Annotated in this window: 33 protein-coding genes, 1 tRNA gene, 1 other RNA gene and 2 pseudogenes (1 of these 37 only partly in view); 7 read left to right on the top strand and 30 right to left on the bottom strand. The window is 44.5% G+C overall.

All coding sequences use genetic code 11. The features are described from left to right. Positions 1 to 188: 188 nt before the first annotated feature. The 6 genes and pseudogenes from ffs to M1G14_RS00415 form a co-directional block, all read right to left on the bottom strand. An RNA gene (gene ffs, locus M1G14_RS00440) (signal recognition particle sRNA small type) lies at positions 189 to 283 on the bottom strand. Positions 284 to 322: 39 nt separating this feature from the next. Next, the gene (gene tadA, locus M1G14_RS00435) at positions 323 to 832 is read right to left on the bottom strand and encodes a tRNA adenosine(34) deaminase TadA (protein WP_003016809.1); all 510 of its coding nucleotides are present in this window, start codon (positions 830 to 832) and stop codon (positions 323 to 325) included. Between the two features lie 302 nt (positions 833 to 1,134). Then, positions 1,135 to 2,714, bottom strand: a pseudogene (locus M1G14_RS00430) (ATP-binding cassette domain-containing protein). A 145-nt stretch (positions 2,715 to 2,859) separates the two neighbouring features. Next, entirely contained in the window at positions 2,860 to 3,138 is a 279-nt protein-coding gene (locus M1G14_RS00425; protein ID WP_003009004.1) for a hypothetical protein, read from the bottom strand. A gap of 118 nt (positions 3,139 to 3,256) precedes the next feature. Beyond that, complete coding sequence (locus M1G14_RS00420) at positions 3,257 to 3,901, bottom strand: HAD family hydrolase (protein ID WP_003002091.1); 645 nt, start codon at positions 3,899 to 3,901, stop codon at positions 3,257 to 3,259. Positions 3,902 to 4,114: 213 nt separating this feature from the next. Continuing rightward, positions 4,115 to 5,407 (bottom strand): adenylosuccinate synthase, encoded by a 1,293-nt coding sequence (locus tag M1G14_RS00415; protein ID WP_003014816.1) that lies wholly within the window; start codon positions 5,405 to 5,407, stop codon positions 4,115 to 4,117. 319 nt (positions 5,408 to 5,726) lie between these two features. On the opposite strand from M1G14_RS00415, the gene hslO reads away from it, so the two are divergent. Beyond that, positions 5,727 to 6,599 carry an Hsp33 family molecular chaperone HslO gene (hslO, locus tag M1G14_RS00410; protein WP_247926108.1) on the top strand — a complete coding sequence of 291 codons (873 nt, stop codon included), beginning with the start codon at positions 5,727 to 5,729 and terminating at the stop codon, positions 6,597 to 6,599. Continuing rightward, the gene (dusB, locus tag M1G14_RS00405) at positions 6,586 to 7,563 is read left to right on the top strand and encodes a tRNA dihydrouridine synthase DusB (RefSeq protein ID WP_070675800.1); all 978 of its coding nucleotides are present in this window, start codon (positions 6,586 to 6,588) and stop codon (positions 7,561 to 7,563) included. Before hslO ends, dusB begins: the two co-directional genes overlap by 14 nt. A 192-nt stretch (positions 7,564 to 7,755) precedes the next feature. On the opposite strand, the gene M1G14_RS00400 is transcribed toward dusB, so the two are convergent. From M1G14_RS00400 to M1G14_RS00320, 15 genes are all read right to left on the bottom strand, one after another. After that, positions 7,756 to 8,442: a YoaK family protein gene (locus M1G14_RS00400; protein WP_247926107.1), complete on the bottom strand. Its 687-nt coding sequence runs from the start codon at positions 8,440 to 8,442 to the stop codon at positions 7,756 to 7,758. Between the two features lie 245 nt (positions 8,443 to 8,687). Next, the gene (locus tag M1G14_RS00395; RefSeq protein WP_045759986.1) at positions 8,688 to 9,023 is read right to left on the bottom strand and encodes a hypothetical protein; all 336 of its coding nucleotides are present in this window, start codon (positions 9,021 to 9,023) and stop codon (positions 8,688 to 8,690) included. Between the two features lie 10 nt (positions 9,024 to 9,033). Beyond that, positions 9,034 to 9,576 (bottom strand): DUF6773 family protein, encoded by a 543-nt coding sequence (locus tag M1G14_RS00390; RefSeq protein WP_049482766.1) that lies wholly within the window; start codon positions 9,574 to 9,576, stop codon positions 9,034 to 9,036. Between the two features lie 15 nt (positions 9,577 to 9,591). Beyond that, positions 9,592 to 9,786, bottom strand: a complete 195-nt coding sequence (locus M1G14_RS00385) for a helix-turn-helix transcriptional regulator (RefSeq protein ID WP_049482768.1) — start codon at positions 9,784 to 9,786, stop codon at positions 9,592 to 9,594. 169 nt (positions 9,787 to 9,955) lie between these two features. Further along, on the bottom strand, positions 9,956 to 10,732 hold the full coding sequence (locus M1G14_RS00380; RefSeq protein ID WP_049482770.1) for an NUDIX domain-containing protein: 777 nt from the start codon (positions 10,730 to 10,732) through the stop codon (positions 9,956 to 9,958). Continuing rightward, positions 10,733 to 11,515: a nicotinamide riboside transporter PnuC gene (pnuC, locus tag M1G14_RS00375; RefSeq protein ID WP_049474199.1), complete on the bottom strand. Its 783-nt coding sequence runs from the start codon at positions 11,513 to 11,515 to the stop codon at positions 10,733 to 10,735. 10 nt (positions 11,516 to 11,525) lie between these two features. Next, a complete protein-coding gene (locus M1G14_RS00370) occupies positions 11,526 to 12,587 on the bottom strand; it encodes an AAA family ATPase (protein WP_003009019.1) in 1,062 nt (353 codons plus the stop codon). A gap of 164 nt (positions 12,588 to 12,751) precedes the next feature. Continuing rightward, a complete protein-coding gene (locus M1G14_RS00365; protein ID WP_070846145.1) occupies positions 12,752 to 13,477 on the bottom strand; it encodes a hypothetical protein in 726 nt (241 codons plus the stop codon). A 440-nt stretch (positions 13,478 to 13,917) separates the two neighbouring features. Beyond that, entirely contained in the window at positions 13,918 to 14,325 is a 408-nt protein-coding gene (locus tag M1G14_RS00360; RefSeq protein ID WP_049483392.1) for a DUF4430 domain-containing protein, read from the bottom strand. Further along, positions 14,303 to 14,791 carry a hypothetical protein gene (locus M1G14_RS00355; protein ID WP_049483393.1) on the bottom strand — a complete coding sequence of 163 codons (489 nt, stop codon included), beginning with the start codon at positions 14,789 to 14,791 and terminating at the stop codon, positions 14,303 to 14,305. The genes M1G14_RS00360 and M1G14_RS00355 overlap by 23 nt, the downstream gene beginning before the upstream one ends. A gap of 9 nt (positions 14,792 to 14,800) precedes the next feature. Beyond that, the gene (locus M1G14_RS00350) at positions 14,801 to 17,230 is read right to left on the bottom strand and encodes an ATP-dependent Clp protease ATP-binding subunit (protein WP_024055407.1); all 2,430 of its coding nucleotides are present in this window, start codon (positions 17,228 to 17,230) and stop codon (positions 14,801 to 14,803) included. Next, a complete protein-coding gene (locus M1G14_RS00345) occupies positions 17,231 to 17,695 on the bottom strand; it encodes a CtsR family transcriptional regulator (protein ID WP_003009029.1) in 465 nt (154 codons plus the stop codon). Between the two features lie 217 nt (positions 17,696 to 17,912). After that, positions 17,913 to 21,623, bottom strand: a complete 3,711-nt coding sequence (locus tag M1G14_RS00335) for an alpha-L-fucosidase (RefSeq protein WP_345773021.1) — start codon at positions 21,621 to 21,623, stop codon at positions 17,913 to 17,915. 104 nt (positions 21,624 to 21,727) lie between these two features. After that, positions 21,728 to 28,606, bottom strand: a complete 6,879-nt coding sequence (locus M1G14_RS00325) for an Ig-like domain-containing protein (RefSeq protein ID WP_247926106.1) — start codon at positions 28,604 to 28,606, stop codon at positions 21,728 to 21,730. Between the two features lie 215 nt (positions 28,607 to 28,821). Next, positions 28,822 to 29,343 (bottom strand): Dps family protein, encoded by a 522-nt coding sequence (locus tag M1G14_RS00320; protein ID WP_003001978.1) that lies wholly within the window; start codon positions 29,341 to 29,343, stop codon positions 28,822 to 28,824. Positions 29,344 to 29,498: 155 nt separating this feature from the next. Between M1G14_RS00320 and M1G14_RS00315 the strand changes: the two genes are divergently transcribed. Next, positions 29,499 to 29,969: a COG2426 family protein gene (locus M1G14_RS00315; protein WP_003002130.1), complete on the top strand. Its 471-nt coding sequence runs from the start codon at positions 29,499 to 29,501 to the stop codon at positions 29,967 to 29,969. Positions 29,970 to 30,314: 345 nt separating this feature from the next. On the opposite strand, the gene tsf is transcribed toward M1G14_RS00315, so the two are convergent. Further along, positions 30,315 to 31,355 (bottom strand): translation elongation factor Ts, encoded by a 1,041-nt coding sequence (gene tsf, locus M1G14_RS00310; RefSeq protein ID WP_049482932.1) that lies wholly within the window; start codon positions 31,353 to 31,355, stop codon positions 30,315 to 30,317. 82 nt (positions 31,356 to 31,437) lie between these two features. Beyond that, entirely contained in the window at positions 31,438 to 32,220 is a 783-nt protein-coding gene (rpsB, locus tag M1G14_RS00305; RefSeq protein WP_003016971.1) for a 30S ribosomal protein S2, read from the bottom strand. A 253-nt stretch (positions 32,221 to 32,473) separates the two neighbouring features. On the opposite strand from rpsB, the gene M1G14_RS00300 reads away from it, so the two are divergent. Further along, positions 32,474 to 32,544, top strand: a tRNA-Cys gene (locus M1G14_RS00300). Between the two features lie 143 nt (positions 32,545 to 32,687). Beyond that, complete coding sequence (locus M1G14_RS00295; protein WP_247926105.1) at positions 32,688 to 33,446, top strand: hypothetical protein; 759 nt, start codon at positions 32,688 to 32,690, stop codon at positions 33,444 to 33,446. Between the two features lie 50 nt (positions 33,447 to 33,496). On the opposite strand, the gene nusG is transcribed toward M1G14_RS00295, so the two are convergent. From nusG to rpmG, 3 genes are all read right to left on the bottom strand, one after another. Beyond that, positions 33,497 to 34,033: a transcription termination/antitermination protein NusG gene (gene nusG / locus M1G14_RS00290; protein WP_195189301.1), complete on the bottom strand. Its 537-nt coding sequence runs from the start codon at positions 34,031 to 34,033 to the stop codon at positions 33,497 to 33,499. 186 nt (positions 34,034 to 34,219) lie between these two features. Further along, positions 34,220 to 34,396: a preprotein translocase subunit SecE gene (gene secE, locus M1G14_RS00285; RefSeq protein WP_003002261.1), complete on the bottom strand. Its 177-nt coding sequence runs from the start codon at positions 34,394 to 34,396 to the stop codon at positions 34,220 to 34,222. A 9-nt stretch (positions 34,397 to 34,405) separates the two neighbouring features. Continuing rightward, positions 34,406 to 34,558: a 50S ribosomal protein L33 gene (gene rpmG, locus M1G14_RS00280; protein ID WP_003009043.1), complete on the bottom strand. Its 153-nt coding sequence runs from the start codon at positions 34,556 to 34,558 to the stop codon at positions 34,406 to 34,408. A gap of 144 nt (positions 34,559 to 34,702) precedes the next feature. Here rpmG and ypfJ point away from each other — a divergent pair, with 144 nt between their 5' ends. Then, positions 34,703 to 35,617, top strand: coding sequence for a KPN_02809 family neutral zinc metallopeptidase (gene ypfJ, locus M1G14_RS00275; RefSeq protein WP_247926104.1), 915 nt, complete (start codon positions 34,703 to 34,705; stop codon positions 35,615 to 35,617). 189 nt (positions 35,618 to 35,806) lie between these two features. On the opposite strand, the gene pbp2a is transcribed toward ypfJ, so the two are convergent. After that, positions 35,807 to 38,041: a penicillin-binding protein PBP2A gene (gene pbp2a, locus M1G14_RS00270; RefSeq protein ID WP_049523341.1), complete on the bottom strand. Its 2,235-nt coding sequence runs from the start codon at positions 38,039 to 38,041 to the stop codon at positions 35,807 to 35,809. Between the two features lie 103 nt (positions 38,042 to 38,144). On the opposite strand from pbp2a, the gene M1G14_RS00265 reads away from it, so the two are divergent. Next, the gene (locus M1G14_RS00265; protein WP_247926103.1) at positions 38,145 to 39,008 is read left to right on the top strand and encodes an RluA family pseudouridine synthase; all 864 of its coding nucleotides are present in this window, start codon (positions 38,145 to 38,147) and stop codon (positions 39,006 to 39,008) included. A gap of 334 nt (positions 39,009 to 39,342) precedes the next feature. Here M1G14_RS00265 and M1G14_RS00260 read toward each other — a convergent pair whose 3' ends face one another. From M1G14_RS00260 to M1G14_RS00250, 3 genes and pseudogenes are all read right to left on the bottom strand, one after another. Next, positions 39,343 to 42,105: a GBS Bsp-like repeat-containing protein gene (locus tag M1G14_RS00260; RefSeq protein ID WP_247926102.1), complete on the bottom strand. Its 2,763-nt coding sequence runs from the start codon at positions 42,103 to 42,105 to the stop codon at positions 39,343 to 39,345. A gap of 145 nt (positions 42,106 to 42,250) precedes the next feature. After that, a complete protein-coding gene (locus M1G14_RS00255) occupies positions 42,251 to 43,303 on the bottom strand; it encodes a glycosyltransferase (protein ID WP_049474185.1) in 1,053 nt (350 codons plus the stop codon). A gap of 10 nt (positions 43,304 to 43,313) precedes the next feature. Further along, positions 43,314 to 43,325: pseudogene (locus M1G14_RS00250) on the bottom strand (stealth family protein) (it continues 981 nt past the right edge of the window).

The raw sequence follows: 43,325 nt of genomic DNA, 5'->3' as shown, positions 1-43,325 counted from the left end.
GTTGCGCCTTATAGGCTAATTTCATGTTACGCTATAGCCCTCACGTCGCTTCGCTCCTCAGGATCAATATCTCTAAGCTCGGTTGCGCCTTATAGGCTAATTTCATGTTACGCTATAGCCCTCACGTCGCTTCGCTCCTCAGGATCAATATCTCTAAGTTCGGTTGCGCCTTACAGGCTTACCTCACTAAGAGCTATAGAAAAAGAGCACACAGTTCACTTCGCTTAGGGCTGCTGGATTCCTCCCCTGACCCGCTTCACGCAGAACTGTTGCTCCGATAGGTATTATATCATAATTTGTTCGATTTGCAAAGGTCCGGTTTTTATTCTTGTGTTTCGGCCTTGGCTGCGAGCTTGGCTTGTTTTTTTCGTTCCCGACCTTGGCGGAAGAAGGTCTGCATGATGGCTGCACATTCTGCTTCCAAGATTCCTGTTTCTACTTCGACTCGGTGATTGAGGCGTTCATCTGCCAAAATGTCGTAGAGACTACCTGCTCCACCGAACTTCTGATTGGTCGCCCCGTAAATCACCTGGGGAATCCGAGCTAGACCAATGGCACCACTACACATGACACAGGGCTCAATCGTGACAAAAAGCGTCGTATCCAGCAGGCGCCAGCTATTTTCACGCTGATTGGCCTCCTCGATCGCCATGATTTCCGCATGCATGACCGCCCGCTGCAGCTCCTCACGCGCATTATGTCCACGCCCGATAATCTGACCATCCTTGACCAAGACACAGCCAATCGGTATTTCATCATTGGCGAGGGCAATCTCCGCCTCCTTCAGGGCTTCCCTCATAAACATCGCTTTTTCCTCTATCGTGTAGTCCATCTCTTCCTTCTTCCTTTTAGTTTCTTTGTTCATTATACCATAGGCAGCTTACGACTCACAAAAAAAGCCGCCGATTGGGCGACTCTTATGGGAGATTATTATGAAAAAGTTTAGGAGGTTTAAACAAAGTTAGGAGGTCTTTGTTTATGCTTCTAGTATAGCTGGCCTATCTTAAATAAAGCTTAAGTTCTCTGAGTATTGATGATTTTGGAAATATCACCACTTAGAATCTCAAAAATATCTGACAAATTGCTGGCTTACTACTATCCGCTTTGTCGCAGAACCAACTATTGTGGCATCGCTCATCCTTTACGTAACTCAAGGATTTGGTCATAGCGCTCTTCTTCATCAATATGATGGGCTATTTCTAGTACCGTGATCGGCAAAGAAAAGATTAGGTCTCTAACCAGACGACTATTTTTTTCGTCCAAAGCTGATGTCACTTCGTCCGCTAATAAAATATCCTTCTCGCGTAAGAGAAAACGAGCCAACTCTAATCTGACACGCTGACCTCCTGAAATGTTTTCACCATTATTATGAATTTCTACATTCAAAATATCCTGAAATTCATCTATTAAGCCAACTCGGTCCAATACCTCCAATAATTCATGGTCCTCTGAAAAGGCTGACCAAAAGTTAGATTATAGCGGATAGTATCGTTAAACAGGAAGGGATGCTGGCTAATTAAACCGATATTCCCTTGGAAATGACTCGTTATTTGATTTCCATCATACTGAACGAAAATGTCACCCTCATCACATACTTCTTCTCCTAAAATCAAGCGAAAAAGAGTCGTCTTTCCAGACCCGCTCGGTCCTTTGATTAAGACCTTCTGACCTACTGAAATCGTCGCCGTCAAATCAGAAAAAAGCTGACGTTCAGCAAAACTTTTTGAAATATGATTTAAGCGCAACGATTCGAGATTTTCAACAAATTGATCCTTTGTCTCTTCGAAATCAGGTTCTTCCTCGATAATCTTAAACAGGCGGTTCGCAGTCGGCAAGGCACCTTGGAGATTGGCTGCACTGTACATCAGAGTTTGGATCGGTTCTACCAGCATCCCCGCAGCAACATACATAGAGATGAGGCTTGTAATAGAAATAGAATTTCCCTGTAAACTCAAATAAAAGCCTAAAGCAAGAGGAACAACCTGACTAAAAAAGACCATAAATCCATTAAAGAAAAAAATAATATTATGTGTGAAACAAAATCTTTGGATGGCTTTTTGATATTCTCCGTTTAAATCATTCACGCGCTCTTCATTCAGCCTCATGGCCTGATTAATCCGTAAGGTTTGGCTGCCTTGCATACTATCCGAGACAAGCCCATGTAATTTCGTTCTAAGCTTGGACCAGCTGTCTCCCGAATCTTGTAAACGACGATTCATGATGAACTGAGGAATAGGTCTCATAATCGTAAAAATGACAAAAATAAGTCCTAAGAGAAAATTTTGTGAAACAATATAAATGGCTGTAACAAGGGCGACAAATCCCCAACTCACCATAACATTTATATTTTCCAAATAATTATCGCCCACATATTCCATATCTTGAGTTAGCAGACTAACTTTTTCATCATTGGAAAATTTAGGATTCAATATGACTTTCTTAAATAAAAGGGCACGGACACTTTTGTTGATTTCTCTTCGGAATATATTGTGCGAATAGTTTGAAAACAGCATCAGACTATAAATAACAAGATAGATAGACAAACCAAATAAAACAAAATTGAGAATTTTTCCATAAGAAAGGCCGTCTTGATCTAACTTCAAGGCCTTCGTTAAAATCAGAGGTTGCGCCAACACCAAACCACTATTCACAATACGCCCTAAAAAAATAGGAAAAAGATACTTCTTATCAATGTACTTATAAATATTTCTCATAATTATCATCCATCAAAATAGAGGGCTAGCACAACCCTCTTCTCTAAATTTATTTAAAATCGTGATTATTTACAATCACAATTATAGTTAAATACTCTAGGTTTAGCATTCATTTTGTCATCGAATTTGTTATTCACTTTAACCTTCACCGAAAATTACAATCTCCATGTGTCAAAATTGTTAGTTCCAATAATTCAGCATCTGTATCGCTTATTTTAGATAGATACTTTTCGACCTCATACTCACCCTCACTTAAATATTTATTTTTATCAAGATAAGCATGAAACTCTTTCCTAATCACATCATTGCTGTCGACTACTCTATTCAATTCATTCGTAAGAAAAAATGAATGATTGGTTTTAGTATTAAAATACAACGTACCATCATCAGTACTATATTTTAATATATATCGTGACAAATTCATATTATCACCTCTTAATCTGTGTGACTTAACCTGCAGTAAGTGTACACCGATAGAAATATTAAATCAAGCAATATTCAGCAGATTAGAAAAGTTCCAACTTTTAATATTTTGGAAAAGGTTATCCTATAAAAGCTGCAATTTCGCCAACTTCTTGAGCAATATAGGTGGCGCCGGCTTCTTCCAATTCTTCCCTGCTTCCAAAGCCATAAAGGACACCGATAGAATCAAGCTTTTGCGCTTGAGCGCCAAGCACATCGTGCTCCCTGTCTCCAATCATGATGGTATGCGCCAAATCTGTAATCCCATTTTGCTCCAAGGCATACTGGATAACATCGCTTTTTTTACTACGTTTTCTATCCATGGTCGCACCAGCGACAAAGTCAAAATAATCATACAAACCAAAGTGTTTGAGAATTTGAATGGAAAATTCTTCAGGCTTTGACGTAGCTACAATCAACTGTTTGCCAGCCTGCTTGAGAGAAGCCAGCAAGTCAGGAACGCCTAGATAGACCTCATTTTCATAAAGGCCTTTTTCGGAAAAATACTCATGATAGTAGTCAATGGCCTTTAAACATTCTTCCTTAGAAAATCCATAAAAGCGCTCAAAAGACTCCTGCAAGGGCGGACCAATGAAAACTCTCAATGCTTTCTTGTCTGGCACTTGAATCCCATATTTTCCTAAGGCATAGGCCACCGAGTTGGTAATCCCTAGTTCTGAATTGGTCAAGGTGCCGTCTAGGTCAAATAAAATCGTTTGATACATTTTTTCCTCTTTCTGCTTTCAAAAAGAGGCTGGGACAAAAGTCCTAGCCTCTCAATTGTCTTTGGATTGTCGAGCAAGACGCAGTGGTTGAGTGGCTCTACTACGCTGATTTCATCAGCTTTTACAGCCCTACTCAACTGTGCGGAGGTGGGACGATGAAATCGAATTCTAACGAATGACCGATTTCTGTCCCACTCTCTTATCTTCATTTGCTTATAAACTAGACCACACACTTTCAAGGATATTGGTTTGGTCACGATCTGGTCCGACTGAGAAGGTTGAAATGCGCACACCAACTAATTCACCGACACGGCGGACATAGTTGCGGGCATTTTCTGGAAGCTCATCCAAGTGGCGGACACCTGTGATGTCTTCTGACCAGCCTGGTAATTCTTCATAGATTGGTTTGCAACGTTTGAGTTGCTCCAAGCTTGCTGGGTAGTGGTCGATGCGTTCCCCATCCAAGTCGTAGGCTACACAGATTTTCACTGTATCCAAGCCGGACAGAACGTCGATCGAGTTCAAGCTAAGGTTGGTAATTCCTGACACGCGACGGCTATGGCGCATGACAACTGAGTCAAACCAACCAACACGACGAGGACGACCGGTTGTTGTCCCATACTCATGGCCGACTTCACGGATCCGATCACCCACTTCATCGAAGAGTTCCGTAGGGAATGGGCCATCACCAACACGGCTGGTATAGGCTTTACATACACCGACAACCTTGTCGATCTTGCTTGGGCCGACACCTGATCCGATGGTCACCCCACCTGCGACTGGGTTTGAAGAGGTTACAAATGGATAGGTTCCTTGGTCGATATCCAACATAACCCCTTGGGCTCCTTCAAAGAGCACGCGCTTGCCGTTATCCAAAGCATCGTTCAAGATAACAGAAGTATCGGTTACATATTGCTTGATTTGTTGACCATATTCATAGTATTCTTCGAAGATATCGTCAAATGACAGAGCCTCTGCATCATAGAGTTTGGTAAATTGACGGTTCTTTTCTTCCAAGTTGATACGAAGACGTTCCGCAAAGACGTCGCGGTCCAAAAGGTCCGCGATCCGGATTCCCACACGCGCAGCCTTGTCCATGTAGGCTGGTCCAATCCCTTTGATGGTCGTTCCGATTTTGTTGTCGCCTTTAGACTCTTCTTGGAGACGGTCCAATTCGATATGGTAAGGAAGGATGACATGGGCACGGTCTGAAATGCGCAAACTGTCCGTTGTCACACCTTCTTCATGAAGATAAGCCAACTCTTTGACCAATGATTTAGGGTTGACCACCACGCCGTTTCCGATGACAGAGATCTTTTCAGGGAAGAAGATACCAGAAGGAATCAAGTGCAACTTGAACTTTTTGCCGTCGATTACAATGGTGTGCCCGGCATTGTCCCCACCTTGATAGCGAGCAATGACTTCTGCATTGGCTGATAGGAAGTCTGTAATCTTCCCTTTTCCTTCATCACCCCATTGGGTTCCTACTACAACAACTGATGTCATAATTCTTTTTCATATACCATAGATAGTTGCCTATCTATGCCTTTCTTCAAACTAAGGGCAGGAGTCTCACCTGCAAGTTTGTCTTACACTCTATTATAAGCAATTTTTAATGTTTTTTCAAGATCCACTCGGCTATCGTTTATTTTTCTCCTTTCTTTTTAAACCAACTTCTCTATGAAACTCGTCTTTTACTTGGAAATTGCTTCTTTCTAGAAATAACGTTCGGAATTTTCTTTTCTTCTCGTCCTTCTTCTGAAACGACTGATTTTCGGAATTCTCCTTGTCCCCACTTTGCTTGATTTGTGCTAAAATAGTAGGTATGGACAAAATTATTAAAACTATCTCAGAAAGTGGTGCTTTTCGTGCTTATGTACTAGACAGTACAGAAACTGTACGAACAGCCCAAGAAAAACATCATACACAAGCTAGCTCCACGGTCGCACTTGGCCGTACCCTCATTGCCAGCCAAATCTTGGCGGCAAACGAGAAAGGAGAAACTAAAATTACGGTCAAAGTCCTTGGGACTAGCTCACTCGGAGCTATCATCACCGTGGCAGATACCAAGGGAAATGTGAAAGGCTACGTGCAGAATCCTGGAGTGGATATCAAGAAAACCGCGACCGGTGAAGTTCTGGTCGGACCATTTGTCGGAAACGGAGAATTCTTGGTCATCACAGATTATGGTACGGGAAATCCTTATAACTCCATGACCCCTCTTGTAACCGGTGAAATCGGAGAAGACCTGGCCTTTTATCTGACAGAAAGCCAACAAACACCATCTGCAGTTGGAATCAATGTTCTGTTGGATGACGAAGATAAGGTTAAAGTGGCGGGTGGCTTCTTGCTCCAGGTCTTGCCAAATGCCAAGGAAGAAGAAATCGCGCGCTTTGAAAAACGCATCCAAGAAATGCCTGCCATCTCCACACTTTTGGAATCTGAAGACCATATTGAAGCTCTTCTTGCCGCTATCTATGGGGATGAACCTTTCAAACGCCTCTCTGAAGAAGAACTTCGCTTCCAGTGCGACTGCAGCCGTGAGCGCTTTTTGAACGCTTTAGCAAGTCTGCCAGCTAGTGATCTAGAAGAGATGAAAGATGAAGATCACGGTGCAGAGATTACCTGCCAATTCTGCCAAACACACTACCACTTTGACGAAAATGACTTGGAGGAACTCATTCGTGACAAATCTTAATACGCCATTTATGATCGGGGATGTCGAAATCCCTAACCGTACCGTCCTAGCCCCAATGGCCGGAGTGACCAACTCAGCTTTCCGGACCATTGCCAAAGAACTGGGGGCAGGGCTCGTTGTGATGGAAATGGTCTCTGACAAGGGAATCCAGTACAACAATGAAAAGACGCTTCACATGCTCCATATCGATGAAGGAGAAAACCCTGTATCGATCCAACTCTTTGGAAGTGACGAAGATAGCCTGGCACGCGCAGCTGAATTTATCCAAGAAAATACCAAGACCGATATCGTCGATATCAACATGGGTTGCCCGGTGAATAAAATCGTCAAGAACGAGGCTGGTGCGATGTGGCTCAAGGACCCAGACAAGATCTACTCCATCATCAATAAGGTTCAATCCGTCCTCGATATCCCCCTCACTGTTAAAATGCGGACGGGTTGGTCGGATCCTTCCCTAGCAGTTGAGAACGCCCTCGCTGCCGAAGCTGCGGGTGTCTCTGCCCTTGCCATGCATGGGCGAACTCGGGAGCAAATGTATACGGGGCATGCGGACCTTGAGACCCTTCACAAGGTTGCACAAGTTCTGACCAAGATTCCATTTATTGCTAATGGGGACATCCGGACGGTGCAAGACGCCAAACAACGGATTGAAGAAGTCGGTGCCGACGCGGTCATGATCGGCCGTGCAGCCATGGGCAATCCTTACCTCTTCAACCAAATCAATCACTACTTTGAAACAGGAGAAATCCTGCCTGATTTGACCTTTGAAGACAAGATGAAGATTGCTTATGAGCACTTGAAGCGCTTGATCAATCTCAAGGGTGAGCACATTGCCGTTCGCGAATTCCGTGGTCTCGCCCCTCACTACCTCCGTGGTACCTCAGGTGCAGCCAAACTCCGTGGCGCCATCTCGCAAGCTAGCACCCTAGCAGAGATTGAAGAACTCTTACAATTAAAAGCATAGAAACACAAAAAGCAGAGAGTGGGACAGAAATCGGTAATTCGTTAGAATTCGATTTCGTCGTCCCACCTCCGCACAGTTGAGTAGGGCTGTAAAAGCTGATGAAATCAGCGTAGTAGAGCCCACTCAACCACTGCGTCTTGCTCAACAATCCAAAAATAATTGAGAGGCTAGGACTTTTGTCCCAGCCTCTTTTTATAGATTATCTGTTTGCAGGCCGAGTTGTTTGACTCTGGCGGTGTAGTAAGTCATGATCAAAAAGAGGTTGGCTGTGATCAGCCAGATGGCCCATTGGTGAATGAAATGCATGAGGATGGCTACACTAATCGCTCCTGCAACAAAGCTTCCAACAACGATTCCGTAATTCATAGCCTGACGCCGATACTCGTCCAAATCTCCCTTTCCTCGAGTGATTCGGTACAAGGCCATCAGCATCTTGCGGTAATTACCAGAAGTCATAAAGATCACATAAGGGTGGTTTTCAATCAAGCTTCCTGTAAAGGTCAACATCATCATCCCTGTTCCAAAAGCAATAAAGGGAACTTCTACAGGTGGTATGACAGACACCAAGGGAATCAGGAGCGTCACCACAAACAAAGGAATCAACATCTTGGTCCGCCAAAAGGCTGTCTTGCGATACTCTTTGATATGGAGAGCAACCACAAAGCCGATCGAGAAAAACAAAATAGATGAAAAACGCATGATGGTATTTTCGACACGGGGATCGTGCCAATCAGCGATGAGAAGCAGGAGGTTCCCAGTTTGAGTCGCGACCAAACTCCGGTAGTGCATGTGGCAAAAGACATCGAGGCCTCCTCCGATAAAACCAAGCAGAGCCCCCATCAGTCGTGTATTTTGTGGTAAAATTATTTTTTCTTCCATAGTCTTGTCTCTTTTGATTTCAATTATTTTTTATTATACCACTTTGCACCAGAGCTGAGTATTGAAAATCAATCATAACCACTCATCAAACAAGTGGTTTACGTCAGGACTATGATTCTAGATAATTAGAATTTCCCTATCACTGTATAGTGCTAAGAGAATCATATTAATAACCTTCGTGATTCCTGAAAGAAAGTTCAAAATAATTCAGTTGTCCTGTTTTCTTTTTTCATGGTAGTGACCTCTTAAAAACATTGTTTGCCTTCTTTAAAGAGTTGATAGAGAGTATAGATATAAATGAGACTAAAAATAATACAGATGGTTAGAAATAGGAGATATCTCCAATCCATAGAATTCGTTATCAGTTGTGGGAGAGATACGAGGATAAAGCAGAGAGATGCGTTCAAGAAGCGTATTTTTTTTGATGTGATTTTCTGAAATCTTTGTCCCTTATTCAAGACTGGAAGAACTAAAAGGAAAATGATCAGAAAAGGACGCGTAACTTGGCCATAGACTAGGAAAAAGGTAACAAAGATGCTAACTAAAATATGACTGAAAATTAAAGTTTGTAATGATTTCATAAGCTTCCTCCTAATCGTCGTCCTGATCTTCCTTGGCTTTTCGAATGCGAAGCCAGACGATAATTTGCATCACCAATCCGAAGAAGAAAGCTGCGAAAAGGATTGATATAAAATGACCTAGATTGAAAAGAGAGGTGAAAAAGTTTTTGCTATTATCCGTTAAGACATTGAGAAGTGGTATTCCAAAGAACATCAAAACTCCATAGAGCAGACCAGCTTTAATGCCAGGATAGCGTAGCTGTTTGCTTTCTTTTTGGCTCAACATATCAGGATCGATAGCAGTAATACCTGTTTTTTTAGTTTGAGTGCTAACATAGATAGCACAAACCATAGAAACCAGAAAGATAATGATTGGATAACCAAAAGCGACAACTTGGGGATATTTATAAGCAAGGATAAAGGGAATAAGATTGCCAAATATCATCAGGTAAAAGAGGACCATAAAGACTTTATTTCCAATGCGATCCGCCTCGCGTCGTTTGTGTTCATCAAGTGGTCCAGAAATGCCATATGTGCGTTTAATCAGTTTTTCAGTAAAGGTTTCTTTTTCCATTTTTTTCTCCTTTTGTTAAAAATCATCTTCCCAAAAAAGACTGTTGAGGTCCGTTTGGAGGCTACGAGCGAGATTGAGACAGAGTTCCAGAGTCGGATTGTACTTGTCGTTTTCAATCATATTGATGGTTTGCCTCGAGACACCGATATCCTTAGCAAGTTCGAGTTGAGACATGCCCAATTCCTTGCGGAATTCTTTCACATGGTTCATGTTTCCTCCTATTAAATGAATGTCGTATATATTTGACTATAGTATAGTATTATGAACATAAAATGTCAACTATTTTTGACATATTTTTAAATATTTCTTACTAGAACAAAAAAATCCCTCCAGCTACTAATAGTAACTGGAGAGATTTCCTGAAAGAACCCTGCTCGATTTACTGTTTTAGGCGATAGGTCTTGCGTGGTTTTTTCTTAGGTACTCGCTTGACACCCACTTCTTCCACGAATTCTCCGAATTTTACGAGGAAGTTATTGCTAACGATGGGACGTCCAGGATTGATCAGATTGACCAATTCGGTTGCTTCATAAACGGTGAAAGGCTCCTCTAACAGATAGAGGAAGGTTGGATTCCAATCCAGACGCCCCTGAATCCGCTTGATCGATTCTTGAATAATCTGGTAGTGGTCAAAGGCAAAATCAGAAGCAGCTAAGGGTTCTCCATCAAGCAAACACTGGGATTTTTTGAAATCGACATCGAGAAAAATGACTTCCTTGGCATCGTCACCTGCATGGGCTAAGTCTACTGCTTCTGCTGGCAGATAGACCAGATGAGCGATGGTAATGACCCAGCCTCTGGGGTCCCGCCCAGGGGTGGAAACTGTCATGAGCTGTTCCACCTTATTCACTGGCAGATCGAGCCCGACTTCTTCTTTGACTTCTCGGATACAGGCATGAGTCGCATCTTCATCCTTGTTCACAAAGCCCCCCACCAAGGCGAGGCGGTGTTGATAAGGGTGGGCCTTGCGGCGAATGGCTAAGAGCTTGAGCTGTCCATCAACAAAACAGTAAGCCACCATGTCCGCTGTGACACTTGGAGTTTCATAAGTTGGCAGATCTTGCTCCTTGTACCACTTGAGAAAGTCTGCTTCACTAGCGACCGTCTCAAAATACTCTTTCTCCGTCATTCCTGCTGGAATTGAGAGACTTGCCATCTAAGCCACCTCCTTCTTGAGGGCTTTGGTCCATTGGTACCAGCCCACTAAACTATTGAGCGTGTAAACCCAGTACATCCCTTGAATGTGAAGACTCTGATCCCACCAGAGATAGATACTAAAGACGTTGGTTGCAATCCAGAAGATCCATTGCTCCCGGTATAGGCGGGTCATTAGGAGCTGGCCAACCCCATTGGTCGCATCGGTGATACTATCACGGAAAGGGCGAGCGCTATGGATGCTCTGATACGCAAAACCCATACCGATCCAAATCACAGCACACAAGGCCAAGTAGCGCATCCACTCAATCAAGTTCAATTTCTTGGCTTCAAAGTGAGATTCTTCGACCTTACCTTGATCATTGATCCGATTAGAGAGCCAAACATAAAGGCCGATCGGTTGCATGATGAAGAAATAAAGAGTTGTCAGAACTTCTCCGTAGAAGTTTTTATTGAGGGCTAAAACGAGGTAGATCGCGGAATTCACTGCTCCAAAGAGGTAGTTACTAGCACGCCCTTCGGCAACCAGGATAACACAGACAATGCCCGTCCAAGAGGCAAACAGTCCCAGCCAATCATGCTGACCTGTACGATTGGTCCATTCTAAGAAGAAGGGAACGCTGGAAAGAAGAAGGAGATAGATCCATTGAAAGGCTGTGCGTCCTACAAAAAGGTCCTTCCATAGAAGTTTCATAATATTGACAAAGCCTTGCTTTTTCGCTTCTTGGTGAACATTTTTAAAGTCTTGGCTAAAAGTTGCGAATTTTTCAGATAGATTTTTCATAAGCTGCTCCTTAGTCGGCTTGGTAAATGGCATCGATCACCTTCTTGGCTTCTTCGTAGTTGCCGAGGTAGTCTGATGCGAGGAAAGTGGTCGGAATGTTTCCTAGGTATTGCTGGCGCAATTGGTCTAGGTAATTTGAAAAGCTGGTGCGGATCTCTTCGTCAGCCATGGTCATATCTCGGAAACCATCATTGACATAAGAGCCGATCGGCTGTACAAAGAGGATCAAATCCCATTTTTCTTTGGACAGAATACTGACAAAGAGGTTGTCGAAGGTATCGGTCATGCTGGTATCTTGGCCTTCGACTTCCATATAGTAGTCGTAATAACCCTTGGTCACCAGGGAATTGGTATCTGCGATGACAAGGCCTCGATTGGCACTACTATCGATGAGCTTAGAGGTTTGATCATACTGTCCTAAGAGTAGGTAATAGTAATCTTTTGGCGTGAGTTCATCATCCCGCACATTGTTCTTGATCTGGTATTCACGGGCATACTCAAGACTAACAGGTGCATCGTAAAAGCGAGCCAAGTCCTTTGCAAGGGTCGTTTTCCCGTTGCTGGCGCTCCCCATGATCAAGACTTTTTTCGTGAACTGGCGACGGAAGGGCTGGGCAATGTATTTCCAGTATTTGCTGGGATTTTCCCGGATCATGGTAGCAGAGATCCCGAAGCGACGCTCTTCTAAGTGAACTTCAAACCCTCTAGCTTCCAACTCTTCCTTGTAGGCTTTCTCCCCTACATAAAAGATCAACTCTTCTGTCTCTGTTTGATACTGGATGGTGTTTAGGGCTGTCTGTAACCAAGGCTCCCAGCCCAAGGGATAACGAGGAAGTTCTGTCTCATCTAACTTATAGACTTGGGTCAACTCATCATTTGAGAAGGCTTCGCGGATATAACGGAAGCGTTTTTGTAAGGTCAGTCCCACTTCTTCACCACGGTCCCCTTCATAACCAGATACAATGACACGAACGCGATCACACTGACGCTTGGCCCGCTGGATCAGGTCAATATGCCCTTGATGAAGAGGCGCAAAGGTTCCAAAAACCAGGGCAATTCTTTCTTTTTTCATATAAGCTCCTTTTTATAATTTTTTATAAATAGATTTTCTTTATGTTTTTATTATAAACTATATTTTCTATCTGTCAATAGTTTTTTATAAAAAAATATATTTTTATTCAAATCAACAAAAAAAGATCTGAAAAGAGATGCTTCTCCTTTCAGATCTTTCGAATTTTATTCACGAGTGAGGGAGTGACTGACACCGTCTTTAAGAACCGTCACACTAGACACAGAACCATCTTTTCCAACTACGATATCTAGAGTCGCTGCAGACCCATCGCCTGCTGAGAGATTAGCATGGTAATGACCATCATCCAAGGTATAGTTATAAGCGCTGATCCCATAGGCTACGGGTTGACCCCCAGGAAGTTGGATGGTCACTTGACCACCTTGGCCAATAGTGACTCCAGTGTCGCGTTTGTCAGACCAATTCCCAGCTGCAGCAGAGAAATCTCCTGCTGCTACAGAATAGACTCCCTTGTATTGGGCATTCTCCGTAGCAGAAGCTTGCTTCTTAGCCTGGGCATGGCCGTCTTCTAGACTTGGCAATTTTGCTTTCGCTGGTGTTGCTGGAGTGGCTACTTCTTTTGTTTCTTTTGTTACGGGTGCTGCTGGTGTCGCTTCTTTAGCTGGAGCAGGTGTTTGACTAGCTGCTGCTTGGTTATTTTTGCTACCAACAGTATGACTTTCTTCTGATTTGCTATCAGAGGATGAAGAGGCAATCGGATCTTTACTAGTGATCACTTTTTTCTTAGAAGAAGAGCTGGTTTGTTTAACCAGACTGGTCTTTGAACTGCTTGCTTCTGAAGTTTTTTCTTCTTTATTCCCGCCACAAGCTCCTAGGAAAAAACTAGCTGTAAGAGCTAGCGCTGCTAGGGAAATGATTTTTTTGTTTTTCATAACAGAACCTCTTTTGTAACATTTGTAATATTTTGTAACATTATTGTAACACTGTTATATGAGGCTGTCAATAGTTTCTTAAATATTTTTCTAATTTGAAAGAAGTTTTAAGTAAGTTCCTAAACTTTAGCAAAAAAAGCCGGACAAACTAGCCGACTAGAGCACGTAGACAAACTGTTCTTTTATACAAATATAATACCTCCTATAAAGATAAAATAATTTTATTCGTTAGGGATACTCAATGATCTACTGAAACTTTCCGCTGTGAGAAAAGTGCTAGAAACACTATTGTTTCTAGCACTCGGGAGTTTTGGAACCTTAGGTCCAAAACTAAGTCATGGAACTTCTTAGAAGTTCGCTGACGTCCGTACTCACCTAAGGAAAGTTTCTAAGATAACTTTATCTTTAATCTGAAGCCTGACACACTGTCCAGCTTCTCATTATTTATACACTTCTTGATAGAATTCGATCTTGTCTCCTTTTTTTACGGTGGTTTCAGCAGCACCTTTTGGAGCCATCTCGCCATTGATCTTGTACATCCAGTAAAGACCTTTGGCTTCATCTTGGCTGTGACCGTCAATCGAGGTGATCATGCCATTTTTTTCTTCAATCTTGTAGTTGGCTTTGAGCACTTTCATGAGGTTGCTCTCTTCTGCTACTTTCAAGGTTTTTGATTGCGCTTTTTGACCTTCTGGCGTCACGCTAATTGTAATCGAAATTTCGTTTTTCTTGGCAACTTCTGCGCTAGAAGCTGTTGGTTGATTGTTTGTGCTATGAGACGGAGCGCAACTCGCTAAAAGAAGAGCTGCAAGTAAGGTCATCAAGCTAGAAATGGTTTTTTTCAACATAAAATCTCCTAAAGATTTGATAGATAATGGGATAGAAAATGATCGTCGACAGAGCATGGGCAAGGTTAAAACTAAAACCATTGACCAAAGCATAGGTCCACCAAGGAATATGGTACATCAAGGCATAAACACTATCGATCAAGACCCCATAAGCAAAGGACAGTAGGCCCACAAAAAGGATCTGAAGGACAATGGGCAACCACTTGTAACTGATGCGCCAAATGAGCATCAAACAGCCAAAGGCGACAATCTGAAAGAACACAATCAGGCTCATCCCCAGGAAAAAGGCGGAGACAAACATGGTGATCATCATCACAAGAAAAGCAAAGCTATACCCTTCAAATATCACCAAGAGAAAAAAGATAGCAGAAATAGGTTGGACATTTGGGAAAGGGGCAAAAGCCTGACGTAGAGCGACACAAAGGGCCGCCAAAAGCGAAATACGGGTTAATCGCTGAAGCGTCATGACATCCTCCTAGACAATCTCGAACTTGATCGTTCCGGCTGTCGTTCCAACCTTGATGGTTTGCCCTTCTTGGGCTTGGCCTTTCAGCAATAGCTCTGCTAGTTGATCTTCCACTTCGGTCTGCAAGACACGACGCAGTGGGCGAGCTCCCATTTCTGGATCGTAGCCTTTGGTTGCTAGCAACTTGAGCGCTGAAGGCTGGAATTTGAGGGTCATGCCTTGTTCGGCCAAGGTCGCGATGAGCGGTTTGACCATGACTTTCACCACCTGCTGCATGTCCTCGCTGGATAGGCTATGGAAGACTACCTTTTCATCAATCCGGTTGATAAACTCTGGACGATAGGTCTTCTTCAACTCTTCAAACATGCGTTTTTCCATATTGGCTTGGTCAAAGCGGATATCTTTGGCCCCAAAGCCAACTGTCTTATCATCCCGAAGGGCTGTAGCTCCCAGGTTTGAGGTCATGATGATAATGGTATTGGAGAAGTCAATCTTCCGGCCTTTGCTATCGGTTAAGACTCCGTCATCCAAGACTTGCAAAAGGACATTGAAAATATCTGGGTGGGCTTTTTCCACCTCATCAAATAAGAGAACAGAATATGGTTTGTTGCGGACTTTCTCGGTCAACTCGCCTCCTTCTTCGTAGCCCACATAGCCTGGAGGAGCTCCGTTGAGGCGGCTAGCTGCGAATTTTTCCATGTATTCACTCATATCAAAACGGATGAGGGCCGATTCATCATCAAACAGAACTTCCGCCAAAGCTTTGGCTAGCTCTGTTTTTCCGACACCGGTAGGTCCTAGGAACATGAAAGAACCGATCGGACGCTTGTTGCTACGGATCCCCGATTGATTGCGTCGAATAGCCCGACTGATACTCGAAACGGCTTGGTCTTGACCAATCACGCGCTTGTGCAATTCTGCTTCTAAGTTTAGGTACTTCTTGGCATCGGTTTGGGTCAGTTTTTGAGTTGGAATACCAGATAATTGGCTCAAGGTCACCAAGACATCTTGGTCAGTGACTTCTTTTTTGTAGACAATGGGAGCGGCCTCTACTTCTAAGAGCTGGGCTGCTTTCTTCCACTTGCCGTCCATCAAGGCCCGGTCTAAGGCGGTCAACTCTTCTTTTACGTGACCGTTGGAATCGCGGTTTTGTACAGTAGCTGCCGCTTCATCCAAGAGATCAATAGCTGAATCTGGCAATTGACGGCTGGTCAAATAGCGGTGGGCATATTTGACAGCTGTTTCGATCGCTTCATCGGTAATGGTCACATGATGGTGGTCCTGATAGGTCTCTTTCAAGCCTTGGAGAATTTGGATGCTATCTGCAACACTTGGCTCTTCAATGGTGACTTTCGCAAAACGTCGAGAGAGGGCTGCGTCTTTTTCGATATGCTTTTGGTACTCATCTTGAGTCGTTGCCCCAACTGTACGCAAGGTTCCCCGTGCCAGGGCTGGTTTTAGAATATTGGCTGCGTCTAAGGTCGAATCAATACCGGATCCTGACCCCATAATAGTATGCAGTTCATCGATAAAGAGAATCACGTGACCGTCTTCTTCGATGTCCTGGATGATATTGTTCATCCGCTCTTCGAAGTCCCCACGGAAGCGCGTCCCTGCAACGACATTCATGAGATCCAATTCTAAGACACGCATTTGCGCGATTTCAGCTGGAACATTGCCACTAGCGACCCGCTGGGCCAGACCTAATGCAAGAGCGGTTTTTCCGACCCCTGCTTCTCCCACCAATACAGGATTGTTCTTCGTCTTGCGGCTGAGGATTTGGATCATGCGTGAAATCTCTACATCCCGACCAATCACAGGCTCAAGCTGGCCTGCACGCGCCATTTCTGTCAAATCACGGGTATAATCTTCAAGACCTCCACTGGTGCTTGGTGGCATGCCCATCATATTCCCCATGGTTTGGCGGTTAGGGTTTTGAGCCCGATAAAGACTCCGAATGGCTTTGATATCGTTCTTGTCCCAGCCTGCCTTGTCTTCAAGATTCTTTCGAAGGGAGGCAATAGGAACTCCCTTGTCTTGCTCTGTAAAGGCAAAGCCGGCAAACTCCATGACTTGGCTCGCCAAGGTCCCACGGTCTGCTAGAAGAGAGAGGAGCACATGCTCTGTTCCCAAGGTCTTGGCATGAAGGACCTGGGCAATCTCTCTTGCGTGTTTCATAATGGCTTCCATCCGATAAGAAAATGGGAAGATTTCATACCGATTGTCGCTTTGAAAAGCTTGGCCTGTAATATGCTCCGCTGCATCCTGAAACTCATCGATCTGCATAGGATAATCGTTAAGTACAGAACCTGCCACGCTATAGGGATTATTGGCCATAGCCGTCAGGAGATGCCAAGTATCTAAGGTATGTCCCTGATAGTGGCCTGCTAGTATTTGGGCCGCTTCTATACTTTCTAACAGTGCTGTTGAATAGTTCATCTAGTCGGTATTTCCTTTTCTATCTACTTGTTGAATGATTTTTTTCAGCATACTTGCTCGTAGAATGAGAGCATCTCGACCTAGGACCTCATCGGAGGTCGTCGCAAGCAACAGCTGAGTCTCACGTTGTGTCAATAATTTTTCTTCATAGAGCATCTGGAGGATATCATTGAAGACCTGCTGGCTGATGGTCTCTCCAATATTGGCTGCCAAGTCTTGGAGCATCTGATGGTGATCTGAAAACTGGACCTTGCCAATGCGGATATAGCCCCCACCACCGCGCTTGCTCTCTACAATATAGCCTCGGCTCTCGGTAAAGCGGGTCTTAATGACATAGTTAATCTGACTGGGTACGACCTGAAAGACATCGGCTAACTCACTTCTTTTGAGCTCTGCCATGCCAGCTTGAGCCAGCAAGGCCTTGATATAAGCTTCAATGCTATCAGATGTGTTCTTATTTGCCATGATGCTCCTTTCTGGCTTGTTTTTTTCTAGATGGATGCTCTGCTCTTTGGCCCATAAAAAATGGCCTTGGAGTGTTCTTTCTCATCATTGACCTTATTTGACTATTATACAATTTTTACGGCTGTAAATAAAGCAAAGACTCCATGGAAATAGGAATCTCTTAAGAAGGCAAAACAAAAGAGGCTAGTGAGAACTAACCTCTTATGCGAAGAAGGAGCTACTCTTTGCGACGAGCAAATTTCGCGCCTCCGCCCAAGAATCCTAGACCAAGAAGGCCTAACCAAGCAAACAATCCACTTTCTTTTGTACCGGTTTGAGGAAGTTTTCCTTCCGATTGTAGAGAAGGACTTTTAACCACTTCTTTTTCCGGATGGTCTGAAGTCGAAACAGAAACTGCTTCTGGGGTTTTCGGTTGCAAGAGAACAGGTCTTCCTTTTTCTTTTTTGTCTTCAGCTTGAGAAAGAGTCATAACTTCTGGTTGCACCTTACTTGGGGTGACAGGAATGGTTGGAGTCGGCATATCAGCTATCAACGGACTTTTTTCCGCTTCCTTCGTCCCGACTTCTGTGATCTGGTCCTGGGCATCCACTTCGACAAAGGCATCGACTTCTGTCCGAATTTCTTTGCCTTCTTCTTGTCGAACCTCGATCAATTTCAGCCGGCGTCCGACCTTCCCTGCTTGAAGGATCCGGCTTTCGCCCTTGGCCAAGTCCTTGTTCTCACGTGTTTGACTCTCAAATGGAATCTCCTCCGCTTCGATGAGTAGTTCTGGTTTTTCAAGAATCAAATCCCGAACACCTTGATCTGGGCGTATCTGCGTCAGCGGTTCATAATTGTGAACATCTCCTAAGATGGTTTCAAGGGCTTCGACTTGATTGGCTGCAGCAACCAAATCTGGGCGCTCTTGATCCAACAACTGAGTCAAGTCCGTCAATTGTCCTTGAACAGTTGGTTTGAGATCTGCTTTCAAGCGATCGAGAGAAGTAGCCTTGATCTTTTCTACTCCTTCTCTGATGATCTGTTGCAGCTCTTCTTGACTGAGCAACTGGCTATCTTTCCCTGAGAGGATAAATCGGTCTACTTGGATAGCTCTGGACGACTGAGGATCATTGAGGGCTGGATCCAGATGCAGGCGTAGCTGATGGTAGCCTTTTGCTAGACCTTGCAGATTGACCAAGCTCTGGTCTAGTTTGCGTTGGTCTCCATAGCCACTGAAGTAATGATCGCCTTCAATCTCATAGTCATGGCCACGACCTTCTTCGAAGGCCATTTCTTTTCCATCCAGGGTGACGCTGTAGAGCCCATGACTTGGATCAACCACTCCTCGAACCTCCACACCTGTGCCCTTAAAGGTAATGGTCACTTCAATGTGTTTCTTGCCCTCCTCATCGGTCACTTGGTTAAAGCTGGACCAAGATTCTGTGCCATTTGAGAAGTCTTTGTTGTCCGTCTCATGGTGCCAACCTTGGCTATAGTGCAGTTTCGGATCTTGGTCATCTACTTCTTTGCGATTTTCTGGAAGCAGGTCCTCGTTCATTACTTGGACTGTCAGTTCTGGAATAAAGCCGACCAAGCTTCCTTGATCCGGATGCAACAATTTAACCTTAAAGTCATAGACGTCGGTCGCTTTCCCTGCAAAATCAAGAGTTGGAACTTGGACTGTTTTTTCCGTCTCTCCATCTGCGAACTCAAGGGTGACGTTGGTATCTTTGTAGACCTTACCATGAACCCCCGTTCCTGGTTCTGTGATCAATTTGAGACTGGCACTTCCTTTAGAGCCACCTTTTCTCTTGACGACGACTTGCGCTGGGTCGCCTTTCTTAACAGCTAGGGTTGGCTGAGCAAATTCAAAGAGACCATTTTCTTGGTTATTGAGAGCATAAATCCCTTCCGTTGCGATCGCATCTCCCTTGCTATTGACCAAGGTCAAGGTGTGAGATCCTGCTGTCAAATCCGGTGTTTCATAGACCTTTTGGCTACGTTTGCGGCTTGGGCTTTGGGTATTGATGGTCGCTAGCTTTTGGCCATCGACATAGACATCCATTTCCCCATGACCAGGGTCGACAGTTGCGATCACATAGGCCTTAGTGCCTTCAAACTGATAGGTCACCGAAGCTCCCTTTTCTTTGGTCCACATAGAGGTGCCTCGAACGCCTTCTCCCTCTTCATTCCATTGGCCATTGGCCCGCTCTGCTGTCCGGTCAGAATGATAAGTCAAACCAAGCGGATATCCATCGGTTTCTTCAATGCTAGCTGGCGTCTTATAGACAGAGACTCCGTTCAAGATTGGAGTAGCTTGGGCATCGGTGATGGACACCCGGATATAGCGACTATCAACTGGTTGCCCTTTGATCAATCGGCGGTATCCTACGGTTGAGCCAGCACCATATGGAACCCATTGGCCATTCACTGCCACATCAATGGTGAAGCCAGAAATCCGTTGGCCTTTCTCGATGGTTTCTTTAAGCTCTACCACATCAAAATGCTGTTCTTTTCCAAGATCGAGAACAAAAGAGCCGGTCTTGGCATCATCTGCAGGTGCCCAACTGGTCTTTTCATCACCATCTGTCAAATGGCTGGCCTTGTAGAGCGGATTGCGTCGTGTCGAGTCAGCTTCTACCAAAGCTCCTGCCGCATAGTTCACACTGTAGAGTTGGTCCAAGGTCTGACGGAATTCTTTCAAACGGGCCACATCGGCATCCGCAAATTTTCCGTCTTGGTTGGGTGGAATATTGAGCAAGAGTGGAGTTCCACGGCCGACCGATTTGAAGTAAATGTCCATCAATTCGCGCAAGGACTTAGGCTCTTGATTGTCATGGTAGAACCAGCCGGAGCGAATAGAGACATCGGCTTCTCCCACTGAGTATTGCTTCCCTTCCGGATCCCCGTGATTGAGGTAGCTGTTGGATGGATTGTTGCGGATCTTATCTGGATTGACCTTTTGCCAAACCGGATCTCCGGCAATCCCCTTTTCATTTCCAATCCAACGAACATTGGTCGGCTCAGCTGAGAAGATAGCAATATCCCCTTGGGCCTTACGAATGGCTTCAAACCACTTGTCGAAAGTATAGGTGACCTTTTGAGCCCCATCGCCCCGCGCTCCATCCATCCAGACTTCTACGAACTTGCCCTTGTTCCCATATTTTGGATCTTCAAGGATTTCCTTAAGCTGGTTGAGATAGTATTCATTATATTGGTCCTCTGTATCCACATGGTAGAGCGGACTGTGAGCATCCCAAGGTGAGAGGTAGACCCCCATGTCCATGTCATACTTGCTGGCAGAAGCAGAAACCTCGGCTAGGACATCGCCTTTCCCATCCTTCCAACCGCTTTTAGCAATGGTATGGTCGGTATATTTGGAAGGGTACAAGAGGAAGCCATCGTGGTGCTTAACGACCATGATCGTCCGTTTAAAGCCAGCATCTTTCAGGGTTTTGATCCACTGATCGGTATCCAGATGCTCTGGATAGAAATAATAAGGATCTTCTTGCCCATCTCCCCACTCACGATCATAGTAAGTATTCATCCCAAAGTGGATGAAAGCTGCTAGCTCTTCGCGGTGGTATTGCATCTGAGCCTTGCTTGGAAGTGGTCCGTAATCCGCAATCTCAGTCTCCTCGTTTAGAGAAGTGGCTGGTTGGCTTGCTTCTGTCCCTTGACTGACTGTGCGATTTTCTTTCTCACTAGTAGCTGCTGAGGGTTGTTCTGATGCTTCTTGGTGCTCGTTCACAGTTTTCTCCTCCTTTCCTTGATCTCCTGCATTGCTTGTTTCAACCCGTTCTTCACGCGGTTCATTATTCTCAGCTTGTTCCTCTGCGTAACTGGTAGTAGTTCCTAAAAAACAAGTCGCTACGACTACCGAGCAGACACCTACTGAGAGTTTACGAATGCCAAATCGATTTCTCTGATCAACTAATCTTTTTCCCATATTCTATTCCTTTATGTCACCAGGTAAAGAGGGTGGGGCTTCCCCATCCTCCTTCTTTTTACCTGTGAACTTTTCACCATTTTTTACTAGTTTCTCTAGCTGTTTTACTTGGCCTTATTGGCTCTTTTTTTCTGATCGTCCAGCACAGCACTGGCAAGGCCTGCCGCTAAGATTCCAGCAACGAGGCTTGCGACGCTTTCTTCCGTTCCTGTATTTGGTAATGTACCTTCGGAAACTGGAGCCGCTGAAACTGCTGGTGTTTGAGTGTCTTTCTCGACTTCCTTCTCTATTGCATCTGTCCCTTCCTGGCGCACCGCTTTGACCTCAAGAGATGCTTGAGGAGTTGCGGTAGCTACTGGTCCTTCTGAGACATGAGGACCTTCTGGGTTCGGAAGCGGTTGTGACTGTGGCTGTGGCTGCGGTTGCGGCTGTGGTCCTGGCTGTGGCTCTGGTTCTGGCTGTGGCTCTGGTTGTGGTTCTGGCTGCGGTTGTGGCTGTGGCTCTGGTTGTGGAGTGTCTGGAAGTACTTCTTTTGTGCCCACCTCTGTAATTTCTGCCACTGGATCTAGCTCTACAAAGGCATCTAGTTCCTTCCGGCTTTCCACACCATTTTCTTGAGAAACTTCCACCAAGCGCAATTTGCGGCCTTTTTGACCTTCTTGAATCACACGTTTCTCACCTTTTGGAAGATCCGCATTTGGACGTTCTAGGCGTTCAAAGTCCATCTCTTCTGGCTCAATCACCAACTCTGGCTTGGTATGGACCAGATTCTTAACCCCTTCTTCAGGAATGGCTGAGCCTGTAGGTGCTTTTGCGGAGAGAGAAAGTTGATATACTTTTTCGAGCTTGCCATCTTCTGAGACAACCTTGACAAGCACAGGGGCATTGGCACTTTTAGTATCCACGACCGTAACGGCTGTTCCATTCTTGCCTTGTGCTGAAACGATTGGACGTTCTCCCTCATACTCTAGATGATAATCTGTCACATCTGGTTTAAAACCTTCTAGGTCTTTGCCATTCACTTGGATCGTAACATCAGTTGTTGCCTGGGCCTCTTCTGTTGGGGCATAGGCGCTCAATTCAATGATTCCAATTCCTTTTAGATTTTCATCACGGACCATTCTTAAACGGATGGCTTTGGTTCTGGTTTCGTTGAAGCTGAGGTTAGAGATATAACCAGGCTCAAAGGCATAATCCAAGCTATACGGGATTTCTTCCCAGTTTGAGGCTTGGTTAAATGGATGATCTGGAAGATTTTTCAAATTGCCGTAATCATCTGGGACATCAAAGTCTGGACCAATATAGCGTTCAAGAACCGTTTTCGTTGGCAGACCTGTTTCCTGATCTGCAAAGAAGTCGACCGCTACTTTATTGACCAAACGCTCTGTTACTCGACCATTTTTCTTGAAGATGAGACCAGCAAACACTTCTGTTTGATCCGGCTCTCTCTTCCAGTTGGTCCAACGGTAGTACTCATTGTAGCCACCATCATTGATGTAATCGATATAGTCGATTTGATTTGGATCGAGATCGTTTGTTTCACTAGCAAATGCTCTGGTATCCTCTGCATTGTAGTCACGGTTCACAGAGAGGATTTCTCCTGTCTTTTCGGACACCCGGACGGTCAGCTGAGCTGTCAGATCATAACCGAGGACCTTTCCTTCTAACGTGAAGCTGCCTTCATGAGAAAGTGCATCAGCTGGGATAGCCTGCCAGTCCACCGTAAGTTCCTTGCGTTCGTAACCTGTGTCCCCTTTGAAGTAGACACCTACTGTAGATGGTAGAACCAGATCTTGACCGACTTTCACAAAACGTCTGCCTGCTTCTACTGCTACTGGGGCAGCTTGTTTCAGTTTTTCTGCATCACTTGTGAGATGGAGGCGGTATTCTTGTAAGATAGTACCATCTTCTGCTTTATGGATGACACGGATTGGCTCACCTTCATGGACGCTTGGCACAACCGTTGCAAGACCGTGATGGCTAGCTGTCGCTTCCACTTGTGGATAAGCCCGATCACGCGCATTGATGTAGTAATCGGTCACACTTGGATTAACTCCTGGTAAAACCTCGCCGTTGACACGAATGGTCACCTGGCTCTTTTCTTCTGCTGCCACCTTATTGGCAAATACCTGAATCTCTGAAATAGAGCTTCCACGTTTGCCTTCTGGTGTCTTCATGCGGATCCGAACGGCATAGGTGTCGACTTTATCAAAACTGAAATGATTCATCTTGCCAGCTGCTACCGGTTCTTCAACGGTTAGGTTGCTGACTTCTTTCCAGTTGGCTGGATTGTTAAATGGATGGTCTGTTTCGTCTTTGACGCGATTTGGATTGCTTGGAACAGTTGGGATTTGTTCCCCTGTATAGTACTCAATCACATATTCACTTGGAGCCCCAACGCCGTGGTCTTCATGGAAACCAACATGGAGGTTGTCCACTGCTCGCTTGGTCAAGATACCAGAATCCCCAAACAAGATACCAACAGAATCTTCCGCATTGTCACGGCCCCAGTTGGTCCAACGGTTAGCTGGAGCATCGGTAAAGGAGATGACCTTATCATTGACCTTAGCAACTGGATCTGCATCGTTAGAGTCACTTGCAAAAGCGAGTGGCAAGACAGATCCTGTCCATTGCTCTGCTACATTGGCTCCCTTGACTGTGGTGCTAGAAACACGAATATGAAGACGGGTTGGAAGATCCGTTCCTTCTACACGACCAGCTAGGACAACTTCTCCTTCTTTGGCCAAGAGTTGCGGATCGACCGCATCCCAGGCCACCTTAGCAGTATAGGTCTTACCATTAGAGTGATAGGTCCGCACGCTTTCTGGAAGGGCTGGTTTTTCTCCGACTGGAGTGGTAGTGCTGACTTCTTCTACAGCGATAATGCCTTCAACCGTCACTTGAGCTTGGGCTTCTTTTTCCACACCCTCTACATGACCGGTGACTGTAAAACTATGGTAATCCTTGACTTGATCTGCGGTCACAGTATCCCAGGTCACGTGTTTTTCTTTCGGGAACCCCTTGTCATACTCAACCAAGACGGTCTCTGGAAGAGCTGGCAAAACGTTTCGATCGGTGCTGATTCGTACAGGACGTACCTTGACAACCGTCTTTTCTTCAGGATTTGGCGTAATGGTAAAGCTGACTTCTCCCGTTTGTCCTTGGAAGTTGGCTTCTAAATGAACCAAGCCTGCTTCCCGCAATTCCAAACCTTTATTGGTTGCAACTGCTTTTCCTTGGCTACCAGCTCTTGTTTTCACATCGATTTGATCTGCTTTGAGACTTGCCTGGCTACCATCTTGGTAATGGGCAATGACTTCAAGTGGTACCGTTTGGTCTTCCTTGAGTTCCTGTCCTTCTGGCAGACGCAATTCTAGGCGCTCAATCTGTGGACTTTCTTCTTGGAATTGGACCACATAGGTCTGTACAGCTCCTGTATCCTTAGCAGTCACAAAGATTTGAGCCTTCAAACCATTTTCGCGATTAGCTTGTAGGACCGTCACTTGAGCATTTTCTGCACTTGCTGTGACTTGACCTGGTTCTTGACCATAAGCCAGCGGACGGAAAATAGTATGGTTGCCACTACCAAATTTTGGAAGGGCTACCCCATCTATCTGAACCGTTGGTTTCTTAGCCTTGGCTACATCTCCTCCTGCAACCACTAGTGTCGCTTGGACCGTTTCCCCATTGCCTAGGAGTCCTGTCGCCTTCAAGCGTGCTCCCGGTGTAGACAATTGATCTTCTTGACCAGCTTCCAAGGTCCATTGATCGACCTCATAGTGGGCAGTGGTCCCATCAGTGAAGACTAATTGCACAGCCTTATCCACTGTTGCTAGATCTGCTCCCTGTGGGATTTGTTTGATGACTGGAAGGACTTGTTCCACGCCGATCACATCGACCAGAGCTTCGACCGTGCGTCCTTGAACATGACCTGTCACACGGACTTGGCCAGCACGGCTATAGTCTGCCGCATCCCATTCAACGGCTTCTTCTTGGGCCTTGCCATCACTATAGACCACATTGACCTTACTTGGTAAGGTTGGTTTTTCTCCTAGATAAGCACTTTGTCGAACAGGTTCCACACCTAATACAGTGCGTTCTGCTTGGTCCTTCTTACCTGTAAAGAGGCTGACTTGGTCTGATTGCAAGCGATCTGAGTCTGCATACAGGGTAAAGGCACCTGCTTGCTCAGTTGATTTGACAATCACAACCCCTTTGCCGTTAAAGGCCCGACGTTGCCATGAGCCATCTTCCTGCGCTTTGTAGCGTTCACGGCTGGCTTGTTCCCCATTATCGACACCGACAATTTGGCCTTGTCCATGCAAATGGAAATGCACCAAATTATTGGCAGTTGGTACAACACGACCTTCTTCATCGACGATTTCATAGGTAATATAGGTCAAATCCTTACCGTCCGCTGCAATCGCGTGTTCTTCTTTCAACAAACGGACACCTGCAGGCTTGCCGGCTGTTTCGACTTGATCTTTCGCGATCACTTCGCCTGCTTCGTTGCGCGCAATAGCTTCTACTTTACCTGGTACATAAGGAACCAACCACTCTAGATAGAGTTCATCCGGATTTGCCCCTTCTTGGTAGGTCCGGCCATCAGCTGTGGTCTTCTTGGTAAAGGTCTTGACTCCTTGTGATTCCCCATTGACAATCAATTCCACACTGTGAGCATTGGAGAAGGTCCGAACAGGAATCCGTCCTTCTTCATCCATGACACGATTGGCTAATTCTGGATTGTCCCAGTTCCAATGTGGCAAGAGATGGACCATTGGATGTTTCTCAGCTGACACCCATTGACTTTGGTAGAGATAAAAATCATTCTTTGGAAGGCCGGCAGTATCGACAATACCGAAATAAGAACTTTTTACAGGTGTGTCATTTTGGTTGTGCCATGGTGTTGGCTCGCCGATATAGTCCGTACCGGTCCAGATAAATTGTCCTGCATAGCCGGCATGATCACGGTCAAAGGTCCAAGAGGCGGTCGCTGTCCGACCCCAACCAACCCGGTCATTGCCGTAGTCTGATTGTTCATAATGGCGGTCTTCTTGGTTGCTGCCGACCCATTCTCTTTCAGGATGATAGTATGAACCCCGTGTCCGCGTTGCAGAAGAGGTTTCAGAACCATAAATGAGCCAATTTGGATGTTTCGCCCGTAAGCTTTCATAGTTGGCCTCTGAATAGTTAAATCCAACCGCATCGAGCTCTGCTGCTACTTTTTCATGACCTCCTGAGCCATCGCCAAAGCGGAATTTATCAGCTCCCATAGTGACATAGCGGGTTGCATCCACGTCCTTGATGGTCTTGACTAACCGACGAACAGTTGCGACAGATTTGTCTGAACCATCTGCTTCACCGACTTCGTTACCGATTGACCACATGACAATGGCTGGATTGTTCTTGCCCCGTTCTACCATGGTCCGTAGATCGTAATCGGACCAAGTATCCCCCTTACGAGCTTCTGGGTGAGTGGCATCTTTTTCAAAGAAACGACCGTAATCGTATTGTTTCTTGCCACCATACCAGGTATCAAAAGCTTCTTCTTGGACCATCAAGCCCAACTCAGCAGCAATTTTTAAGGTTTGTTCACTCGCTGGGTTGTGAGTCGTCCGGATCGCATTGACTCCCATGTCTTTCATCTGTTTGAGACGACGGTATTCAGCCTTGTAATTTTCCTCAGCTCCAAGAGCCCCGTGGTCATGGTGAAGGGATACCCCGTGGAATTTCGTCGCCACCCCATTGAGGAAGAAGCCACCTTCTGGCGTCCAGTTGAGATAGCGATAACCAAAGCGTTCCTTTTGCACATCGACCAATTGCGAATCCCGATAAACCCGCGTATACAAGGTATAGAGAGCAGGATGATCCGTTTTCACATCCCAGAGGGTTGGTTTTTCAACATGCAAGGTTTGAGAAAGGTTGATCTCTTGACCTGCTAGAACAGCTTGTGCTTCACTGCGTGTTTTTTCGCTCACCACTTGGCCATTTTGATCGACAATTTCATATTCCGCATAAATACTATGAGCTTGATCATCTTGGTTGACAATGTGGCTCTTCACCACTGTATCTACTGCCCCATTTTGCTGTTTTTCCAACTGAGGGGTCGTAATCGTAGTCCCATACTGCGCTAAATGAACCTTGTCCGTTACACTCAGCTTCACATCCCGGTAAATCCCACTACCAGAATACCAACGGCTACTTGGTTGTTGATTGACCACATGAACGGCGATGGTATTCTCGCTTCCATCCGCATTCAAATAAGGAGTAATATCATAAGAAAAGGCATTGTAGCCATTTGGATAATGACCGACGAATTGTCCGTTTACATAGACTTTGGAATCCATATAAACCCCGCCAAATTCCAAGCGAACCTTCTTATCTAGATCTTTGTCGTCCAAACGGAAGGTCTTACGATACCAAGCATCCCCTCCGTTTAATTGTCCCCCCTCATTTTGAGCAGGAGAGTTGTGATCGAAATCAAAGAAAATAGACCAGTCATGAGGAAGATCTAATTTTTTCCAATCCTTGACATCCACTTGACGCCCTTCTGCACCAGGAGCCGCATTTAATTTAAAATACCAATCTTTATTAAAATCACGTTCTCGATCTTGCACAATATCCTCCGCTACACGATTTTGATCTGGAGCAGCCGTTTCTTCTGTTCCTGTAGCACGCTCAGATGAAGCAGAAACGGGCTGGCCTTCGCCTTGAGGCGCCGGCTTTTCCTCAGCTCTGGTAGGCGTGATGACAGCTGGAGCTGTGGAAACTCTTGCCACAGCTTCAGGAACTTCCGTTGCTGTGTTTTCCGTCACAACACTTGGTGTCTCCATCGAAGTCGGCTCACTTTCGAGGGCTGGCTTTTCTTCCGCATGGACCCTTGAAAGACCCAAGGCAGAAATCCCAATCACAACAGAGCAAGCTCCAACTGAGAGCTTACGAATACTAAAAACAGGACGCTTTTCAAAAAAAGACTTTCCCATAAAAACCTCCTCTTAGGATTAACCATTAAATTTGTAAGCGCTTTCTTATACCTGCGAATGCTTACAGAAAATCACATATTAACTATACCAAAAAAGGAGGAGTGATAGGCCTCGATTTCGCTCCAACTATAGTTAGATTAAGAATTCCTTTAATTAGTGGAAATCTCCTACAAACCAAAAAAATAGAAGCCAACGGCTTCTATTTTTTTATGATCTTATAATCCTGGTTCTTGACCAAGTTCAGCAGCCACCATCCAAATGTTCTTTTCAAGTTCTGCTTTAGCCCCAACAAAGATATCGTTGGTTACATCGTCGCCTTCAGCGTCGGTAACATCCAAAGCTTTTTGGTAAAGGCCATCAAGGTAATGGAAGATTTCAAGAACACGTGTCAAGCTTTCTTCTACATTTTTTGTAAATGTTCCACGGCGTTCTTCAATATTGCTGTGTTCCAAAAATTCAGTCATGCTAGAATATGGCGCACCACCAAGAGTGATCAAGCGTTCGCTCACTTCATCTAAGGTTGCATCCAAGCTGTCCATGTATTCGTCCATTTTTGGATGCCAAACCATAAAGCCACGTCCACGCATATACCAGTGTACTTGGTGAAGGGCAATGTGAGCCACGTAGAGATCTGCTACGACTTGGTTCAAGAGGGCTTTTGTTTCTGGAAGAGTTTCTTTATTAGAAGGTGCAAAAGTTGCTACATCAGTAGCTGCTTCATGTTTCATAGTTGTCATATCATTTCTCCTTTTTTATAATGATTCTAATTAACTATGTCTTTATTATATGCTTCCTCATTCAGAAAGTCAAGATAAAAGATTTAAAAATATCATAGTTGTCAATTGAGAAAAGATACGATAGAATGAAGAAGACTAATCGAAAGGCTTGACCAATGAAATATATCTTTACCTTCCTGATCTCCATGGTGCCCCTTGTTGAATTGCGAGGGGCCATCCCTTTTGCCATTGCAAATGGCATTCCCTTATGGACAGCGCTCCTGATCGGAGTGATCGGAAATCTTCTCCCTGTCCCTCTGATCTTCTTTTTCGCCCGCCATATTCTTACTTGGGGCGCAAAAAAACCGATCATCGGAGGCTTTTTTAGCTGGTGTCTCAATAAGGGCCATAGAGGCGGACAGAAATTAGAAAAAGCTGCAGGAGACAAGGGAATCTTCTGGGCCCTACTCCTATTCGTCGGCATTCCTTTACCAGGGACTGGTGCCTGGACCGGAGCTCTTGCGGCCTCCATCCTTGACTGGGACTTCAAACGCAGTAGCCTCGCAGTCATGCTCGGAGTGATACTAGCCGGCCTCATCATGGGAACTCTTTCTCTCCTCTTAGGAATCGATACCTTCGCACATTAAGCAAAAGACTGAAGCATCGGCTTCAGTTTTTACTTACAAAAAAGAGGTTTCCGTTCCTCTAAGAGTATAGACAAACTGTTTTTTTACAAATCTAATAAATTCTATAAAACAAAAAAATTTATTTTTTAGAATTTCTCAGTCATCTACTAAAACTTTCCGCTGTGAGAAAAGTGCTAGAAACAATCATGTTTCTAGCACTCGGGAGTTTTGGAACCTTAGGTCCAAAACTAAGTCATGGAACTTCTTTGAAGTTCGCTGACGTCCGTACTCACCTAAGGAAAGTTATTTAGATGAATTTATCTTACAAAAAAGAGGTTTCCTTCGAAACCTCTTATTTTTTTATTCTTAGTTGTTAAGAGCTGCTGCCATTGTAGCTGCAACTTCTGCTTCAAAGTCATTTGAAGCTTTTTCAATACCTTCACCAACTTCAAAACGAACGAATTCGATAACTGAAGCATTTACTGATTCAAGGTAAGCTTCAACTGTCTTGCTGTCATCCATGATGTAGACTTGTGCAAGAAGAGTGTAGGCTTGGTCAACTTTTGTGTTGTCCAAGAAGAAGCGATCCATTTTACCTGGGATGATTTTATCCCAGATTTTTTTTGGTTTACCTTCAGCTGCCAATTCAGCTTTGATATCTTCTTCAGCTTGAGCAACCACTTCGTCAGTCAATTGTGCTTTTGAACCGAATTTCAAGTGTGGAAGAGCTGGTTTACCAACCATTGCACGGCTTTCGTTATCTTGGTCGATGACGTGGTTCAATTGTGCCAATTCATCTTTCACGAATTGTTCATCCAATTCTTTGTATGAAAGAACAGTTGGTTTCATTGCAGCGATGTGCATTGAGATTTGTTTAGCAAGTGCTTCGTCTCCACCTTCGATTACAGAGATAACACCGATACGTCCACCATTATGTTGGTAAGCACCGAAGTGTTGTGCATCTGTTTTTTCAAGCAAGGCAAAACGACGGAATGAAATTTTTTCACCGATTGTAGCTGTTGCAGATACGTATGCAGCTTCAAGAGTTTCACCTGAAGGCATTGTCAAAGCAAGAGCTTCTTCGTTGTTAGCTGGTTTACCTTCAGCGATCACTTTCGCTGTTGCGTTTACCAATTCAACGAATTGAGCGTTTTTCGCAACGAAGTCAGTTTCAGCGTTTACTTCAACTACTGCTGCAACGTTACCATTGACATAAACACCAGTCAAACCTTCAGCGGCAACACGGTCAGCTTTCTTAGCTGCTTTAGCCATACCTTTTTCGCGAAGCAATTCGATCGCTTTTTCGATATCACCTTCAACTTCAACCAATGCCTTTTTAGCGTCCATAACACCGGCACCAGATTTTTCACGCAATTCTTTTACAAGCTTAGCTGTAATTTCTGCCATTTTTGTTCTCCTATATTTTTTAATAAAATAAGAGGGTCGGGCTGAGCCCTGCCCTCTTAGGTTCGTTACTTATTGAATGAAATTAAGCGTTGTCGCCTTCTACAACTTCAACGATTTCTTCGATTGAATCAGCTTGACCTTCAGTAGCTGCCAATTCAGCTTCTACTGTAGCAACACTGTCTTCACCTTGACGTCCTTCGATAACAGCGTCAGCCATTTTCGCAGTGATCAATTTAACAGCGCGGATAGCGTCATCGTTCGCTGGGATGATAACATCGATATCATCTGGGTCAGTGTTTGTGTCGACCATCGCTACAACTGGGATACCCAATTTCTTAGCTTCTTTAACAGCGATTTGTTCTTTATGTGGATCCACAACGTACATTACATCTGGGATACGAGGCATGTCTTCGATACCGCCCAAGAATTTTTCAAGACGAGCGCGTTGTTTGTTCAACAATGCAACTTCTTTCTTAGGAAGAACTTCAAAAGTTCCATCTTCTTCCATGCGTTTGATTTCTTTCAAACGAGCGATACGTTTTTGGATTGTTCCCCAGTTAGTAAGAGTTCCACCCAACCAACGGTGGTTGATGAAATATTGACCTGAACGAACAGCTTCTTCAGCAACAGCATCAGCAGCTTGTTTCTTAGTACCTACGAACAAGATCACTGCATCGTTTGCAGCTGCATCACGCATGAAGTCGTATGCTTGGTCTGCATATTTTACAGTTTGTTGCAAGTCGATCACGTGGATTCCGTTACGTTCTGTGAAGATGTACTTAGCCATCTTAGGGTTCCAGCGACGAGTTTGGTGACCGAAGTGTACACCAGCCTCAAGAAGTTGTTTCATTGAAATTACTGCCATGAGTAGTTTCTCCTTTTTTGTTTTTTTCTCCTCTCTCAGACGTCAACTTGCAGCACGACCACAAGGGCAACGGTGCCACAATGGATCCGAGATGAGTATTTGCTGTCTTAGACAACTCTATAAGTATAGCAGAAATCCCTAGAATTCGCAAGCTATTTGAGAGAATTTTTCAGCATTCCCCATCTGCAATGATTTGAAGCAAAAAGTTTTTCTTGACCTATCTTGTTTTTTAGGTTACAATATTATATGTTATGGCGGTATAGCCAAGTGGTAAGGCACGGCTCTGCAAAAGCTTGATCGTCGGTTCAAATCCGTCTACCGCCTTGATAATAAAATTTTTTATCATCTTTTATCTTTTAAAAATTCCCCTAGCAATAGGGGTTTTTTTGTTGCCATTTGCTCCATTCCTTGATTATTGATATAATAAAACCTCGCCTGATTGGCGAAGCACATTAGAAAGGGTATTTATGAAAAACATTCGTTTCTTTGCGATCGGCCTTCTTTCACTAGTGACACTAGCCGCTTGCTCACCTGCCAATTCTGCGCAACAAGCAAAAACAGCTTCTAGCTCTAGAAAACCGATCAAACAATCTTCTACCAAAACATCATCTCGTAAATCGTCGAGCACTTCTTCAGACAGCAGTAGCTCAGATGATTTTTCAGGTCGCTTCAGCTTGGATCCAGATGATGGCGCATCTCTCCAATATGTGCCAGGAGCTGCATCCATTCCTGAGATCGAAAAGCTCAAGAACCTCCACCCTACCACCGGTTTTGTATTGAGAACCGAAGATGGACAAGAGGTTGGTGGGCCAAAAGAAAGAAGCAGTTACGATGACGTAGTTGCAGCCTTTGGTCAACCCGTAAGTAGTACAGACAGTACGAATCCTGGCGATGGGGTCAATGTTTGGGCAACAGACAATGGCGATATCATGGCTTTCTTCCGCAATAATGTGTTAACAGATATCACCTTCCGACTAAGAGGGGGCGATGCCAACCACCAGTCTACTAGCAGCATTTCCAAATCCGATACACCAAAAACGGCCCTCGAACGTCTCGGAAAACCCTATGCCATTATGCGTTCTGAAAATGGGACCAGCTATGTCTATAAAGATAGCAACGGAGATGAATCTAGCTTTTCTACACAAGGAAATAAGATCTTCAATGTTACGTCTGCTGCAGAAACCAAGCAGTTAAAAAAGATCACAGGCCTGGATAAAAATCAATAACGATCCATACAAAGAACCCTCCAAGTTTTTCTTGGAGGGTTCTATTTTTTTTACAATTCAGCAATTTGGTTCAAATTCACTTCTGCAATTGTATCGTTGCCGAACATAGAAATGACCATTTTCACCTTGTTGTTATCAATTTCAGTGATCTTACCAGTATAGTCTGTGAAGGCACCGTCGATGATACGAACCGTATCGCCCACCTTGACATCCAAATCAAACTCTTGAACGGTTTGACCCATAGAGAGCAAGATACTGCGGATTTCTTCTTCCAACAATGGAGTTGGTTTTGAACGGTTTCCGTGGGATCCAACGAAACCAGTAACGTTCGGGGTATTCCGGACAACAAACCAAGCTTCATCTGTCATGACCATTTCGACCAAGACATAACCTGGGAAGCGGTTTTCTTCGATTTCTTTTGTTTTACCGTTTTTCTCAACTTGTACGGTTTGAGTTGGAATCTCTACGCGCAAGATGTTTTCTAACATATTGTAAGTTTGCGCACGTTGCAAAAGATTCTCTTTTACCTTGTTTTCATATCCTGAGTAGGTTTGTAGTACAAACCAGCCTTTATCAAAACTGTCCATTTGGGCATCCTTTCTTTCTGTCTAGCCTGCTCGAGCTTTTGTGAACATACTAAAAAAAGCCTCTTGGCTTTCCTTTTCCTAGCTTCATTATACCACATTTTGCCGGAATGCAAAGAGGTTTGCTGATTTATTTTTAAGAAAAACCATAAAAAGCAGGACCCTTGGGATCCCGCCTGGCTTCTTTTCTTAAAAGAAATTGATCATGTGCAATAGGCCACGTGCAATGACTTTGTCAAACAAATAAATCAATGCAACAAAGAAAGCGGTGTACTCAATCACTGAGATAAAGTTTTTCCATCTTTCCTTGCGATTTGGCCAAGTTGTATCTTTTAGTAAGACGAAAATATCTTTAATGAATTTCACAACTCTCTCCTATCGTGTTTCTTTATGGATGGTATACTTGCTGCAATGTTTGCAGAATTTATTGACTTCTAGACGTGTTGGTTTTGGCGTCCCACTCAACTTAATGGAGTAATTGCGTGACCCACAAACCGTACACGCTAGACTTGCTTTTTTTAATGCCATAACGCCTCCGTTCACCCCATTATAGCAAGTTTTCCACGTTTTGACAAGGACAGAAAATCTACTGTCAATAAAAAAGCAAATCTAAAGCGTTATCACTCTAGTTTTTTCCTCATTTTTGGTAAAATAAAACAAAAGGAGACGAATATGAAAAGTGATAACCTAAAAGAAAGTAGAAATATCGAAGACCGTCGAGGGCAAAGCTACTCCCAATCTTCAGGAAACAGTAACCTTGGCGGGGGCATTTTACAGATCTTACTATCGCCCGGAAGCTTCAAGAGTAAGATCGTCCTCATCCTTCTTCTGGTTCTTCTAGGAGGTGGGGGAGCTAGCCTTGGGGGTCTCTTTGGAAATGGGACTTCTTCTCAACCTTACCAGTCCACCCAAGTCACGCGCACCAACAAGACCCATGTCGATGATGCAGATGCTGAGTTCGTCAGCAAGGTCCTTGGAACAACAGAAGATCATTGGCACAAGGTCTTTCAAGCTGAAGGACGGACCTACCAGGAGCCCAAACTAGTCTTCTATACCGGACGGACAAAGACAGGCTGTGGAGTTGGGCAAGCATCGGCTGGTCCCTTCTACTGTCCAACCGACAAAAAGATTTATTTGGATATGAGCTTCTACAAGGAATTAACAACCAAATACAAGGCTAGCGGGGACTTCGCCATGGCCTACGTGATCGCTCACGAAGTCGGCCACCACGTACAAAACGAGCTGGGAATCCTTGGCAAATACCATCGGATGCAACAAGGTCTTTCTGAAAAGGAACGAAATGCCATCAGTGTCCGCATTGAGCTACAAGCCGATTATCTAGCCGGTGTCTGGGCCCGCTCCATTCAAGACCGAAACCTTCTGGATATCGGCGATATCGAAGAAGCTATGAATGCAGCCCATGCCGTCGGCGACGACACTCTCCAGGAGCAAGCCTACGGCTACTCGGTGCCAGATAGCTTTACCCACGGAACTTCGGAACAGCGCATGCGCTGGTTCAAACGGGGCTACCAGTACGGAGATTTGCAACACGGCGATACCTTTAGCTTATCAGATAGTGAACTTTAAACAAATAGAGGCTGGGACAAAAGTCCTAGCCTCTCAATTATTTTTGGATTATCGAGCAAGACGCAGTGGTTGAGTGGGCTCTACTACGCTGATTTCATCAGCTTTTACAGCCCTACTCAACTGTGCGGAGGTGGGACGACGAAATCGAATTCTAACGAATTACCGATTTCTGTCCCACTCTCTTTTTGATTAGAAACCAAGCCAGCCTTTGAAGGTATCCCAAGCGTTTTTCGCTTTTCCTGGGATATCGGCTTCGTCGATTGCTTTTTTCGCATCATCGACCATATTCGACGCCTTTTCTTTGACATCCTCAAAGAAACCTTTGTCTTCTTTGCTGTCTGTTTCTGTCGTTTCTTCTCCGACTGGAGCAATGCCGTTTTCAGCATAAGAGTTCTTCACCGAGTCAAACTGGGTACCGTCTGTATAAGGCAGAACACTGTTGGCAACATTGCGGAAGATCTCGGATGCCGTTCCAGCACTACTGTCCGTCAGGTAGTGATTTTCATCGGTCGTTGGGAAACCAAGCCACTGACTGATGACCACATCTGGCGTGTAGCCGATCACCCATTGGTCTCCAGAGAGGTCCTTGTTAAAGCTGGTCTCTGTCGTACCGGTTTTCCCTGCCATGGTATAGCCATAAGGCGCAGCGTTAACCCCTGTACCATTACTAAAGGTACCAAGCATCATATTGGTCATCTTATCTGTCGTTGAACCACTAAGCACTCGGGTTGATTTCTGGCTGTGGCTCTTGACCACTTGGCCACTAGCATTTTCGATCTTGGTAATGAGGTGGGCATCATTCATGACCCCTCCATTGGCAAAGGTTCCATAAGCTTGTGCCATCTGCATCGGATTGGTTGTCACACCAGCTCCCAAGGCAACGGCAAGCGACTTGTCCACCTTGTCCATGTTGAGGCCGAATTTTTTCCCGTATTCAAATACCGTATCGAGACCCAAATCATTAGCGGTCGCTACGGCTGGAAGGTTAAGGGACTCTGCCAAGGCCTGGTACATCGGTACCGTTGGGCTAGACTGGATTCCCGCATAGTTATTGACCTCATAGCTTCCATATTGGGTGGTACTATTGTCCAACTCCTTATTAGTCGACCAACCTTCAGCAACAGCTGGGCTATAGACGACTAAAGGTTTGATGGTTGATCCTGGACTACGGGCAGCCTGGGTCGCATAGTTATAGCTACGGAAACCTGGATTTTGATCGCTTCCGACACGCCCTACGAGGGCCCGAACCCCTCCGGTCTTAGGATCAAGCGCCACACTACCAGATTCCGCGCGCGTGCCGTCTTCCGCTACTGGGAAGAGGGCCGTATTGTCATAGATTACCTGCATGCTTGCTTGGTAATTTTGATCCAGCTCGGTGTAGATCCGGTAGCCATTTTTGACAATATCTTCTTCGGTGAGACCGTATTCGTTGACCGCTTCATTGATGACCGCATCAAAATAGGATGGGTAGCGGTAGTCCTCTGACTTGCCTTCATAGGCATCGACTAGCTGGCCATGGATATCAACAGCAGCAGATTGATCGGCTGTTGCCTGGTCAATATAGCCGGCGGCTACCATATTTTGAAGGACCGTATTGCGGCGGTTGGTCGCATTCTCTACTGAATAGAGCGGATTATAGATCTCCGGTCCCTTGAGCATGCCTGCGAGAACCGCTGACTGATCTAGGCTTAATTGACTGGCTGAAACCCCAAAATACTTCTTGGAAGCATCCTCAATTCCCCAAACCCCATTTCCAAAATAGGCATTGTTGAGGTACATGGTGAGGATCTCTTTTTTACTGTATTTCTTATTGATTTCAAGTGCCAGGAAGAATTCCTTGGCCTTGCGCTCCACCGTCTGATCCTGGGACAGATAAGCATTTTTAGCTAGCTGCTGGGTGATGGTCGATCCACCACCTGAGCGACCCAAAGTCAAAATGGCTAAGAAGAATCGACCATAGTTGATCCCACTATTCTTGTAAAAGCTCCGGTCCTCTGTTGCGACCACGGCATTTTGCAGATTCTCACTAATGGCATCGAGTTCGACGTAGGTTCCTTTTTGTCCGGTCAAACTTCCAGCCTGGTCCCCATTCTTATCATAGATAATGGTGGTGGCCTTCAGCGCATTCTGCAAATCCTTGACGTTGGTCGTCTTTGCGAGATAGAAGAGATAGCCCCCTGTCAAGAGACTAAAGCCTAGTCCAATGATCAGGAGAATCTTGGTCAAATGGAATCGGCGCCAAAAACGACGGAAGGGGTGCTGAGAGAGAGGCTTGCTTCTATGCTTGCCTGAGCGGCTATAGGTCGGCTCTACTGTCTCTTCCGGCAATTCCGTGTCGGGCACTTCTTCTGCCACTGCTTTAGGCGGATGATCCTTTCTAAAAAAAGTGATCAGGTTTTCAAATAATTCTTTTATTCTATTCATACCTGTTATTGTAACACCTTATCCTTGTCCTAGCAAGAAAAGATAGCTCCTCGCTATTTCTCATTTAGTTTTCTTTAAGCTTAGATTTTGCTACAATAGGGTCATGAACTATCAATTTACCATTCCAGAATCTTTTCCCCAAATGACTGTGAAAGAGCTCCTTGAAGACTACTTCCTCATCCCCCGTAAGATCCGGCATTTTTTAAGGGTCAAAAAACACGTCTTGGTGAATGGAGAGATCATCAACTGGCAGAGCCCCGTTCAAAAAGGAGACCAGATCCAGCTGATCTTTGACGCAGACGATTACCCTGAAAAAGAGCTCCTAGAAGGAGACCCCAGTCTTGTCGAAGAACTCTATCAGAATGAGCACGTCATCATCGTCAATAAGCCCGAAGGCATGAAAACCCATGCCAACGAACCGATGGAAATTGCTCTTCTCAACCATGTTTCCAGCTATGTTGGATCCACCTGCTACGTCGTGCACCGGTTAGATAAGGAAACCAGCGGAGCGATTTTATTTGCCAAGAATCCTTTTATCCTGCCTATTCTCAACCGAATTTTGGAAGATAAAAAAATCCAACGCGAGTACTGGGCCTTGATGCAAGGAAGTTTAGCGCAAAAGACCATCATCTACAAGAATAAAATCGGACGTGATCGCCATGATCGGCGCAAGCGCCTGGTCGATCCACGCAAGGGGCAGTACGCAGAAACCCAGGTGACGCAACTGAAAAAAATCGGGCGAAACAGCCTAGTCAAATGCCAGCTCAAGACGGGCCGTACCCATCAGATCCGGGTTCATCTCTCCCATCATGGGCACCCGATTGTCGGGGATCCTCTCTATAACCCTGAACGCGGAGAGCGACTCATGCTCCATGCCCATCGCTTGACCTTCACCAACCCATTAACGCTTGAAACCATACAAGTTGAGGCGCCTTCCAAGAGTTTTGAAGAAGGGTTGAAAAAATGAGAAAAGAACTGAAATAGTCTTCTTAGAGACTTTCCTTAAGTGAGTACGGACGTCAGCGAACTTCAAAGAAGTTCCATGACTTGGTTTTGAGCCCCTTCGCTCTTTAATTTCTAGGCTCAGGCTAAAACAGTTTCCCAAACTGTTTTACTCTCAAAACTCCCGAGTGCTTGAAATTCTAATATTTCAAGCACTTTTCTCACTGCGTAAAGTCTCCAGTCATAATCGAATAATTCAAAAGATAAAAATTATTTAAAACAATTGACAGAATCTCTCATTTTATTTTAAAAAAATTTATCTGCATTCTAAAAAAGAAGCCTATGGCTTCTTTTCTTTGTTATTGATAGCGAGGAGTTGCAAATCCACGGATATTGCCATGACCGATCCGATACGTATTGCGACGGACTTGGTTGTTGGAGTTTCCTTCAATGGTATGAATAATCCCATTTGAGACGCTCTCAACAATTCCGATGTGATCCGCAAAACCATTATTTTGCTGGCTATTTTGATCCCAGTTAAAGGTGATGATGTCCCCTGCTTTTGGTGTAGTGGTCCCATCTTCATTCCAAATGCCCAAGCGTTTGAAGATCTGAATGTGACGTTCGACTCCACATTCACGGCCAATCAAACCACTCAAGCCCTCACGCTGGAAGACTGTTGTGACAAAGATATCACACCAATCATCGGTCGTCTTCACTGCATAACCTACAGGAAGTGGTTTGACACTGTTGTAATCATTGACCAATTGATGGTGAGCTGCAGTTCCGCCACGAACACCAACTAAACTAGCTGCTGCCCGTAAGACACGGTCCCGTTGCCCATTCGTTACACGAGGATTAAAAGCAGTCTGAGATACTGTCGCACGAGGATGAAGGGCTGTTTGACCGAGGTTAAAGCCTTCAACGCCACCATCGACATAGTCCACATAGACGTGGGTGGTATAGTTACCTGATTGGTACTGGTGATTTGCTGCAGAAACCTGCACTTCTGTGTGCATACCAGAAGGTGCCGTTGAATACCAGTAGAGATTTTCTTGGTGCGCTTGAGACCAGGCTGCAACACGGATGTTCTTAATCCGACGTCCCTGAGGCGCTTGATCCACAACTACCGTATAAGTACCGTTGTTCGAATTCACATTCTTGATGTAGGCCTGTGTTTTTGTCTTAGCATTACGGAATTCCACGTCTGTAGTTGTCCCACCAACACCGACTCGTGTGCCATCATTCTGAATGTAGTATAGGTGAACAAAGTACTTCCCAGTAGAATTTTTATGGTCACTAACCTTCACAGAAACCTTGTAATCTCCGTTTGCTTGACGAGTTGCTTCATACCAACGAAGATCGTCCTGACCATCCTTGTCAGACCAAGTTGGGACTTGAACTGTTCGTACGCCTTTAGGGCTGTAGACATCTTTAATAATGACGTCAAAAGTTCCCGTATCTTTGTTGTTGTTAACTATTGAAATCGTACCAATTGGTTTGTTATGCTTAACATCCACCACCGTTTCAGTGATATAATGGTGTTGATTTTTGTTATCAACGATATAGAGGTCAGCACGATAATTACCAAGTGAATTCTTGTGCTCATCGGACTTGATGGTAACACGATAGCTACCGTCTGGTTGTCGAGTCGCTTTGTGCCAAATAAGATCATCTTGGCCATTCACAAGACTCCACGATGGAACTAAGACTTCTTTAATCCCATTTGGAGCGGAAATATTACGAACAACTGCATCAAAAGTTCCCAATTCAGCATTATTATTTTCAATAATGAGACTTGCAGTCGGACGAGTTTGGGTAACTTCTACCACTTTTTCCGTTAGGTAAAAAGGAGTATTAGAATTATCTACAAGATAAGCATCAGCACGATATCTCCCTGTAGAGTTCTTATGATCTGTTGCCTTAATCGTCACGCGGTAAGAACCATCGGCTTGACGAGTAGCCTTATGCCAGATGAGGTCGTCCTGACCACCAGCAAGACTCCATGATGGAACCAAGATGTCTTTAACGCCATTTGGCGCAACAATGTCACGAACAACTGCATCAAATGTCCCTGCTACAGTATCGTTGTTTTCAATTGAAAGGACACCTCTTGGCCGTGTGTAATCAACAGCTACTACTTTTTCAGCAATGTAGTGACGATTATTTGAGTTGTCTACAACATAAGCATCTGCTCGGTAGTTCCCTTTATTCCCTTTATGTTCGGTTGCCTTAATGGTGACACGATAGCTACCATCACTTTGCTTAGTCGCTTTATGCCAGATGAGGTCATCTTGACCATTCTCTAAACTCCATGACGGAACCAATACCTCTTTCACACCATTTGGAGCGACAATGTTTCGAATAACCGCATCAAATGTCCCTGCTACAGTATTGTTATTCTCAATTGAAAGGGCACCACTTGGTCGTGCATAATCAACAGCAACAATCTTTTGAGATAGATACTGGGCTCTCCCTTTTTTATCAATTACATAAGCATCTGCCCGGTAATTCCCAGTGGAATCTTTGTGATCGGAGGCTTTAATTTTCGCACGATAAGAGCCGTCAGGCTCTCTCATAGCTTTATGCCATATCAGATCATCTTGACCGTTTTCAAGGCTCCATGTTGGAACAAGAACTTCTTTCAAACCATTTGGGGCTTCAATATCACGAACAACTGCGTCAAACGTTCCTGCCACCGGATTGTTATTCTCGATTAAAAGTGTCCCACTGGCTTTTGCTTCTGTAGTGGGAATCGTTCCACTTGTTGTAGCACTTGTATGTTCTTCTTTTCTATTGGAAGAGAGACTTGTAAACACAGCGGAAGATGGAGATTCTGTTTCGATCTTTTCTTCAGCAACATATTCCGCAAATTCAGCGTTATTTTTAGCAGTTTCGTTCCGGTATGCTTCTGTATCAGCCTTTTTCTCTATTGCCACTGATCTTTCAGCATGTATTCCTGTATTCTCTGTATTTGACGAGGTTTCTGCCTTTAAAACGATTGTGGCAGTTTTTTCAAATGTTTGGTCAGATGAAGTTTGTTCATCAGCCTTGACCTGTTGCGTTGAAAAGGCCAATAGTACCGTTGCACTCGCATAAAAAATAAGATCTTTCTTTTTCATATCAACTTCCCTTTATACAAATTTTATACGTTAATCATTTTACCACACGGTTTCAGAGATGAAAAGTTTTATGGGGCAAATTTTTAAAATTAGTGACATTTTTTTGAAAAACTAAAAAAAGAAGTCCGTCTGACTTCTTTTGATCTTATGCTAATTGATTTAAGGCCGTCTTTAGGTAGTGACCCTCTCGGATTTCCTGACCGACACGTTTGGCATTGTCCACAAAGTCTTGGTAATCAGCATCTGAAAGATTGTCGATTGTCTCCTTCAAATCATGGAGAGACTCTACTGCAATCCCGCAGCCCTTCTCAAGCACAAAATGAGACAAGGCTGACTGTTTCCACACGACAAGCGGGAAGCCCGATGCTAGATAAAGCGACGCCTTGTGGGAGTTGTTGTAACGGAGGTATTCTCCAAAAAAGCCACTACAGGTCTCAACGCTATCTCCATCCCAGACCAGACCAAAACCGCCCTCAAGGGCTGCAGGAAGTTCATCCGGTAGGAAGGAACCAAAGTAGGTCTCGTTTTCAAGTGCTCTACTCTCGTCAAAACCTACACCATAAAGGTTATAGACAGGTTCTGCAGGAAGTGAGTAAAGATAGCCAGCTTTTTCCTTGGCCAAATTACCTGCCACAATTATCGGCTGGTCTTTTGTTTGGCCACTTTTTTCTTGAAAATCTGGAATCAAATAGTCAAAAATACCAAGGCTGACAATCTTATCTTCTACAACCCCCTTATCCACTAAAACAGATTTCATAACCGGGTTGTGAGCAATAATTCCTGTAACACTACGGAACGTATCACTTTCAGTTAGTTTCATCCGTAACTTCATTCTAAATGGTAAGGTTTTATCATTCACAAAACGCAGTGTTTCCAAATCATGAACTAAAAAATAGACATCCGTACCCCTGTTTTTAAGTTTTTTTAGTAAATGGTTAAGAAATAAAGAATGATGTAACAAAGGAAATTGAATTATGATCTCATCATTTTTCTTTAGGTCTTTGAAAGCTCTAAAGAGAGCTCTATATTTATGAATCTGTGCCCTAAGAACATTCATTTGATACCAGTCATCCACCAAAACTTTCAACGGAGAATAACCTAATTTATTTAAAATTGCTTCAACGTCATTACGTGCTTTATTTCCCGCATTTTTAGCATTATTGTCGTGTAAAAATTCTTCTTTTAAATAGTATTTCATCTCTTACTTCTCATTTTTCATA

The sequence above is a fragment of the Streptococcus parasanguinis genome (genome assembly GCF_023109675.1).
Taxonomy (GTDB): domain Bacteria; phylum Bacillota; class Bacilli; order Lactobacillales; family Streptococcaceae; genus Streptococcus; species Streptococcus parasanguinis_I.
This window is presented reverse-complemented; position numbering and strand designations above follow the sequence as displayed.

Excerpts from the sequence above, each read along its gene's own strand:
- M1G14_RS00355 (WP_049483393.1), bottom strand. The coding sequence starts at position 14,791 with ATGACGCTTCAGCGATTAACCCGTATTTCGCTTTTGGCGGCCCTTTGT.
- hslO (WP_247926108.1), top strand. The coding sequence starts at position 5,727 with ATGGACAAAATTATTAAAACTATCTCAGAAAGTGGTGCTTTTCGTGCT.
- M1G14_RS00365 (WP_070846145.1), bottom strand. The coding sequence starts at position 13,477 with ATGAAAAACAAAAAAATCATTTCCCTAGCAGCGCTAGCTCTTACAGCT.
- pbp2a (WP_049523341.1), bottom strand. The coding sequence starts at position 38,041 with ATGAATAGAATAAAAGAATTATTTGAAAACCTGATCACTTTTTTTAGA.
- M1G14_RS00335 (WP_345773021.1), bottom strand. The coding sequence starts at position 21,623 with ATGGGAAAAAGATTAGTTGATCAGAGAAATCGATTTGGCATTCGTAAA.
- M1G14_RS00415 (WP_003014816.1), bottom strand. The coding sequence starts at position 5,407 with ATGACATCAGTTGTTGTAGTAGGAACCCAATGGGGTGATGAAGGAAAA.
- M1G14_RS00370 (WP_003009019.1), bottom strand. The coding sequence starts at position 12,587 with ATGAAAAAAGAAAGAATTGCCCTGGTTTTTGGAACCTTTGCGCCTCTT.
- M1G14_RS00360 (WP_049483392.1), bottom strand. The coding sequence starts at position 14,325 with ATGTTGAAAAAAACCATTTCTAGCTTGATGACCTTACTTGCAGCTCTT.
- M1G14_RS00395 (WP_045759986.1), bottom strand. The coding sequence starts at position 9,023 with ATGAAATCATTACAAACTTTAATTTTCAGTCATATTTTAGTTAGCATC.
- M1G14_RS00255 (WP_049474185.1), bottom strand. The coding sequence starts at position 43,303 with ATGAAATACTATTTAAAAGAAGAATTTTTACACGACAATAATGCTAAA.
- rpmG (WP_003009043.1), bottom strand. The coding sequence starts at position 34,558 with ATGGCATTAAAAAAAGCAAGTCTAGCGTGTACGGTTTGTGGGTCACGC.
- rpsB (WP_003016971.1), bottom strand. The coding sequence starts at position 32,220 with ATGGCAGTAATTTCAATGAAACAACTTCTTGAGGCTGGTGTACACTTC.
- M1G14_RS00350 (WP_024055407.1), bottom strand. The coding sequence starts at position 17,230 with ATGAACTATTCAACAGCACTGTTAGAAAGTATAGAAGCGGCCCAAATA.
- M1G14_RS00425 (WP_003009004.1), bottom strand. The coding sequence starts at position 3,138 with ATGAATTTGTCACGATATATATTAAAATATAGTACTGATGATGGTACG.
- M1G14_RS00345 (WP_003009029.1), bottom strand. The coding sequence starts at position 17,695 with ATGGCAAATAAGAACACATCTGATAGCATTGAAGCTTATATCAAGGCC.
- M1G14_RS00295 (WP_247926105.1), top strand. The coding sequence starts at position 32,688 with ATGAAAAACATTCGTTTCTTTGCGATCGGCCTTCTTTCACTAGTGACA.
- M1G14_RS00400 (WP_247926107.1), bottom strand. The coding sequence starts at position 8,442 with ATGGAAGAAAAAATAATTTTACCACAAAATACACGACTGATGGGGGCT.
- M1G14_RS00260 (WP_247926102.1), bottom strand. The coding sequence starts at position 42,105 with ATGAAAAAGAAAGATCTTATTTTTTATGCGAGTGCAACGGTACTATTG.
- M1G14_RS00390 (WP_049482766.1), bottom strand. The coding sequence starts at position 9,576 with ATGGAAAAAGAAACCTTTACTGAAAAACTGATTAAACGCACATATGGC.
- M1G14_RS00420 (WP_003002091.1), bottom strand. The coding sequence starts at position 3,901 with ATGTATCAAACGATTTTATTTGACCTAGACGGCACCTTGACCAATTCA.
- tsf (WP_049482932.1), bottom strand. The coding sequence starts at position 31,355 with ATGGCAGAAATTACAGCTAAGCTTGTAAAAGAATTGCGTGAAAAATCT.
- M1G14_RS00320 (WP_003001978.1), bottom strand. The coding sequence starts at position 29,343 with ATGACAACTATGAAACATGAAGCAGCTACTGATGTAGCAACTTTTGCA.
- nusG (WP_195189301.1), bottom strand. The coding sequence starts at position 34,033 with ATGGACAGTTTTGATAAAGGCTGGTTTGTACTACAAACCTACTCAGGA.
- M1G14_RS00265 (WP_247926103.1), top strand. The coding sequence starts at position 38,145 with ATGAACTATCAATTTACCATTCCAGAATCTTTTCCCCAAATGACTGTG.
- pnuC (WP_049474199.1), bottom strand. The coding sequence starts at position 11,515 with ATGAAAAATCTATCTGAAAAATTCGCAACTTTTAGCCAAGACTTTAAA.
- M1G14_RS00380 (WP_049482770.1), bottom strand. The coding sequence starts at position 10,732 with ATGGCAAGTCTCTCAATTCCAGCAGGAATGACGGAGAAAGAGTATTTT.
- ypfJ (WP_247926104.1), top strand. The coding sequence starts at position 34,703 with ATGAAAAGTGATAACCTAAAAGAAAGTAGAAATATCGAAGACCGTCGA.
- tadA (WP_003016809.1), bottom strand. The coding sequence starts at position 832 with ATGGACTACACGATAGAGGAAAAAGCGATGTTTATGAGGGAAGCCCTG.
- M1G14_RS00315 (WP_003002130.1), top strand. The coding sequence starts at position 29,499 with ATGAAATATATCTTTACCTTCCTGATCTCCATGGTGCCCCTTGTTGAA.
- M1G14_RS00325 (WP_247926106.1), bottom strand. The coding sequence starts at position 28,606 with ATGGGAAAGTCTTTTTTTGAAAAGCGTCCTGTTTTTAGTATTCGTAAG.
- M1G14_RS00385 (WP_049482768.1), bottom strand. The coding sequence starts at position 9,786 with ATGAACCATGTGAAAGAATTCCGCAAGGAATTGGGCATGTCTCAACTC.